Origin of the sequence: Nostoc edaphicum CCNP1411 (assembly GCF_014023275.1) — a bacterium.
Lineage (GTDB): Bacteria > Cyanobacteriota > Cyanobacteriia > Cyanobacteriales > Nostocaceae > Nostoc > Nostoc edaphicum_A.
On record NZ_CP054697.1, the window covers coordinates 1 to 55,581 of the forward strand.

Sequence of the window (55,581 nt, forward strand, 5' to 3'; positions counted from 1 at the left end):
TTCCCAATCACGCATAGAAATTGCTAATTTACTAAATTAATACTTCAGTTAATTATCATGCCGAAATTCTATCTTCACCGAACTGGGAAGATTCCTACTGCTATTCACCCCTTTGTCAAACAAACGGCTCTCCCCCAAGATAAACACAAGCCCAGTCTATTTCAAGGGAAAATTATTCCAGATGTTCAAAATATTGCAATGTCGATGTATCGGATGATTTATATTGCAATTGCCTTTGTCGGGCGGTTACGACATCGCTCGTCTGATTCGGGACAAGCAGCAATAAGTAAACCGTTAGATCGACTCAAATAGGTGTACAAAAACGTTCAAAAAAAATGTCAACTTTATTATATTCTGTAATTGGTTTTCTGATGCTTTTAGTAATTGGAATTGCGGCTTATTTCCTAACTGCCCGCAAGTATCAATCCTCATCCACAGTTGCCAATTCCTACGATCAATGGACGCTTGACGGCATCCTAGAGTTTTATTGGGGGGAACACATTCACCTCGGTCACTACGGTTCGCCGCCACGACGCAAGGATTTTTTAGCTGCTAAATCTGATTTTGTACATGAGATGGTTAAATGGGGAGGAATAGAAAAATTACCTCATGGTACTACCGTCTTAGATGTTGGCTGTGGTATTGGCGGCAGCAGCCGGATTTTAGCGCGAGATTATGGGTTTGCGGTCACAGGGATTACCATCAGCCCACAGCAGGTTAACCGCGCCCAGGAGTTAACACCTGACGGGCTAAACGTCCAGTTTGCGGTCGATGATGCGATGGCATTGTCGTTTCCAGATGCCAGTTTTGATGTAGTCTGGTCAATCGAAGCCGGCCCCCACATGCCAGATAAAGCCGTTTTTGCTAGAGAATTAATGCGGGTGCTAAAGCCTGGTGGGGTGTTGGTTGTAGCTGACTGGAATCAGAGGGATGACCGCCAAAAGCCCCTAAATTTTTGGGAGAAACCAGTAATGCGGCAACTCCTCGAACAGTGGTCTCATCCAGCTTTTTCCAGCATTGAAGGCTTTTCCGAGCTTTTGGCAGAGACAGAATTAGTTGAGGGGGAGGTAATTACGGCAGACTGGACGCAAGAAACCCTTCCTTCTTGGTTCGATTCGATTTGGCAAGGGATAGCTCGACCAGAGGGATTGGTGCGTTTTGGACTGTCTGGTTTCATTAAATCTGTGCGCGAGGTACCGACGCTTTTACTGATGCGTTTGGCGTTTGGTGCTCTTTTGTGTCGATTTGGAATGTTCCGGGCTGTGCGGGCAAACTCGCGCACAGAATTGATGGACAGAAACTTTGCCAACCAAAATCCCTCAAGCTTGGTTAGGTAGCAAGCATAATGACAAATTTTGAGTTTCCAACGATAAACTACGATGTGGTTATTGTCGGCGGCGGTATTTCAGGTTTGACACTAGCTTGTGGACTGCGATCGCGTAGCGTCTCCATTGGCGCAGCCTCCCGCAGGGAAGGAGAATCGTCAGGTCTGCAAATTTTAGTAGTGGAAGCACAACAGGAACAGCAAGTAACAAAGCGATCAAGAGTTTATGCCCTGTCGCCAATGACGAGCCAGATTTTTCGTGATTTGGGGGTATGGGAGCAAATTTCGCCAAAAATTAGCCATTTTTCACGGGTGTTACTGTCAGACGCGGACTATCCTCACCTAGTCGAGTTTTGTCCAAAAGATTTGGGTGAACCAGCAGTTTACCACTGTGGTGAGCATGGAGTACTGATGGCGGCACTCCAGCAACGAGTGGCAACAGCAGCTAACATTACTTGTTGTTATGAGACTCAAGTGGTTGAGGTGCGCTATGGAGCTGAAACCGCAGGAGTAGTGCTGGAGAATTCCCAGGGTCAACAACGGTTGCAATCAAAGTTGGTCGTGGCTGCTGATGGCATCAACTCGCAAATTCGCTCTTCTGCTGGCATCAAAACTAACGGTTGGGCTTACTGGCAATCCTGTATCACAGCTTTCGTTGCCCCAGAGCGCTCGCACCAGAATATCGGCTACGAGCGTTTTTGGTCTAGCGGCCCTTTTGCAATTTTGCCCTTGCCTGATAATCGCTGCCAAATCGTCTGGATTGCCCCCCACACAGAAGCTCAGGCAATAGTTGCTCTGCCAAGCGACCAGTTTATGACCGAACTGCAACAACGTTACGGCGACCAAATGGGGAAACTAACCTTGTTGAGCCAGCCCTTGGTGTTTCCTGCACAGTTGATGCAGAGCCGCAGCTATTGCCAGCCGCGCTTGGTGTTATTGGGGGATGCTGCCCACTGCTGTCATCCGGTGGGCGGTCAGGGGCTAAATATGGGTATTCGTGATGCGGCTGCCCTAGCCCAAGTGCTGCAAACTGCACAACAACAGAAACAAGACTTGGGTTCTCTGATAGTTCTAAAACGCTACGATCGCTGGCGGCGTTATGAAAACTGGGTGGTGCTAGCTTTTACTGATATTCTCAACCGTAGCTTTTCTAACCACTGGCTACCAATGGTGAGATTGCGGCGGCTACTGCTGCGACTGATAATTTACTGGTCTTTCCCACGAAGGCTACTGCTGCGACTGATGACCGGGCTGTGGGGTCGCCAGCCACAACTTAACGCTCTATCTGCCGAGAAAGTGAGCAATGGTAACGGTAGCGTTAAACATATAGCCTCTGATCGCTCATCCTCGGCGGCGTTGCAGAATATAGATATGAATTAGTGCTTGCACCTAACCGACACAACTTTAACTAAGAACGAATTTAAGTTTTGTTTTGGGCGCAGCTAGCTATGAATATTTGGATTTTAACGCCTGCTGACTATGTGATATCTGCGGTTTGAACTTCTTTCTGCACATCGCAAAATTAATCAACAAACGACACACTTTATATGCAAAAAATTCCCGTCACAGTAATTACAGGATTTCTCGGCGCAGGCAAAACGACGTTAATTCGCCATTTACTCCAAAACAATGAAGGACGACGCATTGCTGTTTTGGTGAATGAATTTGGAGAAATCGGAATTGATGGCGAACTTTTACGTGATTGCCAAGTATGTGACGATGAAGAAGACTCCAACAGTAATATTGTTGAACTCACCAATGGTTGTCTGTGCTGTACGGTGCAAGAGGAATTCTTACCAGTGATGCAAGAATTACTGAAGCGACGCGATCGCCTTGATTGTATGTTGATTGAAACCTCTGGACTAGCACTACCAAAACCATTGGTACAAGCATTTCGCTGGCCGGAGATTCGCACAGGCGCTACAGTAGACAGCGTAATTACTGTGGTGGACTGTGAAGCGTTGGCAACTAATCAATATGTAGGTGATTTAGCAGCCCTTTTAGCACAGAGACAAGCCGACTCTAGTCTAGAACACGAAACACCCATTGAGGAGCTGTTTGAAGATCAACTGGCTTGTGCCGATCTAGTATTGCTTACCAAGAGCGATCGCGTTGACGAACAAACGCAAGTTAGGGTGCAAGATTGGCTAAAGCAGAACTTATCGCCTGGTGTAAAAGTCATTCCTTGTCAGGATGGTAAAATCAGTGGCGATTTATTACTCGGTTTCAACGCTGCGGTAGAAGACAACTTAGATAGTCGTCCTAGTCATCACGATACTGAAGAAGACCACGAACATGATGAAGGGATTAATGCAGTGCAACTACTGTTAGACCAGGCATTTGAGCCGACTGTCCTAGTCAAACGCTTGCAAACATTAGTGCAACAGCAAGAAATTTATCGAATTAAGGGATTTGTAGCAGTTCCGAATAAAGCTATGCGTCTGGTATTACAGGGTGTTGGTAATCGATTTGACTACTTTTACGATCGTCCTTGGAAACCCGACGAACTCCGTCAAACAAGATTAGTATTCATTGGACAGGAACTCAATCAGGTTCGCATTGAATCATTGGTGTTGGGGGAGGAAGTCAATGCGACCATCTAATAGTGTTTGGCAAGGAAATTTCGGCTACTGGCAAAACAGCTTTATCCATAATAATCTACTGGTAATCGGTTACACAGGATGGAAAGGATTTCAGTCATTTGGGCGGGGAGTTGTCATTTGTGATGTGGATACTAAAGTTACTCACCCTACAAATACAAGTCTTGATACAGTTCCCTTCACCCTGCAATTTCTTCCCTCCGATCTGATTGGGTTTTACTTGCGTTCGTTTCAAGATAGCGGAGCTATATCGCAATCAATCTGCTCATCCATGATTTCATCAATTTCCCCAGCGATCGCAACATACAATCCCCATCAAGATATTCTTCTGGTGCTAAAGGCTGAACCTCAGATTGAGGTTAATTTTTTACACCAACTAAAAATTACTCCACCCGATTGCTACGAACAAGTTCGCAAGCGTTGGTCAGAATTTAAACCAAGCCTAATGCCGTAGAAGATATACAGGATATCAACACATATAGTTGCACTTTTTAAACTTGGAGTATAATCAATTGCTATCTCTCTACCAAGTAGCTATTAAGTATATAAAACAGGAAAACCTCCTGTTTGGGAAATAAATCAATGTAAGAGATACAAAGTGAAAAATAAAAGATTTTACTTTGATTTTTTGCAACTATTTTTCAAGAATCTGTGAATCTCAGATAGCAATTTATTTTCTGGTGTATATTATGGGTGAATTGCTTCGAGTATCCAGGTTTTTAGAAAACATCATTCCCCTACCAAGCTGAGAGAACATTAACCTTAATTGTCAACCTACTTCTAGGACAATTGCATGAAGAAAGCTTTAATAACTTTAACTACCAAATCCGCAGCTTTGATGTCCCTAGCATCATTGGTAATGACCAGTAAAGTGACCACAGCTGGTGAACCAGTAAATCCGCAACCAGTAGACCGTCCTGACGCTGCTACTACACCAGTATCAGCATCAGACCAAAAAGCTTGTGTAAGACATCCGAAACTCGGTAAGTTTTTCTGCGCTCATGCTGAAGAATTATCTCATTTGCAAAAAGGCGTAGCAGAGATTGATGTTACATCGGATGACAGCGAAAAGGCTCTGCTTGGGGTTACGGATGCAGAAAGTGATGCTGCTGTAGCTATGTTTGGTTGTGATTGTGCTGCATCGATAAATTGTTTACGCCGTCTGCGGAATAGCCTACCCTAGAATCTAATTTCCTTGGTTTTTCATCTTTCCAAAAGCAGGGGATAGGGGAAGAGTTTTTCTCTCTTCCCTCACTGTTTTACAGTTTTGTGTTTAGAAGTTTCAGAGTGCAATAAATTGTTTATATAAAACTTAAATAATATGAAACGTCGTGATTTTATTACTTGCTTTGGTTTAGGTTATTTGGCAAGTAGCCTACCTGAAAAAGGTGTGGCTTATGCTCCAGAAACTACAGCAATATCATCAACATCTGGAGATTGGCAAACAGTGGGAACAATCGCCGAATTGGATAAAGCTGGTCAGCTATTAAATGAAAACCTACCTGTTGGTGCAGTATTGGTAGTTGGTACTTCTAAAAGCAAAAATCTAGTGGCTGTGAACCCTACCTGCACTCACATGGGTTGTACAGTGGAGTGGCTTGCAGAAGAAAAAATATTTTTATGTCCTTGTCATGCTTCGGAATTTGATCCTAATGGTAATGTGCAGATGGGGCCAGCTACAAAACCACTATCAAATTACGAGACAAAAATAGAGGGTGATTTAGTTATTGTAAAACGTAGTTCATAATTCGTAATTAATAATCTTAGCTTTCATTTGGGGTTTTAAATTTCCACTAAAATTTAGTATTACGCAGAAATTACCAGTAATACGTTAGTTAATCAAACGACAAAATTAACAAACTGATATCGCTTGGAATATTAAGCATGAATGTGTAACTGTTTCTATCAATTTATAAATGCAAAAACCAAAACTAGTCAATATTCCAAAAGCGACTCGCTACCAAAATGCAGCGATAGATTACTATATGGGGCTTACAGGTTCTTCCTATCTTCATTACGGGTATTGGGAACCACTACCTAAAAGGGGTGAAGAATTAACTCTGACTCGCCTGCGTGCGGCGCAGTCAGCATATACAGCTAAACTTTTGAGTTTTATTCCAGAGGGGACAAAAACTGTGCTGGATGTCGGCTGTGGGATTGGTGGTAACGCAGCGTATTTGTACAGCTGCGGTTTCAGTGTTGAGGGATTAGCACCCGACGCACTCCAGCAAGAGAGATTTATTCAAAATACCAATGGCCAAGTACCTTTCTACTTAACGAGATTTGAAGATTTTCGCACCTCAAACTCCTACGACCTCATTTTATTTAGCGAAAGCAGTCAATATATTGCTGCTCTCGATTTAGCTCAAGGCGCGGCTCGTTTATTGGATAGTGGTGGCTACCTGCTGCTTGCAGATATGATGCGTTTTGATGCCGAATACCGAGAAGGTATTTTTTCTAATTGTCATGTCGCCAGCGAACTCCAAGCGGCGTTGGAACAGACTGGATTCAAATTAATCAAGACTGAAGACATTTCAACCCATATTGCGCCAACGATTGACTTGTGTGTTGATAATTTTCGTATTTTTGGGCTGACTACAGTTAAATATATTGCTGATGTTGTAGCGATCGCCGTCCCACCATTATACACACTCGGTCGTTGGGCATTTAAGCGTTGGTTGGAAAAGCCAATTGCTGAGGGGTTAGCAGCACGCACTATTTTTGAAAACCATCTGTGTTATTCCGTTCAACTTTGGCAGTTATCTAAAGGAGTTTAATTGAAAATGACCACAGAAATAAACACCCAAGATTGGCAACAAACTTTTATCGCCACCAATATATTAGCAATTGGTTACAACGCTTGGGTTGGCTATTTAGGAGGAGAACGTGGTGTTGTAATTTGCAGCACTAATTCTCCGCATTTAAGTATTGCTGGTGAAACATTTAAAGCGCATTTTATCCCGCGTAAAAATCTCGCAGCTTTCTTAAATGCTTGGTTAACAGCACCAGATACCGTACTGTTGCAAAGACACTTCATGAATGCTCATATTCTCGAAGCTGTAGATAAATATAATCCCCAAAAAGATGTTATTTTTTTGTTGGAATACGGTTATCAAGCTGCTTTTTTCTATTTAACAAAATTACCAATTACACCACCCCAATGTTACCAAACTATATGCAAACAATGGGCAGAATTCCAACCTCACCACTCTCTCTCAATAGGAGCAAAAACACAATGAAACTCATCCAAAAGCAAAAACAAGCTTTCTAGTTTTACCGCTTTTTCCCAATTGCTATGTATAGAGCTTTAATAGCAAAATTAAAGTCTTACACTACTTCTTAGGAATGTAAGACTCTGGACAAAATTAAATCTAGAGTGTGCGAAAAGTCCCCTATCCTGATAATTAGGGAATTTATTTTATGAGTGTTAACTGTAGCACAAGTATAATTATATATTCAGTAAGTAATATGGGGAATCAAAATTATTATCCACTGAATTTACATATAGACAGTAACTATGGTAATGTGACACATGACTGTCGGTTCTGATGGTGAGCAGCCATCAGGCGCAAGGGGGAAAGTTCGGTGTAAATCCGGCGCTGTCCCGCAGCTGTAATGAGACGAATATAACGTGTCTCTTAGTCAGAATGCCCGCCGACTCACTCTAGACACAAAACATTTATCTGCGAGGCACAGATGATACATTTGATTAATAAATTTCATGGGTACAGATACTGTTTTAAGACAGTACCCTTTGCAAGTTTTACTAATTCGCTTCGCTGTTAGTAACGACACTCAATTTTGGGTTGTCCTATAGGGATTTGGGTATCCATAAGGAATACCACAAAGTCTTTTTGCTATCAAAATAGTACCCATCATGATTTAGGTATGGCAATGCATTGTAGCAAGCTAGTTGAAGCCTAAATCTTAAAAACTCATAGCACAAATAAATACCTGCATTTACTGAAAACGAGGAGTTTCATGTCCACTTCCCGCATAGTTACTTATTGTGAATTTTTCTCAAAAATCTTCGTTTTTACCGCAATCTATGGGATAGTCTGCGGAAGAAATGTAGCGATCGCTAATCAAGTTGCACAAATATCTGAGTTTCCTAAGTATGAAGGTTCTGCAAGAGACTTACAACCAGTTGCACAAGTAACACCTGAAAATACTCCAGCCTCCACAACAGGAACAGAACCCGATATTGAACTGACAGTCATCGACAAGCTATTGAATGAACCTGTATTTTCACCCTTTCGCCGCGAAGGGACAGTGAAAGATTCCACCCGTCCCGTTTACGTAATTACGGGTGAAGAAATGGAAGCGCAAGGTGCAAGAACTGTCAAAGAAGCACTGCGATTTCTTCCTGGTATCTTGGGTGATGGTACAGTTGGCACAGAAGTTAATGCCTTAAGTGGTCAATTTATTCGCGGTTCTAATATCGGTCAAGTATTAATATTGCTTGATGGTAGACCAATTAATAATCTTGGTGGCGGTGGTTTTGACCTCTCAGAATTTACCACCAATAATATTGAAAGAGTTGAAGTGTTACCAGGAGGAGGTTCAACACTTTATGGTTCTGATGCAATAGGAGGGGTAATTAATATTGTCACTCGTCGTCCCACAGAGAAAGTTACAACAGAAGCCAAGGTGAATATTGGTGCTTATGGACTAAACCAACAAAGTATTCAAAATAGTGGGAAAGCAGGTGCGATTTCTTGGGTTGTAGGTTACAACCGTACCCAAGCAGAAAATAATTATCCTTTCACAATTCCTGAAGCCAATTTTACAGGAACTAGAACAAATAATGATGCTCTGTTTAACAACTTTAATGTCAAACTAGAGGCAGATTTAGGAACACGTAATACCTTAAGTCTCTCAACCCTATACTTAAGCAAAGAACAGGGAGTACCAGGAGGTGTAGCAATTCCTGAACCACAATTTGGGCAAGGTTTTTTCAATTCTCTCACCGACAATAATCGCAAATATACAGACCAAGTTCTCACTGATTTAACCTGGAATTCCAAATTAGGCAATGGTAATGATTCACTTTTAACAGCCAGAGTTTACACTGATTTTCTCAATACTCGTTTTGATAACCGCAGTGGCGCACTTTCATCTCAAAATCGGTTTGATTCTAACCAAGTTTCTTACGGGATTCAAACCACACACAGTTGGAATCTGACCAAAAATCAGATTTTGGTTTACGGCTTTGATTACCGGAATGCAAATGTGCGTAATACCATCTTTAATTATGGCACTAATGTCAATAGAGAAAATTACGACAACGGTATTAGTCAAGGAGCCATTTTCGCCAAATATGAAAATAATCTTACTTCTAGTTTCAGTATCAATTTAGGAGTACGCCAAGATTTCAGTAGCTTGGTAAATGGTTCATTTACATCACCATCTGTAGGTACAAAATTAGCAATATCTGACTCCACAACACTCAGAGCTAACTATATCAGAAACTTCCGAGCGCCAACCATTGCTAATTTATTTAACAATAATCCTACTAATATTGGTAATCCTGAACTTAAACCCGAAAAGGGTGATAGTTTTGATATTGGCATTGACCAAAAGTTAGGTAATATAGGCTTATTACGTTTGACCTTCTTTAGTAATACAGTGTCAGATACAATTGCCTTTAAAAGACTGACACCACCCGTAAATGGCAATACAGGTACTTTTGAAAATATCGGACTGGTTAGAACGACAGGAATTGAAGCCTCTCTAAATTTGCAGCTAGCGAAGAATATCTATGCTTTTGCTAATTATACAGCTAATGATCCACGGATTTTAGAAAGTTCTAATCCGGCGGAAGTTGATAAAGAGTTGCGTTTTGCAGGTGCGGATAAATTAAATTTGGGTGTTTCTTATGAAAATCCTCAAGGTTGGTATTTAGGATTGCTCATGAATTCTTTGAATGGGTATCCAACGAATAACGATAATACAGAGTTTTTGTCTGGTTATACTACTTTAGATTTCAAAATGCGCGTCCCTTTAAATGATAGTTTGATACTGACAAGTAGTGTAGATAATATCTTTAACCAGCGTTATCAGTTATTTCCGGGTTTTCCTGATGGGGGGAGGGTTTTTCAGGTTGGGTTGAGTTCTAGGTTTTAAGGTTAAGAGTTTTTTCACGCACAGGAGAATTGAAGATGAGTGAATTTAATTGTTTGGTTACACCAGTAAATCAAGTTGTGACTGAGGCGTTGTCTACAGGTGGGACAATTGAGTATGAATATTTTGATTGTGGAAGTGATGTTTTGTCATCGTTACTTTACACCTTATTTGAGCAGAATTGGCAACAGGTAGGGGTGGGGCATATTGTCCAAGGTAGTGTTTTGGAATTAGAATTTAATGCTGCACCAAAACTTTGTATTCTCTACGATGGATATTTGACGGTAGCGACTGAAGGTTGTCATTTACATTTGTGTATTGATACTAATTTTGGTGGGCCTCTTTGTAGAACCCCTGTAGAAGTCAGGAAGCAGCGTCAAGTTAGTCGTGCGGCTTTTTATCGTCGGTTTAATGCAGAAGGAAATCCCAGAAGTTGGGGGATTCAATTTTGGAATGGTGCAGATGAACAATTGATGACGATTTTATTACCGAATCCTTTCGTTGATGGTGAAAATTTATTACCAGAAGGTAAACCTGATTTATCAAAGTTAGCTTTGTATCAGGAATTAAGAGATATTTATGTATTGGGTATTCAACCAATCCCGTTTAGCAAAAATCCCCTGAAGCATTCTTATATTTCAGTTTGTACCTCAACTCGCTGTCTTCCTTCACGCAAATGGCAACCCACATTTGATGCTTTAAAATCAGCAGTTGAAAATGCCAGTTTAGATATAGAAGTGAGAACATCTGGCTGCTTGGAAGTTTGCCAACAAGGGCCAGTAGTATTTTATTCTGATGATAGAACTTGGTATACTCGCGTTAACTCAAGTGTAGCTGAAACTATTGTCAATGAACATTTGCTAAAAGGTAACAAAGTTATTGAACATTGCTATCCACCAGATTCCCCATAACTTCTATTTTTTACAAATCTCACGCAAAGACGTAAAACAGATTTTATTTAGTTCATCTTCTTTTCTCTTCCTCTCTAACTCTCTGCGCCTTTGTGTCTCTGCGTGAGAAAAATTATCTTTCCTCAAACCACATGAAATTGGTAAAACTGACTCACTCAAAACCCATTATTTTTTTATGCCAATTCTTCTTAATTGCCACTTTAATTATTGCTTGCCATAGTACAGCAATTGATACCTCTACAAATGCCAATAATAACGGCTGTATTCAAAACTATGATCCCAATACTGATTACTTCCCTAATAAAATCAAGATTACTCATGCCACAGGCTTCGCAGTAGAGTATCATAAACACTACAAAATCGTCACTCTAAAAAATCCTTGGCAGAATGCTAACACAAAGTTTCAATATGTTTTAGTTCAATGTGGAACTCCCACGCCAAAAGGATTTAATCAAGCGCAGGTAATTACAGTTCCTATTAACTCCATAGTTTCTTTATCTACTACTCATTTACCCCACCTAGCGAAATTAGGTGTAGTTGATAAACTGATTGGTATTAGTAATACTAAACAAGTCAATACTCCTGATGTAGTCGAGAGAATTAAAGCTGGAAAGATAACACAAGTAGGGAATAATTCTAATGTGGATATAGAGAAAGTACTAGAATTAAATCCTGACTTGGTGACAACTTTTGGTACAGGAAATTCTCAAACTGATAGTTATGCCAAACTTACGGAGGCGGGTTTGAAAGTGGGGATAAATTCTGAATATATGGAAGACACACCACTGGGAAGAAGCGAATGGTTAAAATTTACGGCTCTGTTTTTTAATAAAGACGAACAAGCAGAAAAAATATTTAGTGAAATTGCCAATAAATATGCACGAGTAGCTGAAAAAGCTAAATCTGTAAAAAATCGTCCAACTATATTTGTTGGGTTCAATTTTAAAGGAACTTGGTATATGCCTGGGGGTAAAAGTTACGTAGCCAAATATCTGGCTGATGCAGGAGCAGATTATCTCTGGATTGATGATAAATCTTCTGGTAGTTTACCTTTATCTTTTGAAGTTGTTTTAGAACGTGCAGCGAATGCTGACTACTGGTTGAATTTTAGCCAATCTTGGAAGAAATTAAAGGATTTAGTCGCAGAAGATAATCGCTATGCTGATTTTAAGGCTGTGAAAACAGGCAATCTTTACAATAATAATGCCCGTGTTAATGAAAACGGAGGTAATGATTACTGGGAAGGCGGAATTAGTAACCCAGATATGGTTTTATCTGACTTGATTAAAATACTACATCCAGAAATATTACCTAACCATCAGTTATTTTATTACCACAGACTTAGTTAATAATGTTAAGCGCAAAATATAAATTTAAAATTCCCCTAATAACCCAAAAAACTCCGGTTTTCAAAACCATTATTTTCTTAATTATATTTATAAGTTTAATTTTGGCTTTTTTATTAGACTTGGCTTTAGGTTCAGTTGATATTCCTGTTAATGAAGTAATAAAAATTTTACTCGGACAAGAAGCAGAAAAAGTGACATGGACTCATATTATTCTCAAATTTCGCTTACCTAAAGCTTTAACTGCAACTTTAGCGGGTGCAGCTTTAGGTGTGAGTGGCTTACAAATGCAAACCCTATTTAAAAATCCCTTAGCAGGGCCTTTTGTATTGGGTATTAGTTCTGGTGCAAGTTTAGGTGTAGCGTTAGTTGTGCTGACAGCAAGTGCTACAACACCAACACTATTAGCAGATTTGGGAATAATTAGTGATTTTGGTTTAGTCATAGCAGCAAGTCTTGGCGCAGCATCAGTTTTAGGGATGATGTTAGTTGTTTCTCGCCGAGTGCAAGATACGATGACACTATTAATTTTAGGTTTATTGTTTGGTTATGCTACTAGTGCAATAGTAAGTATTTTGTTGCAGTTTAGCTCAAAAGAACGCATTCAAAGTTATATCATGTGGACTTTTGGTAGTTTTGCTGGGGTGACTTGGAGACAGTTAGTTGTTTTAATTCCTGTGATACTTTTGAGTTTATTGGGAGCAGTGTTGCAATCAAAATCTTTGAATGCACTTTTACTTGGTGAATCTTATGCACGTAGTTTAGGTTTAACTGTGCAAAAAACTAGATTTTCTATTATTACTAGTGCATCTATATTAGCAGGCGCAATTACTGCTTTTTGCGGCCCCATAGCATTTTTAGGTGTGGCAATTCCCCATTTGTGTCGTAGTCTGTTCAATACTTCCGATCATCGGATATTAATCCCTAGTGTGACAATGATGGGTGCAATCTTAGCATTGTTTGCAGATTTGTTTTCCCAACTTGCGGTAAGTCAAATGGTTTTACCTTTAAATGCTGTTACTGCTTTAATTGGAACTCCTGTTGTGACTTGGGTAATTCTGCGGCGTAATTCACAAAAGTCTTTTCCGTCATGAATGATGCGATTTTAACAACTCACAATTTGACTATTGGTTATAAGACATCCCGAAAAACTGTTCGGTGTGTTGCGTCTGATATTTCTGTATCTCTGCAAGCTGGGGAACTTGTTTGCTTACTCGGCCCCAATGGTGCAGGTAAATCTACATTACTGCGATCGCTCGCCGGAATGCAACCCCCAATATCAGGTGAAGTGCGACTCTTGGGAGAAAATATTTACAAGTTAGCACCACAAGAATTAGCCAAACGTCTGAGTTTGGTACTCACCGAGAAAGTTGATGTCGGAATGCTATCAGCTTACACCTTGGTGAGCTTGGGGCGATATCCTTACACTGATTGGTGGGGAAATTTGACACCCGAAGATGAAGCTATAGTAACTTGGGCAATAAAATCTGTAGGAGCAGTACACTTAGCACAACGCCAAGTTAGCGAATTAAGTGATGGTGAACGCCAAAAAATTATGATTGCGCGTGCTTTGGCTCAGTCGCCTATTGTGATGTTACTTGATGAGCCAACAGCATTTTTAGATTTACCGCGACGGGTGGAAATTATGCAATTATTGCGTCAGTTAGCACGAGAAACGAATCAAGCGATTCTCCTTTCTACCCACGATTTAGATTTAGCTTTGCGTCTTGCTGATAAGGTTTGGCTATTAACAGCTAATGGTATTTTACACGTTGGCGCACCGGAAGATTTGGTGTTAAGTGGTGCATTTGCTGATACTTTCGAGAGTGAAGGTGTAGAGTTCGATGTTGCTTCTGGAGAATTTCATCTCCATACATCCCACAAGGAAGAAATTAATGTAATAGGTGAGGGAATTGCAACTATATGGACTATTCGTGCTTTGGAAAGAGTGGGATTCTTGGTTAATCGAAGTGCAAAGTCTTTTACTGTAGAAGATACGACGCAAACACAAATCTCAGTAGAAGTTATATCAAACTCTGCACAAGTTTTTTGGCGAATCACAAACAATAAGACTGTTTACACTCATCATTCATTGTATACACTGATTAAATTTTTGGATTGTTTATATCAGGGTCAGGGTTTTGGTTAACATAGAAATTCCCCTGACATTGCAAATCAACTATGCCCAAGACTTGGAACATCAAGATAGATAACTATTTTCAAGCCAACCCCAATTGCATCATCGCCACCGCCCATGTAGACAGCTTCCCTATAGACCTGCCGCTAGAACCGAACATCCGGGAACCGAACCGTAAAAGCGCGACCTACAGACAAATCTTCGACTCACTGACCACCGAACCTGTAAAATTCTTCTCTCGCCACAGTGGAATCGTTCTGTCAGCCAATAAAACTAAACCTGTCAAGAACAAAACTGAACTAGAGCTAGAAGTCTTAGAAGCTAACGAGGGTGGCAGCGACGGCATTATTAACGGAGGACATACAGTTTTAGCTTTTGAGCAAGCTAAAAATTACAACTACAATTTAACCGAAGCTAGGGTAAAAGTTACGATTCACATCGGGCTGACTGAAGAATCAGCCAAAGATATAGCCCTAGCAAGTAATACTACAACGCCAGTAGATTCTCGCTCCAAAGTCAACGCTAGGGGTGATTACAAATTCATCAAGCAGTATTTAGCCCAGTTAGAGAGAGCAGAAGATAGAAAATTCCGCATTGCCTATTACCAAAACCAAAGCGGCGCTCCCAGAAATGCCCAGTGCAATGTCACCCATTTGCTCAAGCTCCTTTACTGCCTCGACAGGAATAAATACAACCCCGACGGCAATAAACGAACCAAACACCCAGCAGGGATGAGTCTTCCAAGTAACATCACAGATGCAGAAAGGGAACGGTTAACTGCTTTACTGCCTCTCCTAACTCATGCTTTGTGGATAGAGCAAAGACTCTATGAAATTATCCAAGACCATATCAGCAACCCCAGAAGAAAGGGTGCCAACGATTTAGCATCAATAGATATACGTAAAACTACGTTGTTGCCTGATAGCAAATACTCTTTCGGGTTTGGTGCGCCAACTGACCTAGCATTACCGATAATTGCGTCCTATCGGGTATTTTTGGATAAGGACTATAAATGGATTCTGCCGTTTAACGAATTCGCCGAAGATTTTCTCCAACACCTGTGGACTAACTACTTCCGTAAATACTTGGTGTCGGAGAAAACAGCAGGAAATACAGTCGGCACAAAAATAAGTCGCAATCAAGAGATTTGGGAAAGTTTGTATATCTCAGCGCAGAGTTATCTAAATCAGCACTTGGTGAAAATGGTTAACTCTAGTAAGCAAGAAGAATCGAAGGTTACACAAGGTACAAAAGGGCGTGTGCAAGCAGGTAAGAAATAATAGTACAAGGTTTCTATTGAGAGATTCGTTTTGGATGGGCGATGGCTTTTAAGAGTGAACAGTTATCAGTCAAGTCGTAAAGTCCTTGGGTTTTAACTGGTGACTGATAACTGTTTTAAGTGATAGCCTAAGAAAGTGAAATCGAAAAAGTGCTATTGCTCACAAATTATTTTCCATTTTCATATACAATAACAACTGCTCATTCAAGGACTATTTTGTGAATTTAACAGTAGCAAGAGAGAAAAAATAATGGCTGAACTCAAACTCCGGTCAAAAGATCCAGATTCCCTCAGACGCATTATTCAAAGTGCTTTGTCAGAAAGATTACAGAGTGTGACAGCAGGAATCAAAAGAACAGAAGAACGGATTCAGGATTTTGAAACCAAATATCAATTATCGACTGAGGAATTTCTCACTCAGTTTAATAATGATGAATTATCCCATAATTTTGACTATGATGAGTGGATTGGAGAAGCTCGAATGTTGGCACATTTACAAAAAACAAAAGAGTCGATAGAGGAGATTGATTTTGTTGATTGAAGATTATTTTCAGCAAATTCGGATTTTAATCGAATCCTCAGAAATAGTTAAAATATTTAATTTAGAAACTGAAAAAAGAGGAATATATGAAGGTTTTATCAGAGCCAAGCTCGAATTTAAAGATAATTCGTTGCTGCATCTGAGGGAATTTATCTATGTTGAAATATCCCCAGATAGAAAAATGTATAGTTATCAATATATGAACTCAGAGAATAATCTAATTTTTCGCTATGACAATACAGAACATCACCGAAAATTAAATCTGACTACTTTCCCTCATCATAAACATGATGGGAGTGAGGATAATATCGTTAAATCAGATGCTCCTTTTTTAGCTGAGATCCTAAAAGAAATTGAGAAAATATTAGTATAAGTGCGATTCCTACGGCAGACGTTGCCAATGTCCACAATGTCTTCAGAGATCGCTTGACATCGACTAATTTATTTTCGCTGTAGACTACACCTTTGTTAGAAAAGCGTAGTCTGACCTTAACAATGGCTCTGCCAGGAATTCACATTCGCTGTATTATCCCTTATCCGTCTACAGTCAAATTAATCCTCTTTAATTGTTACCCAGTCAGTTAAAACAGCCATACAGCAAGCGGTTAACGTTGGCTTCTCAATATCTTGTTTTCATGTTTGGCGACATAACCCCCTTCTAAATGATTCTGCTCAACAGAAACCCCAATTACGTCAAAAAGCTTGTTAGCAACATCTAAGGAAATTGATTTAGACCAAGACATCTTTACTCCAATGAATCTAAGAGTTCAGCTAAATAATTAAAACCCATCTTCACCTACTTCGATTTATTCCCCTTTTTGAACCAACAATTTCCCAGACACTCCAGCCGTAAAACCCAACCCAATCGCCGCCACAGTAACGCTGGGCTTGATAAATAACGTCGCAATTCCAATAACTGCAGCCCCAAAGACAGCCATAGCAGCAAACGATAATCAACTGATTTTTGGGTTTAGCCCTTTCGTCCGATATGGATTGATGGACTATGGCATAATTTTCAAGCTCATTGGTAATTTCTAGTAAAGAAGCGCCGTACTGTTTTTCTAAGCGTTCGATAGCCAGCCTGTCTGCCTTAACTGGGCTTATGGCTAATTTTTGCAATGCTGTGGTTAATTTATCAGTCATTTTTAAACTTCCTATGCTCCGACATTCTAGAAAATGTTTAAAAAAAATTAAAACTTGCTGGAGAGACAAAAACGACTCTATTTTTCAGAGGTACTTGGAGATGTGAGAATACCGGAACTTGACCGGAACTCGACCGGAACTCAACCGGAACTCAACGGTCAGTGTCACGAATATTACTGGTTAACGTTAATAACACTAAAACCATCTTTTTCATTTCCGCACAATCGTTTAGTGTCAATCAATTGTGATAGGGCATTTCTCAAGTAAAGAACACTCTTTTTCTCTTCGCCCCACTTGCGGCTGTTTCTGATAGCAGCAAAAGAAGCTGGAGGATTAGCAGTAGCTGCAACGATCGCCACAATCTGTTCCAAATCAGCCTCAGAAATACTATTTTCTTCTACTTCCAGAAATTCCAGTTCTTGATAAGGCTTTGAAAAAATGGACTCCAGATGATTAACTGCATCTGATGGAGCAATTTTCTCCCCTCTAGGTATGACTGCCTTTTCATGCTGTTGAACTAATTCTGGGAAGAATTGAAGTAATGTTCTGGCTGGATCTGGTTGCCCATTGCCTGGGTGCAAATGGGTCTTTAGCCATTCGGGAATCATGCCCAGATTGCCACCACTAACAGGTTCTCCAAAGTTATTAGGGTTGGCTTTAAAATATTCTCCACTAGCGACATTCATTTTGCGTAGACCACCAGCGCTAACCGCTTGAGCTACACAACCAATAAAGTTAACCGATTGCTTAAAGGTATCTGCCAGCCCAGCCGTAGCTTTACCGACTACGCTTGTCAGGTTAGAGCCATGCAAGACGATAATTAATGTACCACCAGACTTAGCGAAGCGAGAAAGTAAATATTGAATCGCCCAGGTGCGATCGCTCTCCTCCAACAATGACAGCAACCGCATTGCCTCATCAATCACTAGCAGTAAATTTTTATGGGAGTAAGGTTCGCTTCCATCTAAACCCTTAAGAAATTTCAATAAATCACGAGCGACGAGTTGATCAGCCCCATCCGCATCTTGATCCGGGTACTTAAGAGCAGAGGTCAAGTTGCAGGCAAAGGGGTAAACGTCCACCCCGGCTGTAAAGTATTGGGTGTTCAATCCGGGGTCAAGTGCAGTAGATAATGTTGCCAAGATTGCTGCTAAGGTTCCCTTGCCACCTCGCTGAGTACCAGCGATCGCAATGACTTGAGAACTCATCATATCTTCTACTTGGAAACCACTTTTCGTTAAAGCAGCGATGAGTGCGTTTGCCCTATTAATTAGAGGAAGATTAATTAAAGTCTCTGGTACAACTTCCCCATTAGCTGATGCCTGTAACTCTGTAGGTCTAGAAAACTCCGCAGCTTGGTTCATCTTGCCAATATCTACCTGTGGCGATTGAAACTGCTTGATATCTATGGTCGGTGGTAACTGGACGTTTGCCTGTGCGATGGCACTTATCTCCGACCGATTCACTCGGCTGTCAATTGTCACATCCTGTAAATGAAGAGCCATGCTTTCATAAGTGGGTAGCTGACGACCCTTGAGCTTGCCAAACCAGCCAAACATCCAGCGATAAGCATAAAAGCGTTTTCCTGCTTCAACTTGTGTTAAATACTGACTAATATTTTCAAACTCAGCATGAAGAAAGGTGTACTCTTCTGCTGATTGTCGCTCTAGGAATTTAACAGTATTGGCAAGATGATCCGCTTGATAATTGCTCCTCGCATCATAATCCCCGGCACGAGCTAGAGCGTCTATAAAGTTGCCACGTACAAAAGGCAAGGGGGCGATCTCCTTGGTTCTGTTGGAATGTTCGACAACAAACCATAACCACGCAGCACCACCGACTAAACCACCAACTAGTGCCAAAGGGTTAACCGCATAACAAACTGCTCCGATCCCAGAAGCCAACAAACCAAGTACACGAGTCATGTCTGCTTCATTCTCAGATGCCCGTGCCATTTCAAATAATCCATCTTTTCTCTCTTGCAGCCATTGGGCGATATTGCCAGCTTCCAAGTGAGACAAGCTAGGATATGATTCGCGTAAATGTTCAGTTTCTTTAGTTGTGAATTTTTGGGATATTGTTACTTTGCATAAATGCCTCCCTTGGTGAAACGTTGCCGCCCCTTTTTTACAGTGATTGGTTTCTTGGGCGGTTTCCGTTCTAATCCTTTGTCAACCGCCAAATAGCGAACCCAATTTCACCCGCCATCATTGTGCCGATGTTAAACAAGATGCAACCCAAAATCATGAATGGGGCTGTAAATTCAAATGGGTTACGAGCGGCAAAGGTGGTGACAATATCGAACACCCAAACCGCAATCACAACTAGCCCAGCGCTAGAGCGATCGCGTATACCTGCGGTTTTGTAGTCCGCCCAGAGTTGGCCTACTAAGTCAATCTTGCCACTAGGCTTGGTTTCAAGGTCATAAACCATGTGGTCTTGAAGTTCCCGTCGTGCTGAATCTGGGTTTTTACCGCGTAGGGCGTGGGCTTCGATTACCTGAACGCCTACAGAAATTATGAATGCAAGGTAAAAAAACGGGTTGAACAGTGCAAACGGCACATTTAGCCAATTCCAAGTCGGCTCAAACCAGGGTAAAACAGGGGGCCCAGTAAAGATTAATTGCCAAGTTGAATCAGCACTAATCATGGAACCGCCGATAAATAAAATCCCGCCAACTAACGCGCGACCTGCACCTCCATTAGCAACAAACTGATTGACTATAGCGGCGGCTGCTCTAATGGGTAAACCGACAATCATCACTACAGCCTTGGCACAAAAATCGATTATTTCACCAAGCGATCGCTTCTTACCTTTAGGCTTACTATCGCTGTTGCCAGTACTATTAGTTTCCGCACTTGATGAACTATTAGCCATTACTTTTTCCTCACTGGTTTGATATTTTGAACGCTTTTACAAATCCCTTTGGCTTTGTATTTCCACTTCCAAATTCCTTCTTCAATTCGTCCAATACACCTGCCCGTCGCATCAAAAACATCAATAATCTCATCATCAAGATATAGGGTTGTGTCTGGTCTGGGATTGCGTTTAGCGCTATCAAAGTAATTGGTAATTCTCAGTTTCCGAGTTGTGGGCATCACTCCCGCCTCATATAGAGCATCACTGGTTTTTGCCCGTTCTTCTATGCGGGAACGCTCTAATTCTTCTGTGGCTTTTAGCCGTTGAAGTTCTGCATAAGCCCCCAACTTGGGTACTAAGGGGATGATTACAGGCAATATGCAAATGCCAACACCAGCCAAAGCTAAGTACAGTTGTTTCTTATACATGAGACTACTGTGTTATAGCGCGTTCTTACTACAAATTTTTCCCCTGTTTCACACATAAAATGAGGCGTTTCATGTTTCACGATGCTGAAACATTGATGAAACCGTTGAAACAGTTTCGTGAAACAGCTGGATGAAACACTACCCTTCATAACGCTTTTCGAGCAAGGAATTAGCTAGTGTTTCATGTTTCACGTTTCACGTTTCACGCTGGGGGAATGCTGTTTCATGCTGTTTCACGCCCTGAAACACTGATGAAACCGTTGAAACTGTTTCATGAAACAGTGCTGTGAAACAGCTTCGTGAAACAATCTCGCCCATAAAGGCTTTCGATCAAGGAATTAGCTGGTGTTTCATGTTTCACGTTTGATGTTTCACGCTGGGGGAATGCTGTTTCACGGTGTTTCACGCCCTGAAACACTGATGAAACCGTTGAAACTGTTTCATGAAACAGTTCTGTGAAACAGCTTTATGAAACACTCCCGCCCATCACTCTTGCCTCGATGCCCGTCCCAGAAATGTCAATCCTGCACCAACAAGTAATCCCAAGGGAATGAACATCCCACTACCAATTAATCCAGTAGCAACAACGCTACCAACGAGATATGCACTGCCACCTAAAGCGCCAACAACTGAAGTAGCAAACAATCCCGTACTCAGAATATCCATAACTTGATTTTTCCTTTGATGAGTTAATAGTTCTTGAAGTAATCGGATTTCAGCAACAGTAGCAACAGTTTCATTTTGGATTTGTAACAATGCTGCTACTGTTTTATAAGCTTCTAAAATCGGATCTGTGTCCCCATTGAACTGACTCTCTCCCGCAATAAATTGAGTCGCGCTTTGAGTTGTTCCTTTTTTTGGATCGACTTCCCCAGCCTTGTTGAGGCTTCTTCTGCCAAATTAATCAAACTCTGATCTATCTCGGTAATCTGGTTATCGACTTCCAACATGGATTGTTCAGCAAAGGCATCCAACACAGTCCCTTTGGCTCCAATCAAGGATTCCATGAACAATAAAGCTCCTGTAACACCAGTTGATGCACCCAGAATCTTAGATTGCTCATTTTGAACGGCTATAGCACCAGAAATAGTCTCTTTATCAGCCGCAGTCAACTTGTATGAGGCTTGTTGAATTGCCTCATCAGCTTTGGTGATTGTGGCTTCGGGTATATCTGCTACAGGTGATTGTTGAGGCTGTAATCTCTCACTATTGGTAATATCTTGAAATCTAGCTAAAATCTCCTCTGGAACTAGTGAATCTACCGTCCATTTTTGCTCTGGATATTGACGGCGTAGTTCATCAACTACTTTTCCTGGTACTTTGTTGAGAGCTTGTGCGAATTCTTTAACAATCATGATTTAGGCTCCTAAAAACTTTTCGGGGTGATTTTTTAATTCAATTGCCACCTTTTTTCAAAGAACCTTTGGCTAAAACGTAACTTCTAATTCTTTGAAGCACAGGTAAATGCCAGTTTGTCAACTTCGCTCGTCCGTTTAGCCCTCCATTATCTTCGTCCCGAAAATCCTCAAATTCTGGCAAGTACAAAGAAGCTAAGTCTAGATACTTTTGGAACTGTCTAATTCCAACTGATGGCTCCAATTTCTTGGCTGCCTCCTCTCGTGTTAACAATTGTTCAACTACACAGCTTCCTTGAATTAGCAATGGTTTCGGCTCCTAGAGTTCCGATTGAGTTCCGACTGAGTTCCGACTGAGTTCCGATTGAATTCCGGTTGAGTTCCGATTGAATTCCGGTACTGCTAATACTAATAATAAAAACCCTACCGGCTGGTGAGTAGGGTTTTTCTGATGACTTAGCGTCAGGCTGACGCTAAGTACCTGATAATAATTTATGGATAGCTCCAAAATGATTAAGTACCTGTGGTTTTGGCTGTTGATACCTTGTACTACTTTCGTCAGCTAACCAATGACTTATTGTTTGTTCAGGATAATCACTAAGCCTATGCATCAGGTATATGGAAGCATTGTGAATTATTTTGAATTCTCTTGGATGCATTGGTTTAATACCAATGTTTTGTACCATACTGCGATCGCTCCTACTATCGGGTTAGTCTGTGCGCAAATTTCTCACAAACAATAAAAAATCGATTTATATGGACTGATATAAGACATTTTTTCGATACATCACCCATTCAAATTGACGTAGATAAATAAACTAAGTATAACTAGCACTTTTTAAGCTAAAACAATTACTTTGATTATTTTTAATACTGAAACAAAAATGCTCTGTTCATAAAATTAAGCATTCCAAAACAAGGCTTGAATAAAACCAAACCCAAAACATCATTAATTAGAGATTCAGGAAATACAAATTGCTTAAAATTAAGCGGTATTAGTCAGAAATTTTAAGCATCTGTAAGCAGCAGCAAAGAGATGTTTATACGGACAAGAGCTTGTAATCGCAATTAAAATTCGCCGCGAGCTTACAGTAATTAAGGCTCCTAACTTCAATAATTTTGTCCGAATAGTTCCAACTTGAGCATTTTGTAGTTCGGTTTTAGCTAAACATTGTTGACGCAATGCATTCATCAAAATATAAGCAAGAGAAGAGAACCACAAACGCAACTGATTTCCCGCAAATGTGTGGGTACTTGTTCTATCACTAAAAAGTTCTAGTTGTTGTTCTTTAAAGCGATTTTCCATCTCCCCGCGCTTACAGTATTTTTGTCTATAAAGTTGACTAGGAGGTACTTTATTGGTAGGAAGACTTGTAACAACAAAACGAATATTAGTCCCCTTTGCTCCATATTCAACCTTACAAACAACACGACGGCTACGACTCCAAGATTCACGAGTCTGATAGTCTAACGACTTATGCCAAATTGAGTTATCAATCAGGTCACAAGCAAGTTCGGAAAGTTGTTCATCTGGTTTAAATACAGTTTCTAAGAATGAAACTACTGTTGATAATTTCTGCTCAAACTCAAGCTTCGCTCTATTTTGAGTCGTCGTAGCCATTTGAATTAAACGACTGTTTCGCGCCAATCCAAAAACGTAGTCAACTCCAGGGAGCGACTCACACCATGTCATTATATCCTCTCTGGAATAGGCACTATCTCCTCGTACTAAAATCTCAACATTCTGCCACTGTTGACGTATTTGTTTAATGACTCTCTGCAACTCTTCTAACGCCCCAAATGCTGGGTCTACATTAGAAGGTCTAAGTTTGGCTGCTAACAAATGTTTTCCACAGAAAATATAAAGTGGAGCATAACAGTATCCTCCGTAATAAGTATTGAAGAAAACTTGCTCCTGATTGCCGTGTACTAAATCATCGGTTACATCTAAGTCCAAAATAATTTTTCGTGGTTCTTTTAAGTAAGATTTTAAAAATATACTTACAAATAGGCTTTCAATTTCTGCTGAAGAATGCCCAATTTTATGGTAACGACTATCTGCTCCTTGTTCTACATCTTCAGGGCAATGTTCCAGCCTATTTAATGTACTCTTACCTGCTAATGTTGCAGGTTCATCCTCTACTCCAATTCTTTTTCCTAATGCTAAAGCAAACATCGGATCATGACGTAATTCTTCATGGTCATTTAAGTCTTCGTATCCCATGATCAACCCGTATATCCGTTGCTTGATTAAGTTTTCTATTGAATGGTCAATCCGATAAGGCTTTCGGTAATCTTGGAAACACTGTGCAAACTGTGATGTGATTTGCAGTTTTCTGTCTATTTCAGCAATTAAGCTTAAACCTGCATCGGATGTTACCTGTCCACCCTGGAAATTAACTACAACTGGCGGCGATTTTGGTTGCTCAAATTTGAACTGTTTTGGGAGCGATCGCGTTGCTGGTTGAATCATGTTTTAAAACTGCTGAAATGCCTGCCATATATACATCTTAGCAGTTTTTATACCCATTTATTTACGAGTTGGTGAGAAATCCGGGTGTGGTGGGGAATAGCCCTCTGGTGTTGAAAAATCTCTGCTTAATTTCTAGACTTTTCCTATTTGTTGTTTGATCATCTGCTCCACGTCATCAATTGCGTTCACTATTTCTCCTAAAACATTGAAAGCATCGTTTAATACCACATCATTTGATGTAGAAAAGTACTCGGACGATTGAAGCCTGCGATAATCCTTACTACTCCCAACAAGCCGCAATGTATGTTGACAACCTTGCAAAATAGTCCGAATCTCTGATGTAGTTAACTTGATTTCCATTATTGTTTCCCTCCCTAAAGTTTGTCCCGGTAAATACTAAAACTTGCTCCGACTAAAGAACTGCCTAAGAATGCAGAAAAACTGACCAACATAGCTCCAAGACTTCTGTTTTTCTGGTACTCCCAACCAGAGATAAGCTGTTACGCAGCTAGATTGTATAATATTAGATTAAGTAATTAATTTAGTATCAGCCATCTATGCCAGCAAAAAATCATCTTTCCCAAGAGCAGAAGGAAAGGCTACTAAAAACGCTAAAAGAGCATGAAAATCCCTACGTAAGAGAAAAGATTCTGATTTTATTATTAATGAATGATGGAAAAACTTATCAAGAGATTAGTAAGTTTTTAGATATTGCATATCCAACAGTAGCATATTGGGCAGTTCACGGCGATCCAGATAACCTAGAAAGTTTTTTAGATGGAAGAAGAGAAGGGAACTTCCGCAAAGTTACCAAAGAATATGAGGATTTATTATTAGAAATAATTGAAAAAGAGCCACTAGAGTATGGGTATGAATTTGGTCGTTGGACAGCAGCAAGACTAGCTACATACCTCGAAAAGATAACAGGAATTAAGTTAAGTGGTTCACAAGTTGGGAGAATATTAGAGCGAAAAAAAGTACGTTTACCTTTGGGCAAAATACAGCCTAGAGGACAAACAGAATCCTGAAATGCGTAAGGCATTTAAAGAAAAATTGTCAGAATACTTAAGAATAACAAAGGAAGCCCCAGAGCGTTTACAGGTATGGTTTTGGGATGAGAGTGGATTTAGTTTAAGAGTGATAAGAAGAAAAAACTGGGGTAAGAAAGGTACAAGGAAACAAATCACAGGTCAAAGAAGAAGAGGAAGAGTAAATATTATGGGAGGGTTACGTTATCACGACAAGAAGAGAATGAATTTTGTGATTAAAAAAGGAAATGCCGATGTATTTTATGAGCAGCTTCAATCTTTGAATAATTTTCTATTGCAAGAATGGATAGAGCAAGGAAATAGAATTGAGACTTTCAATAAATGTTCTGCGAAAATAGTGATTATCTTAGATAATGCCAGCTTCCATAAAAGAAAAGATATTTTAGTTCGTATCAAGGCAGAAATGCCAAATATTATCCTGGAATTTCTACCACCTTATAGTCCAGATTATAATTTGATTGAATTGGTTTGGCATTCAGCAAAAGAATATATAGCTCATAGATTGTTCGAGTCAGTATCACAGCTAGAAGAGTTGTTAAATAAATTGTTAAATGAAGGAGGTCTTATTATTAAATGGGAACGCAAAATTAAAAATAAAGGTAATGCTGTTTATTAAATTTAGCTGCGTAACAGCTTAATTATGTTGGGATTATTAGTCTCGATAATCTCCAGCCCCCAACAAGCCATTGCTCCAACTCCTAAAAACCCAGTTAAAAGCAGAGAGGCGATTGCAGTTGTTTCTATGATGCGGTCGAAAAAAATCCTGGGGTTAAATCTTTTTCGAGTCCGACGAAGAACTAACTTACTCTTATTATTTGAAGGCAAAGATGATTGATGAGTTACTTTATGGGTTTTCATTTCGCTTCGTCTAACTCCACAAAAAATCCTGCACCTGTATTCGTAATCTTTACTCTTCTTTGATTGACCAATGTTTGAATCACTCCCAAGCTAAAATTGATACTGCATAACCGAGCGCTGCCACCGCAACGACTTAGGTACTGAAGGCATAACTGGGAATGGTCTTTTGGGACTGGGTTAGCTTTTTTAGACATGATGTCTTTCCTGTTGTGGTTTGTGGGGGTCAAAGCGCTGGGTGAAAAAAAATAGCCAAGCAGTATTAATGCTTGACTAAAGTATTTTTGAATTTAAAAGGTGAATTTCAGTTATTAGAAATTATCAAGATCGTCAAATTGATTTGTTGCAGAGTGCTTGTACGCTTTGGCTTTATTCATTTGATAATTAGAAGCTTTAATTACTGGAATTGCAGCTTCCTTAACTGAATCCTTTGCTTGTTGAAATAGAAATTGTGTCGTCCCTTGTGCATCTTCTTCTTTTGGGTCAATTTGTCCCCATAGTGAGCAAGTTAACTCTAAAGATTCGTAGTCACCTAAATTGAACTTACGCGTGTAAGTTACAGCAATAGTCTTGATTTCCATAATTTACTCAAACAATATTCCAAAATGAAGTGTAGCTATTTGGCATCTCTTACAAAGTGACGCTTCTCAAATTACAAATGTCGCCAGAAGTTCTTACTGATAGTCTTGAGACTGACTACCTTGGGTTCTGCTGTCGCTTCAGAGGCATGACCAACAGCCACCGCAGCGACTTGTGGTGCGGGTGTGGTTAACAAAGAATTAAGCAATCTCATTTGATAATCAACATCTTCTACTGAGCGATATACTCTGTATGGTTCAATTTGCATACCCAAAGGTGTTGGGACAATCAAAAGATATTGATTTAGGGCATTGATATAAGCAACTGAAAAATTTCTCTGCTCTACATAAGGACGGATAATCTCTAGTAATTCAATCGCTCTGTTGATTTCAGAAACTTCACAATTACTGTCGATTTGTGACTGACTTCTTCTGTAGCCTTTCATCATCTTTTCGGCTACTAGATTGTTGAATTTACTTACCGCTCTCTGATGATTGCCTAATGTGTGGACTTTGGTTTGCGCCTTATAACCGACTCTGCCCCACTGCACTGTTAAATTACCATCTTCAACTTTTGCGCTCCAGAACTTGTTGCTGTTATGAATTGCGTCTACAAAGACTAAATAGGTTTCCATGTTTCTTACCCTGTCAACTCACCACTTGGCGGGCGTTGCCCCATCGAATTTGATGCTGTAAAGCTTCAAGTATCGTTTCTGCTTCGTCTGCTGTTAGTCCCTTCAACTGTAAGCAGATATTTTTTAAAACCTCTGGAATACCATTCCAAAGAAATCTTTCAAAATGTCCATCTGTCAAAGCTTCTGTTAGAGAATAATCTTCAGGACTACATATTCGCTGCATAAAAACATATTGGGACAAAGTTGTACGCAGCAAAAGCTTAGTTTCTCTATCCAGTTTTTCGAGATAAACTCCATAATTTTGAACAAATTGGTTAATTCGTTCAGTTTGTCCGTAGTAAGTCACTAAATCTGTTGTCATCTTTTTTTCACCTTCTCTTTAACTGATTGTTGGATTTGAAAAAGCGATAAGCCTGACGGCATAGCTACGCTTACCGCCCCCATAGAATCAGGAGGCAATCGCCCTCAAGAAGGGTAAGGGGAAAAGGGGAAGGGGGAAAGAGGGTTTTCTTTATTCCTTTCCCCTTTCCCCTTTACCCTTTACCCTTTCCCCAAGATTATTTCTCAGTTCATATTCCGAAACTTAGCAGCACGCAAAGACTGAGTTTTCGCTGCAACCACAGGACTACTAGCCCGTCGTGCGGTGGATGCCCATGCTTGCATTCTTTCAACTGCCGCCGCATCCTGAATCGCAAGCGGGGTAATGGTTTGACGGCAGGTTTCGAGGTCAGCAAGTGTTACCTGCTGCGGTCTATCCTCATCGAATGCCAGCAGAGCAGCTTCTGAAGCAAGGGTTTCCAGTTCTGCCCCTGAAAATTTCGCGGTATTGGCAGCGATCGCTTCGAGGTACTCCGATTCCAGATGAATGCCAAAGCGTTGTAGATGAATCCCTAGAATCTGTACACGCTCCGGTTCTGTGGGTAGATCAACAAAGAAAGATTCGTCAAATCTTCCCTTCCTCTTGAATTCACTTGGTAGTGCTGATGGGTCATTGCAGGTTGCAACTATAAACACCCCAGCAGTGCATTCAGCCATGAACGTAAGCAAAGTACCCAAGATGCGTTGAGAAACACCGCTTGTATCGCCCTGACCTGAAAGTGCTTTTTCGACCTCATCAATAAACAAGACACAAGGTGCGATCGCCTCGGCAGTTTTCAAAGCACGTCTGACATTCCCCTCAGACTCACCTACCAGACTGCCCAAAAGGGACGCAATATCGAGTTGCAGAAGTGGTAGATTGAGTATGCTAGCGATGTTTTTGGCACAGTGGGATTTTCCTGTTCCGGGTGGGCCAGCCAGCAACACCCCTTTGGGTTGGGGTAAGCTAAGACTTCGCGCCTCTTGTGTGAATAGTCGCCGCCGCCTCATCAGCCACTCACGCAGTAGATCCAAACCGCCAAAAGGAATGGTAGCTGGTTTACCCAACTCGATACCCATTTGAGAGAGTAGCCGAGTTTTGTACTCGACAGCTTTGGGGATAAAATCAGCGTCAACGACGACACCATGATTAGTTAAGTTTTCTTTGACTGTTAACCGAAGGAAATCACTAATTTCTTCTAAAGTTAAACCTAACGCTGCACGAGAAAGAGTTTCAAATTCAGCATTTTCTAGCGTAATAGTGAAAGTCAATTCTTGCTCTCTAGCAGACTGTTGTAGGTCATGCAAATAAGAAGTGATATGCTCAAGTATTTGGTCAATACTAGGTAAAGGAACTTCGCAATAAGGAATTAATCTGACTAAGGATTCGTGTAATTGTATGTTCTGACCCAACAAGACAATGCGTTTATCTGTGGGTTTTAACCTGTGGTAAAGGTTTTTAACTTTGGATAAAATCTCCCATGATAATTGGGGTGAGTTCTTAGCAATAAAGGGGTGAATATCTCCGAGGATAAATACACCATTTCCGCTAAAGTTAGCAATGTAGTCGAATACAAATAGTAGTGGATCAGCGTGTGGTGGTTTTTTGTACTCTGCAACGGGCTTAAACACCAATCCCCCATCTGCTGCGATTAAACATTGTTCTAAGGTTGATACTCCCAGATTCCAGAAGAAAACTGGACATGAGAGCTTATTGTTAGCTTCAGCAGTCAACCACTGAATAATCGTCGCTTCATCAGGAGACAGAACATCAAGTGCTGCGATCGGGATTTGTGAATCGAGCGTGGAGAGAAGATTTGAGAGGTTCATTGTTTTTGATAAGGTAGTGGAACTAATTCATCGTGAGTATTAACAAGTCTCACGGCTACTTCATAAACTTCGGCATCGCCGTCGAAAACCTCTGCTGTACCGTTGTTCTCTTGGTAGGCGATGCCTACGGCGGTAAACTACGCTGTTACTATGGCATTCAACAGCACACACAAAACTTCAGTATTCGGCTTGATGATCATGGAAAAAGCGTGTTTTCTATTGTCCGTAAATGTCAACAAGTGGGTATTCTTTTGGTGGGTAGATAAAATCTCTTGGGAGAACCACGACAATAAAGCAATTGGCAATAGTCGCAGTTCTCCTTTTCTTATTACTGTCTGAGTCTGGTTTGGTGAGTTGAAGTTGTACGAAGTTGTTGGGTTTGAGCTTCATCCTTAAACCTGCGATCGCCCACAACTCCAAGTGCTTCTTCAAATGGTTGCGTAGCTAATAAACAACTCACTCCCTCGAACCCCTCCGCCTCCACGCGAACTTCACCTGTAGCGCTGTCAAAATGAATCAGTATTGAACGTTCCATAATTTATCTCCGTGCAAATTGTTTAACTTCTTGATGTCCGGCAAAAGTCAGCCGTAGAGTTTGCACGCTCCCGTTGGTTTCTTCAGCGATCGCACATTCACCAAATTTTTCTTGTAACTCGGCGGCTTTAGCACGAACCAAATGCTTACCATAAGCCAGCATTAGTTTATTACTAAAAAAGTCTTGTCCCAACTTCGGAACTGTTTCATAACTGTCGTGTATTACGTCGTACACACCACTTGACTGATTCCATTTGAAACCGATGTCTGCACGGGCTTTTATGGTGCGACCAGATACGATGATTTCAGCACTTTGTCCTTGAGAGCCACCATAGTATCCTTTTAGTGATTGTGCTGTTTGGTGAACTTGTGGTGATAGGTTTAGATCCGTGAGAGCTTGCACCAAACACTCGTGATTGCTTAATTTGGTTTTAACTGTTGAGAAATGCGACACAAGTTATCTCCTTAGTTGTAAAACTGGTTTGAGAAATAGTAGAAGTGAGATATCCTTTTTGAGGTGAACACCACATTTCCAATTCATTAGTTAGTCTTGAGCGAATACACCCTCGCCCAAGACTATTTTTTTACCTGAACCTAAAAGCGGCAACTGTAGCTTTCGATAAGCCCACGTCGTCAGCCGCAAGTGATTGTAGATTGCGTTGTTCATCTAACAACTTGATGCGGATCTCTTGCATCTTTTGCTGCAATTGACTGCGCCCATCACTGCCAAGATTTTTTGACTCAATCGCTGGATCGTTAACGATAGAATCCAAGTGCGCCATCATCGCCTCCAAGCTACTGCCTGCCTCCGGTGAAGCGTTTGCCAGTAGCACTTGAACCTTCATCAGATGGCGCTCCATTTTTCTTTTAAACTGTATGGGTTTCCTCCCTGGTTCCCAATCAGCTAACTCTTCAAGCAATTGCGCGGCGAGTTGTTCACCACCAGCTAAAGCAGATTCCCTCAATCTCTGTTCCAGATTTTGGTCATACTGTTGGATGAACTTGGTAATCTGATCAAGACATTCAGCTTGCTGCTGATTGAGTTGCTCAGAGAGGGCAGGGATAATAACCGGACGACCTATAATGACTTGCAAATAGTCTTCAAGATCGGTCAGAGTCGGGAATGCTCTTAACAAGTTTGTTTTTACAGATTCTTGCTTATCCTGTGCTAATTCCCAGGTGTTAAGTGAGAGAAACTGATCAATCCGCTCTTGGTAATCTACAAGTCCCGCTTCGTAATCAGCTTTTAATTGATTGCGTAAACCAGGGGCGATATTATCTCTGATATTGATTAACTGATTCCATACCAGGGGAGCTAAATCAATTGGACAAACCCAGTCACCAGTATCAGCAGACATCCACTCTTGAACTGAAGCAATCTCTTGCCTCAATTGGGCAGCAGCTTCATCCAACTTCTTGAATACCTTGATACCCCGCAAACCAACTTCGGAATTAGTAACTTTAACAAGGTCTGATTCAATTTCAGAAACTTCAGCTTGTAGTACATCCGCCCATTTAGGTGCGGCAGATTTTGTACTTTTCTTCAACTGGATACGAAATCTGATGCGGGTTTTATTTAACTGTGAGAAATTGTGGCGCTCGACTACTGCATCAGTTAGGAAATTTGCAGCAACAGGGTTGTCAAGTGCTTGTACCATGATTATTTACCTCAATCATTATTTTTCACTTTCAATTCAGCGAAGCTTTCTTTGTAACTATTTGAATGTCTTTAGTAGCTCTATAGATTACTTTTTTAGAGCTTTTTTGTAGTCGAACAGGTCTTTTTATGACTGGTGGTTTATGTATGGACATGGCTCAAAATAGCTGAAGTTGCTGCGAATTATCCTGTACAACAGGCTTGTTATAAACCATGCCTTCGACTTCATAACAACGGGTCATGAGTTTGTTTCGATTTAGTCGAAAGCTGGCTTTTTTTCGTATCCGCTCAATAAATCGGGGTAGTAGAAAAAATAACAAAGTAGAGAGATGCACATAGGGTCGTAGAATATATGACATGGCGCAAAAGCAATCTCCAGAAAAACAAGTAGAGGCATTGTTGCAAACCATCGACCCCTCAAAGTTTGCAGACGAATCCTTGCGCCAGACATTAACTGTTCTGCTAAACGTCATAGAGCAGCAACAATCAGAGATAAAAGAATTACGTGAAGAAAACCAAAAACTACGGGACGAAAACAATCGTCTGAAAGGCGAACAGGGGAAACCAGAAATCAAGAGCAATCAGTCGAAAGGGTTCAAGAGCAATCATTCATCCGAAAAAGAACGACACACTCCCAAAAAAAACATACGAAAAGTAGCAAAAATCAGAGCATAAAAGTAGACAGGACATGCATTCTGGATTATCCGGCGAGTGAGCTACCGCCTGATGCACAGTTCAAAGGCTATGAAGAGGTAATCATTCAAGATATTTCACTGTTAACTGATAACGTATTATTCCGGAAAGAAAAATATTACTCGCCTAGTGTTGGAAAAACGTATTTAGCATCTTTGCCACCTGGTTACGATGGAGAATTTGGTCCGGGAATAAAAGCTCTAGTAATTAGCTTATATTACGGCGGTAATATGACCCAAGGTAAGTTGCTAGAGTTTTTAGAGAATATTGGGATCTCAATGTCGGCTGGCTATTTATCAAATCTACTCATCAAAAACTTAGGCGATTTTGAAGCTGAATATAATCAAGTTTATACATCTGGGTTAGAAAGTAGCTCGTGGCAGCATATAGACCAAACAAGTGCCCGTGTTAAAGGAGTAAATCAGACCACGAATGTAATTTGTAACCCCTGGTACACAGTCTACTCAACTACAGCTAAGAAAGACCGACTAAGCGTAATTGGGGGTCTTGCAAAATAGACAAGAGCTTGAATATGTTCTAAATGGGCTGACTTACGAGTTGCTTACAAGTTTTAATGTCCCAACTAAATGGCACAATCAAATGAAATTGTTGCCGCAAGAAACAGTTTTGACTGAATTAGAGTTTAATTCATTGCTGGATACGTATTTAAGCAAGCTAGGTTCTCAATACCGGACTCGTGTTTTGGAAGCTGCTGCAATTTCGTTCTATCATCAGCAATCTCAAATACCAGTGGTAGAATTTCTGGTCTGCGATGATGCACCCCAATTCAAATTAATTACAGATAATTTGGCTTTATGTTGGGTACATGAAGCCAGACATTATAAAAAAATTAAGTCCATTTGTTGGTTTTTTGTCAACAAACATTAGACAAATTTTTAGGGGAATTTTGGGATTACTACCGAGAATTAGTCGCTTACAGAAATTCCCCTTCCCCAAAAACCAAACAGGAATTAAAGACTAAATTCTGTCAGCTATTCGGTACTGAAACTGGATATAAACAATTAGATGAGCGAAAAAAATTAACGGCAGCTAAAGAGTCTGAACTACTGCTGGTCTTAGAGTATCCAAACTTACCTTTACATAATAATCCGGCGGAATTAGCTGCTAGGACTATGGTGCAGCGACGAAAAAATTAGTTACGCCACTCAAACGAGTGAGGGTACTAAGGCATGGGACATTTTTATGTCTCTTGTTGCCACTACTCGTAAATTGGGAATCAGCTTCTTTGAATATATACATGACCGGATTTCTCTCTCTGATAAAATCCCCGAATTGGACACTATTATTCGCTCAAAATTTTCTATTAATCCTCAACCTTTATAGTCAAGCGTTTGCATTCAAATAGAATCCCTGCGTTAGAACAATCTAGTTAACTCTCAATAAATTGGATGTTAGCAAGTCTTTTTACTTTTATTCGCTACCCCGACTTATTGAGCCGATACTTTTTTTCTTTGATTTGGCAGAGGTACAAATAGATACTGTGGATGTTGGATGCTACCCTCATCTCCCAAATATCGACAATGTGTACCATTAATTTGGTAAACTTTTGATGAACTTAATAGTGTCGCATCATACACTTTAATCAAATTTGTTTCCATCTGATTAGTATTCAAGTAGAGTGTGTGATAATCTTTTGTGGAATCGATTTTTCTCTCCAGTCAGACTGATTAAATCTAACTGGAGAGTTTTTCACGCATAATTCGTTACCTTTGCGTTAATTATTGATTGAGAGTGCCATTCGATTACAGATAGAAATGCTCAAAAATCTGATTGAGTTTTTCTTTTAATTCATCTGACAGAGCATTAAAATCAAACTCTTCAGAGTCCCAAACTTGATCCAAGCTTGTAGATTCATCAATAATGTTTGCAATCAAACAAGATTCATTGTCATAGTTCCAGCCATTTGCTAAAAGCCACGGCAGAATTCCTTTAGATTGCAATATTTTCTCAATGTCGAACGAGTCAGAAAACTGCTGTAAGTTTTCGATACTAGGATGAACGATTGTTGTTGTCATGGGGTATTTTAAATGATTGATATACAGCCCAATAAAAAGAGGAAGAAAGGGATTCAAGAATTATTAAGTCACTCTCACAAGAAAAACTTTTTCCCTTTCCCCTTCTTCATTAGCTGTAGATAAAACTTGAGAACTGATCAAATATGCTTCCCTACTTGAAGGTAAATAGGGAAGCATAAAGATGAACGCAATTGCTGCAATCACCTCAATAAGTATTTGTTTATTAAGAAGGCACATCCTCCCAGTAACCAACTTCATCATCATAATTTGCTTGCATAGACTGCAATTTGTTGACGAAGTTAGCAAATTCTTCGTTAGTTAGTGACTGCCTTCCTTTTTTACCATAATTGTCTATGAGAAACTGTTTGCCCTTTTCCTCTTTCCAACCTAAAGCTTCAATCAATCGTTGCGACTCCATCATCAATTGATTGCGATCAAGTGCATGAGACGTATGCTTTGGTAAGTTATTGTTAGGCAATCCTTTTTTCCACCAATCGCAGATGGAATTATGCACAAGGGCAATTTCTTGAGCTATTGGTTTCTTGCCAATACAATAACTTTCCCAGTCTGGCGCAGTTGGCTTTTCGTATCCACTACATACACAGGCATTGGAAGTTTGCCCCCCTTTCTCACGTTTCTCTGTTGTCAATGTGGGACAAAATACCCACATCGAATGCCAAAGTAAATTCTTCGGTTGGTGATGTTTGCCTTGAAAACTTGCATAAGCTTGTTCGCAGGTTTCACGGAATGCCATTAGTTGTTGATCAAACGAAACTTGAAACACTCCCCAAGCAGTTATTTGTACTGGTGCGATATGAAGAGGTAGATTTTGGGCATCGACGAAAATCACCATATACCGCCTACCGAATTTGTAGGCGTTCTTGTCCAAACCATCACTGCTACGCCAAACTCCAATCACCTTTCTATCGTTTCCGTATAGCAGAGGCGATCGCCCAATCACAAGTATTCGTGGTTGTCTATAAAGAGCGCCAGGAATGCCTATCTTTTCATCGTTTTCGTCCAACTTGTTAGTAAGAACTTTATACTCTTTCCCACCAACTAGTTCTTTATTTTCGTACCATCCTGCTAATTGTTGATTTTCGTAAGCAATCCAAATGCCTGCGGGTGAAGGAATACTTTTGGCTGCTGGGGTCTTTTCGTAGGCTTTATGTTCAGCAGAATCAAAGTCAAAAGCTGTCATAGTAGCTGCTTGCCTTTCTTTAATGTTAGTTTTCACAAAAACTAAGCGAAGCTCTAATTCTCGGTGGCACTGTTTTAAAATAGTGGTGGAAGAGAATTTTCTTCCACCATTTCACTTATGCCGCTACCAACTCCCGACGAACTTGCGGCAGTTCAATCGGAGCAGTTACCCTGGACAGTGCTTCTACAGCCTCTTTTACACTCCAGTACCGTACTCCATCGCCACAGCGCCAGTAGTATGTCTTGGGGTCGTTTTCCCAGACTTCCTCAGCGTTTCTGACCTTGAAGAGTATGCCCAAAAACTCACCATCTAGATATACATTGTGAGCCGTCTGGAGGTCAGTGCGCCCTACATAAGTCAGTCGGTAGCCGTCCACTGGTTCGCACAAGTCTTCTGCACGAGTCCCGCGATACCCACAGTTACCGCACCCATGTCCTTCGCAGTCTGGACAGATGGCAGCAGACATATTCCACTTCGGCAGGGTGAAGTCCCATTCAGATGGTGGGGTTAATATTCGAGCCTTGTGAGAGATATAACAACCAGCATGACCGATTACTTTATCAGAATGGTATTGGACGCTCAACGATAACCAGTCACAATCACCTAACAAGCCAATTTTCTCAGAAGCTTGTTTTAATTCCTTTTCTTCTTTGTGATTGCACTTTACTGGAGCAGAAAGACTCGCTTTTACCTCTGCAACAGCCCGTTTGAAGGATTGTTTGTGGTAACGAGCATAGCCGTGGATCATTTTTACCCACACGATATCATCACTGTTGATCCAGATAGTTACTACATCTTCGGGCTTGCACTCTTTTGAGTAGTCCGACTGATTGACGATGGTTGCAATGATTTGGCGATCGCGTGTGGTTAGCGGATCTTTTGTTGGCGTAGGGGCTAAACTTTGTGTCATCATTAGAAATACCTCTTAAATGGGTAAAAAAGCGATCGCAGACTTTCCAGGGACGGCGATCGCCTTTTGTTTTGCGTGAACAACGTTGTGGTTTACCGCAACGCTCTCAAAAAGATTCGGCGTAGCCTCATGTTTCTGAATTTCAGTTATTTTCTAGCAAGAATTCACGGCACAAGGCTCTAGAGAAGGTATTAAGTGGTTGCCCTAATTGCAGGATAAGTGGATTTATTGAGTGATTTTGAGTATCTCCCCCAGCCGACTTTACCTGGCGTACCTTGTGCTATACGACGGGAGGTTCTTGTTTCTCAAATCTATGTTTTGTGTTGATCAAATCTGTGACTGGTTAGACTTGTGAACCCTTTTTGCGTTTGGGTGCAGGCGGTTCGCTTTCCTTGCCCTTGAAATAAATATAAACCAATTGCATTGCTTTTGCAATACTTTTGCTATCAGGTTTATTCTACGTTCTTGCTATTCAGCATAAGATATCTGTATAGCAAAAGCATTGCAGTATGCTATAGCTTTGCATTACCTTTAACTGTATAACGCAATGAAAAGCACAGCAAATGTAATATAAGGAGGTGTCAATGCAAGTCTTGCTGCTGTTTATGTCCAGAAAAAGAAAGCCTGTTTCCTTCCGAATTGATGAGTTAGTGGTAGAAACTTTGGCTAAATTAGCTAGGGAAGAAAATACTAGTGTGAATAGATACATCGAAACTCATTTTTTTCGGCTAGGTAAAGAGCGAGGCTTTATTCCTCCAGACGCTCAATTAATTGGCGAAACCAGAGGAGGGGACACAACTAAGGGTATAAATTCTGATGAAATTTGAGCCATTGGGTGAGGAAAAACTATCTCAAACCAATGTAAATTACATTTATAACGTATTTAATTTTACCTAGAAGTACACAAAGATAAGTATATTTAAGTAAAAACGTGTTGTAAATAATGGCTATTAAACAGAATTTTTCAATTGGGAGCTAACAGGCGCTCGTTTTACTCTTCATTTGGATTGGTCAGAGAAAGAATTTATCTTTTTTGAAGCCCCTCACCGAGCCGATTCCCTTGGGTAACTCAAGCCAGTTAATAAAAAAATCATTTCCTCTGTCTCTTCAAGGAGCCAACATGAATCTACCTTTAAATCAGTCCGTGTTGCTGGAGTCAAGAACACTGAGGACTTCAGCTTTAACAAATTTTGAGAGCGACAAAGCTTTATCTATTCTCTCCAAGGCTAAAGCAATAATTTTCGCTGTCTGGAATGGTAGTGGTTGGGCCACCACTGCACAGATTGCAGAATACTTCGAGGTGAGTGAATCAGCGATTAAAGAATTGTACAGAAGCAATCAAGAAGAATTTAACCTCCAAGAAACTGAAACCCTTGCAGGACAAGTACTTAGGGATGTTAGACAGACATTCTGTCTAAGTCCCAGAACACCAAAAGCGAGAGTTTTTAGTCCTTTAGGCGCTCTCAGGATTGCGATGTTACTACAACAATCGGAGGTGGCCGCACAGATCCGAACGATACTGATTGAAATCGTTGCAGCAATACCCAACACAATTGCATCTCAAAAGCAAAATCATATACCAGCCCTCCCCCCAGTTGAACAACGGCTAGATACTTTTGTCAAAGCAATGAAAACTTTAGCCGAACTCACCGGTGGCAGACTCAACCCATACATGGAACAGAATTGCAAAGACTTCGCCGCCAATCTGATAGCTGACTACAACAGACAGTCCTTAACCGCCACAGAAGAACGCTGGCTTGGCGTGGTCAACTTTGCAGAGAGCGAACTTGGAAAGAAAGTACCCCTGAGCGGCGCTCACTATCGCGGACACTTGGGCACATGGGTGAGAACATTCTACCCTCAGTTAGGCGATCGCCAAGAAACGCGATTGGTTAACGGTGTACAACAGCCCATCTATGTCTACGCTTGTCACGATCCGGCTGTTGCGGCTGGGTTGACCAAAGCTGTAGAAGAGTTCTTTGCTCATCCCAGTCCTGGAGCAGCGTTAAGGCAGGCGGGGGCTTTCGCTAGTAAGAAGGAAAAAGTATCAGTTTAGTAGCCATCAGTTTTTAGTTATCAGTTCCCTGAATTTTTTTACTACTGGCTACGCAACCATTACCTGTAAGAATTTTTGGATTACACGAAGAGTTTTAAAGCCTATTGGTTAAGCAAAGAATAAGTAATAAATAAGGATAGGTTAATGACACGATTTCAAGACCCAAGAGCAGCAGCACTAGCCCAACAGATCGACCAAATCAACGTAATCGGTTGGGAAGGAGCTTGTGACATGGCACTACAACAGCGCGTAGCGAAAAGCGAATTATCCCCTGTAGAAACAGTATTGCGTTTCGATATGTTCCGAAAGAGAGCGCAAGATACAGCCGATAAACGACAAGCAATTTGGGCAGAACAAGTAAGCCAAGGCATTAGTGGAATTGAGTGGTACACCGTTGAGTATGGCGGCGTGAATGTGGAGCTTCCCCGACTGTGTGAGGAGTTGATGCTCGTTCCTGGTGATAAGGAAATTTTGATGCAGTCCAAGCCGGTGGCGCTCGACTTCCTCGCGCACTGGAACATGGTGTTTAAGCTGTGGCGTTACAACCGCGAAACAGAATCGCGCTGGTTTTTATGTCGATGGAGTCAGTTTTACACCGAATACATCAGCCGGGAATGGCTAGAACTTTGGGCAGAAGATGAGGTTTACCAGATTCTTTTACCAGATGGAACATTCCAGGACAAACCCATGTTTGCTATCAACGCTTGCTGTTGCTGGGGTAATCCTGAAGCAATCCACCGCACCACTGCATACTCTGATTCTGGCTCAAGCTGGTTTCAATGGAATAATTTTACGCCTTGGAGATAAAAGCGATCGCTATTAAACAAGTAGCAATCACCACGTTAAACACTTTTTCATATTTGGCATAACCAACATGAGAGTCATTGTTAGAGTCACCGAAAAAATTATTAGTGAAGCTCACATCAATATTCCCGATGGGCTTTCAGAATCAGGCATTAGGCAGCATATTGTAGACCGCTATAACAATGGCGAGATGCTGACTGAGATGAACATTTTTCAAGTGGATTTTGAATCAATCAGCGCTCAAGTTGTCAAACAAGCCGGAGAGAATTTATGACTGTTGCACAACTGCTAACACCACAACCATACTCTCCTAAATCTACAGGAGAAGCTGTTGGTAGGCATCCACTGAACTTTTACGAGTCTCCATCTTGGTTCACAACTGAACTACTGCGCCATGTTCCCTTATCTGGTGTCATTGGTGAGCCTTGTGTCGGACACGGCGCGATCGCTTCTTTACTCAGAGCGTGGCCCTACACCAAGCAAATGTGGACGAACGATATTGATCCACATAAAGCGGCTGATTACCATCTGAATGCAACACTATCCCAATCATGGGCTAACTTTCCCGATTGCGATTGGATCTGCACTAATCCACCATATTCGGATTTTGCTGCACCAATTATCAAAAATGCCTGCCAGAAAGCGCGTGTGGGTGTTGCCGCATTCCTATTAACCAGCTTTCTTGAACCCTGTGATGACCGGGCTGATTTCTTACAACAGCACCCGCCGTCACTTGTAATCATCATGCCGCGCTTCTGTTTTCGGAAAGACAAACGGGGTACTCGTTGGGCAACAGACAACATTACCATCTCGTGCTTTGTATGGGACAAACGTGCAATAGGGCAGCAAATTATTATTCGTCCCAAGTCTCAAATCGCTGGATTTTACAAGAACCCAGAACAGGCTATTTCACAAGAACGGGCAGAAGAAATTGTTCGGGCGATAGCGTGTGGTGAAGTTAGTACAAACTATTGATTAAAGAGGTAATTATGTCTACAAATATACAATGGTGTGACGAAACCTGGAATGTAATTGTTGGCTGTTCACGGGTTTCTGGAAGTCCTGGCTGTGCGCGATGCTATGCAGCGAAAGCTGCCAAATCCCCACGACTTCAACAATTCCCCCAGTATCAAACTGTTAGTAATTGGGATGGCACAGTTGAATTTGTCAAATCTCAACTTATTAAACCATTGTCTTGGAAAAAGCCGAAAAGAATTTTTGTATGCTCAATGGCTGATTTGTTTCACGCCAATGTCCCTGATGAATGGATTCATCAAGTAATGGCTGTTGTTGCTCTTTCACCTCAGCACACTTTTCAAATCTTGACTAAGCGACCAGAAAGAATGAAGGAGTACTTTAGTCAACAATCACTATGGGGCAAGTGGTATGAAGCAGCCAAGGAAAATCTTTGGGACGCTGTTAGTGAGAAATTTGGAGAATTAATTAATCTTCAACAATATTTTATTGACCAACCATTCCCCTTACCAAATGTGTGGTTAGGAACCTCCACTGAGAATCAACAGATGGCGAACGAACGCATTCCAATTCTCTTGCAAATTCCCTGTTCTGTTCGGTTTTTATCTTGTGAGCCACTGCTTGAAGAAATCGATTTGAGGCAAGGAGGTGCAATTCAAAAATTAATCAGTGATTCCTACGAATGGGAATTAGTAAATGAAGATATCCAATGGATTGTTGTAGGGGGTGAGTCTGGACCCAAATTCCAGACCATGCCACATCGAATGGATTGAGTCTATTGTCCAACAATGCCTACAATCCCAAACACCTGTGTTTGTGAAGCAGTTGGGGGCTAATGCAATATTTGGGGGACAGCGATTTAAAACCCGCGATCGTAAGGGTGGCGAAATCAAAGAGTTTCCCCTTCAACTGCAATTACAAGAATTTCCGTTTGGTACGTGAATCAAGCAAAATCCCCCACTTTTAGCGCAGTGTGGGGGAAAGGATCAACTATAAATTTTGACAAATGGTGGTTGTATATGAGTGTAACATCAAAAATACAGAGCGATAGCTTCAGCGACGGCAGAAAGAAACGCCATATATACATCGATAGTAAGTTGGATGATTTACCACTAACAATGGAGGCATTTCGGGTTTACTGCCACCTGTGCCGCCGTGCCGGTTGTGATAATAACGCCTTCCCTTCCTATAAATCTATAGGTGAAGCTTGTTTCCGTGGTTCTTTCCCGAACTCACCGACTGAAACTTTACGGCGAAAAGCGATGGCAGCAGTCGATGAGCTTGTTTGTTGGAATCTGATTACTAAAGCCACAAAAAAAAAGTTAGACGGTTCGCCATCATCAAATCAATACAGACTCACAGATATTGACGATTGGTTTACCGAAGCAACTAAACAATCTAGTTTGACTAGAGGGAAAGCGAAGACCAGTAGCGGGGGAACACTAGGGGTAGTGTTGGGGGAACACCAGGGTGGTGATGGGGGAACACTAGGGGTAGTGATGGGGGAACACCAGGGTAGTGATGGGGGAACACTAGGGGTAGTGATGGGGGAACACCAGGGTAGTGCTGGGGGGACACCCAAAGTATATCCAACTAAAGATTATCCAATTGAAGTCCATCCACTTACAGCACCTACGGCTGTTATGAGGTACAGTAGCAGCAACTAGCAAACCAGTTTCTTAAATGTTGAGGATTTATTAAGTCGAGTGCAACTGAGATTAGTTTATCAACCATTTCTGTTGTAGTTGGAGCAAAATTGCGTAAAAAAGATTTAAGTTGTGACCACCATAATTCAATTGGATTAAAATCGGGGGAGTATGAGGATAAACAAATAACTTTCGCACCTACAGCTTCAATCATTGGCACAATTGAATCTAGTTTATGTGCGGATAAATTATCCATCACCACTACTGCTCCTGACCATAAATGTGGTACTAAAAACTTCTCAATAAATAATTCAAATGCAATGCCATCCATTGAACCATTCATTGTCATTAATGCAACTACTTTTTTAAGACTAATTGCTCCAATTACTGTAACTTTTGAGCCTCTATAGAAGGGGTTAAGAGAGTAAGCTCTTGTTCCCATTTGTGAACGGGCATGAGTCCTCGCTAACCCAAGTAGGACACCAGTTTCATCCAAAAATACTAAATTTTCTGGCTCTATATTTTTGACCTTTTCCCAATAATCTAATCTTAAATGCAGGACTCTCTCAGTAAGAGCTTGGGTACTCCGCTTCGTTTTTTTTTACGATTTAATCCTAATTTCTGTAACGCCCGACACATTGCACTTTGACCTACCCAATTACCAGTCTTGTCTGCAAATAATTCACACAACTCTATCAATGTTGCATCTGGATATGATTCAACTAATTCTCTCAACTCTATGTCAGCATTTGTTAGATGACTAAATTGTGGCTTTCCTCGCGGCTTGGATTGTAAATTTCCTTCAAGTTTTTGTTGTTTTACAAGCTTTTGAACTAAACTTTTTGAGACGGAAAATATGTTAGCTACTTTTCTGATTGAGATATTTTTTTGAAGATGTGCTGCAACTATTTTTTCTCGAAGATCGACAGAGTATGACTTCATTTAGAGGTATTTATATTTTAATTTATTGTACCTCATAACAGACGCAAGTGCTGTAAGGACGCGCCCCTGGCTTCGCCACCCGCGCCCCCCACCCAAGAGAGTGTGTGTGAAAAAGAAGAACTTGATTTAACAACGGAAGAAATTGAACTTGAAGAACCAATTTCAGAAAAACCAAGTTTAGAAAAACCAACCCCAGAAGAACCAACCCCACAACAACCCACTTCGTTGTTAAAAAAATTCCGAGTCTTCGCAACAAACCGATAATCCCTCAAGAGGATCAACTATTGCGGGGGGGTCGTTCGACAAATCCGAACAATCGAATAAGCTGCAACTAATCTGTCCCTACAAGACAGCCCGGAACGTGAAAGAACTGATTGATGCCTGGCTAACAGACCCGACTGCGATGAGTGATGATTCTTTACCACTGCTTGTCAGAGAAACAATCAAGTGGAAGTGCTGGGTTTTACCTTGGCGCAATGGAGAGCGAAAGCTGAATAACTTGTACCAGAACTTCAACCCCATAGTCGTGGACTTCCTGGCACAAGAATTAGCCACTAAATCGAAACGCTCCGCACGACAGGAAGTAGATCATGCGATCGCAGTCATGAACACCTGGGAGAAAACCAAGGGTGGATGGACGAACCTAATGCAGCGTTACCAGCAAGCTCAAAGTGCCGAAACTCAACGCCTTGCCCAACAACAAGCCATACAAACGGCTCATGCTGCCCCTAATGAGTTGAGGGCAGTACTACCCGAAATTAGACAAGCGCGGAGATTTACCAAAACAGAATTCAGGAGCAAGGAGTCAGGATTCAGAATTGAAGCTTGTGCAGCTGCGGGATGAATCATCGCTTCAAACAAGAAATTTCTTGTTAATTCTGACTTCTGATTCGATTTACAAAAAAAATAGCATAGCAGGAGAAAAAGTGATGTTTTCACCAGATTTTGCCCCAGATAACGTAGTTTCAATGCCTAACCACTTACCACCCCAGGCGATAGAAGCTGAAGAAGTAGTACTCGGTGGCATTTTGTTTGACCCGGAAGCGATCGCTCGTGTGATTAAGATTTTGCAACCAGAAGATTTTTACGTTGGTTCGCACAAGAACATTTACCAAGCCGCAGTCAGATTGCACCAGTCTCAGCAGCCAACGGATTTATTGTTTGTCACCAGTTGGCTAGAATCTCATGGACTGTTGCATAATGTCGGCGGGAGAAATAAACTTGCGTCCTTGCTTAACTCTTGCGTGTCAGCAGTTAACATCGATGCCTTAGCAGAGTTAATTCGAGAAAAAGCGCAATTGAGAGCGGTAATCCAAACGGCTTTACAAATGGCGCGTACAGCGATGGATGCCCCCTTGACTGAAATGACTGCTACTTCAGTCATCGAAATGGGACAACAAAAACTTTTAGAGTTGCGCCAATTAACTATGCCTTGTCAAATGAAATTAATGGCTGACATCATCCCTGACGTTTATGCCGAGATTGAATTGGCCAACAACGGTGAAGATGCGATTGAGGTGAATGTCCCAACTGGATTTTATGATTTGGATTCCGTAATTGGCGGGATGCCCTTCGGTGCTTTGACTGTTGTTGGAGGTCGCGGCGGAATCGGCAAGTCCACCTGGGCATTAGATATTGGCATTCGGGCTGCTGCTAGCGGCTTAACAACCGCTTATTTCGCTTTAGAGATGTCTGCCTCACAAATGGTCAAAAAGACCCTCGCAAGGTTGGCAGCGCCCAATGTTCCTGCTGACCTACTTTTTAAACGCAATGCACTTCGGGAATCTCACTGGAATCCTTTGGCTCAAGCTTGTGCTGAGGGGATGGCGCTACCATTTTGGTTGAATGACAACCCCGTAATCACCACCTCACAAATCAAGGGTGATTTGCAAGATATACAAGCTCGTTGCGGATCAGTCAGTTTGGTGATTGTGGACTATGTGCAGTTGATTGAACCAATGCGCCGTGAACGTGGCGAAAATCGTGTACAAGAAATCGACTCCATCTTGAAACAACTCAGGGCGATCGCTAAACAATTCAATTGCGCTGTCTTGGGTTTAGCGCAGTTAAAAAGAGAAGTTGATTCACGTTCCGAAAAGCGTCCAACTAAAGCGGATTTTCGGGAATCGGGAGGATTTGAACAGGAGGCTGCTGTGATGTTGGGTTTGTATCGAGAAGATTACTACGATAAACAGACTACCCAAAAAGGCATTTTTGAAGTCTCAGTTTTGAAAAGTCGGTTTAGTAGTGAAACGACTGTTAATCTCTTGTTTGATGAAAGATTTGGACAGTTTAAAAATTTAGCTAAATCCAATTATTAAAACAGATGAAAGCGCTATCCGTTCGTCAGCCTTGGGCATGGGCAATTATTTATGCTCTTAAAAATATTGAAAACCGTGGCTGGCCTATTCACTATCGCGGCGACATTCTGATTCACGCAGCAAAAACCTGTACCAAGAAAGAGTATCAGCTAGCGAGAGAATTTTGCCAAGGGATGGGGATAGTAATCCCAGAACTAATATCTCTACGTCGCGGTCAAGTCATTGGCATTGTCACAATAGTAGATTGCAAGTTTTCACAAGTTGCGTCTGGTTGGGGGATGCCTGAGCAATACCATTGGAAGCTGGAGAATCCACGCGAGATTATACCGATTCCTTACATTGGGCGGTTGGGAATTTTTGAAGTGCCAGATGATTTGGTCATGGAGGTGGCTGCATGACTAAATCAGTAATAGCTGAGTTATCTGCAATACCCGAAAAATTCTTAGAGGACGACCTTGAAAGCTCACAACTGCATAGCCAAGGATGCCTCTATCCGTATCTCGACAAGAAAAAGCTACTTGATGGCTCAATAGTTTTTTACCCACGAGTTATAGGCCAACGTGACCCAGACATGTCCCCCTGATTCGGACACTGCAACAGTTCACGAAGTGTGCCGAAGGTATCGCGCATCTCATCCTTACGATGCCTGACTCTCAACTACTCCTCAAACAACGGCAAGCGGTAGAACAATTTCTGATGGCTAACGAACCAACACCACTGCTACTAGAGAGAGTTGGAGGACGCAACGGACTGAAGTACAAACCCGGACATTTACCTTGCAACACTATCTTGCGATGCCTGCGGCGGGCTGCGCCTACGCACTTCACCGATCACAAAGGCTGCAACCGTAGTAAGTTCGCTGATATCTGGTTGCCGGATGGTACGGTCAAGTCTTTGTCTATCCAAGGTGCAGCCATTTTGCAAGGATTTCCGTCCTGGTATGAGTTCCCAAAAGAGACTGCTACGGCGGGGTCAATCATTGGTTACTCTGTACCACCCAGTTTTGCCGCGCAGTTATTCATGTCGGCACAAATTATTTTGGAAGGAGACGAAGTATGACTAATCTTATCCAATATGCTGTAATTAACGCCGACGCTTCACAAGAATGAATAAAGCGATCGCACTCACACCTAAAAACCATCCCCCTGATGCTTCAGGTACACTAACTTTCAAAGGATTAACGGGTTTAGAGAGATTTTCCTTCCCGTTCTCAACTTTACGGTCAAAGCGATCGCTTTGGGCTTCTGCTTCTTTGAGTAACCGTCTTTGTTCATCGTTGACTAATACCAACATCGAAGAATAAGGGCTGACAATCTTATACTTTTTGGCTACGCCGTGAATCGCATCTAAACCTTTGAGGTTGTCTAACGTAACTTTTTTACTCAACCCTAAAATTAATTGTCTGGCTGCTAATGGCAAGAAATCATCTTGTTGGTTGCTACTTGCAATTGCTGTGTCTAATGTTTGCAAATACCAAGCATAACCATTAACAACACTCACAACAGAGTTGCCTAAAACTGATTTAGTAGCAATTCGTTGTAGCACCTCAGAAATATTAACAGCAACTCCACCACCACTATCTTGTAATAATTTAATCATGCCATCATTATAAGCCCCAGGTAATCCACCTAGATGTAGCATCCACAAAGGCGCAGGCGTATTAGGGACGGTTTTATTGTTCTTCGATAATTCATAACTGCCTTCATCAGTCAACAACAAAACGACATCATAAGCTGTATCTCCACGCAAATTGTTAAACTGTGTCAGCATTTCTTGGGGTTGAATTGTACCGTAAAAGGCGACTTTTTCCGGTTGGAATTGCTGGAGATTATCTAAGCGTTTGGGTGCAGCACCTGGAGAAACACTGAGATATAAATCTGCATCGTTGTTTGTCAAATCATTATCTGCAAAGCTGTGTTGTTTCAACCATGATAATGTTTGCAGCAATTCTTTAATATGTTCCCCCATGCTGCGAGAAGTATCGAGAACTACAGCAACTCGCTGGACTTTGGGTAAGGTGTAATCTTGACTAGATAAGGGTTTAGCTAATATTTTGTAGCCAGACTCTAAATTTACTTCATGTAATACAGGTTGAACTTTTCCACTTGCTCTTATGAATTTTTCTAACCAAGCATCGTCTTTCAAACCGATTTCTTTGCCGTTGCGGATACGCTTGGTTTGATTAGTCCAGAAAATATTACGTCTTTCCCCTAAATCGGGCATTTCCCAACCCAAGTCTTGTCCCAGCACTTTGTAAGTTAACCATAGGTGCATTTCTGTGGGGAGTGGTGGTTGCCCTTGTATTTGTTGTACATTCTTTGGAGGAATAGGAAAAGCCCGTAAGCGATAATGTCTCGGCCCTACTTGTTCCAACAAAGCCGGATCTATAGGGCGTGAACGTCTAACTTGAGAATTATAAACTTTCTGGGCAGCACCGCGAGGAGAGACAACAAAAGGGAAACGTTGGTCTAATTTATTAGTATCTCCCAACCATAAGCCAGTAATTACAGCGCTTTCTGGCAAAGAAAAGGAGTAAAAAACTTCCTGAACTTCTTGTGTTTGGTTTTTATAAATTTCGTATAATTCCACATCAGCCCAATCACCATGTTCTTTAACTGTGACTTCTTGTGATACTAATAAAACTTTTTTTTCGTTGATATTTAATAAACCTGCTTTAACTTCTTGTTCATTAAAAGTAGATTGTACTGCGTGACTAACTGCTGTTTTTTCTGCTTTTTGTAGAGGTGTATCAAAAAAATCGGCGTAAAGTTTCTCTGCCTTGGCGGTATCTTTGTCAGAACCATTATATAAAAATGGTGACATCAGAAAGTTATAAGTTGCTTGCAATCCATCAGTGGCCGATTTATCTAAGCCTAATAAATGATGATACATAGCACTGATATGGTTATTTTCTTGCTTGCTGCTAAGGTAGCGGTAAGAAGATAAATAAGCATTAACTAATCCTGTACGAATTTGTTCTGATTTGGCTACGAGCGTTTGGCGATCGCTATCATTTGTAGGTGCATTAGCTAAGAGTGAAAAAGCTAATACTTGGGGTTGTTGTTGTAAAGATACAAAAGTAACTGCAAACGCCACAATAACTGCACCAGCACCAGCAAATGTTTTATTCTTACCATGTTCTGAAGCAAAGGCTCTTAAAATTTTTGCTCCTGAATGTACATACATTGCTGTTAACGCCGATGGCATTGCAATAAACAATGTGGCACTGAAACTAACAATAGCCAGCCAAGGAATTATTATAAATAACCCTCCCACAAAAGCTGAGTGATATAGTACATCCCATAATAGTTTTAGCCATGCAAATTTGAGGAATTCTTGCAACAGAAATACTGCTAAAGGCAAGGCGTAAAATAACAACACCGCACCCGCATAAATTCCAAATACTAGCATTAATGTATGGGCTAACATTTGTGCCCATTGCAAACCACTTTTACGTCGGTCAGCATAACCCCAAAATAACTCTCCAGTAAAAGCAGCTATACATACGCCCATTGTTATCAGAATTTGGCTGCTGGCTGATGTCAGTTCTCGGATCACAAATAACCGCAACAAACACAATAAAAACAGTGGTGCTTCTATACCATAAAATAGGCGAATTAGTTGTAAAGGTTGTTTGGTAAATCTCCAACCACCGATAATACTGGAAATTGTGGGGATGGCAATTAAAGTAACTAGAGTCAAAGAAAATTCAGATGGGATATCACCTGTTAAGGTTGCCTGAAATAATGGTACGCCTACGTATGGCAATATCCCTATGTAAACTAACATTAAAAATGTCAGATTCCAGATCCAAAAAATTCCATAAAAACTTGTATTCCAAAATAATTTCACAGCTTTACTCCTCTAAAATTAACGTTCATGCACCCATACCCCAGCATTGAAAATAGTTCCTTATTTTAAGTTTTCCCTTAACACTGGCTTTTGTAACAATTTGTTTAGGGACTTCTAGCTCTTTTGGTAATGGTGCTGGAATCCACCAGCCATGTATATATTCATTAGAGCCGGCAATAGCTAAACGCACATCTTTGTAAGGAAGAAAAATGTCCGGTGAGCTAGAGAGGCAGTCCAGTAGAAGTTATTGACAAATAAAAATAATTATGCAGATATTTCGATTAGATTCATAAGTGGCATTTGAGCCAAAACATGAAGATTATGAACAACAGCAATACGTCTTAAATCAAAAAGATTCTTGCGTAGACCAATGTAACGAGCCTCGTCACCTTGCCATTGACCAATTTTAGCCAAACAATGTTCAACCGAAACACGTTCACGGAGCTGCGCTCTCCCTTGGGCTGTGTTTTGACGCTCTTTTAATTCTTTTAATAATAATTCGTCGGCATGAATCGAAACGCTACGACCATTTTTACTGTTAGTGCATTGTGAATGCAGAGGACAAATATTACATTCTGACTTGGGAAAATGGATTACTTGCCCTTGCACAAAAGGTAAGCTTATTCCATTGGGGCAAAGAATTTTAGCATTCTCCCAATCTAAGATAAATGATGTTTTATCAAAGAGTTTACCGTTTTGCACTCGCCATGATTTGCAGACAATCGTTAAGTCCGAGTCACGTTCCTTAACCAAATGACTGGTTAAATACGCACGGTCAATTTGTAATTGTTTTAACTTTACTTTTTGATTTTTTAAATCAATTTCAATCGCTTGGGTCACTTCTGCTTCTGGTTGGTTTGCACAAGTGACTCCAACTGCTCGTACCATGCCTAAATCCAAATCTTTAAGAACATGGCGCTTGTAGCCATTAAAACGTTGGTTACGGCTTTTACGCCCATGACGCATATCCTTATCTTCAATTGAAATACGACGATTCGGCGCTACACCCTTACGGAGCTTTGGGGAACCATTTGATTCCTCCTCAGTATCCTGTGCTTCGATTATTCGTGCATCCTCAATGCTCTGTTTGGCTTGATTTACCACTTTTGCATCAATATCTGTTTGCTCTTTTACCCAAGATTCAACACTATTAAGGGTTTGTAGTATCGTTGTTAATGCTTCTACTTTTTGTTGTGGGTTGTCCCAGTCTAAATCTAGAGCCGCTTTCAAACTACTTCCTGCAACTATATCTGCTCCTGCAAGGGATGCAATAGTTGATAGTTCCTGCTTTTGGTCACGGGCAATAACATTTAAAGCTTTTCGCAGTGCGTGACCTAAAAGATTGTAGGTGTCTTCTACCCGTGCAGCTCCCCATAAAGGACTTGAATCAAGTGCTGCTCTCAACGTGCGAGAACTATAACCCTGACGCATTTGAGCCATTTCAATTGTTTTTTCTATTAACATTCGGTCGCCTGAACATGCGATTAAAGCTGCACGAAACCGAACCAGTGTGCCCTTACCAAAAGGCGCTTGTTCGCTATCGACGCAATCTAAAACTAATTGCCACCTTCTGTCCATCACCATTGCTTCTATAGCTTCGTCATCACTTACTCCTGTGTAAGCTTGTAGTATGATGGCAAGTGCTATTTGTGCTGGCGCTACTGGGCATAAGCCAACACTACTGTCTTTAAATACTTTTGCTAGTTTTTGTTGAAATTCTAGGTCAAATAACTCATGACGTACTTGCCTCAAAAATAAGAACAGCTTGGCTTTCCGGATGCGTTGAGCGATTTTTTGTTCGCTTGCTGATAGTTCGATGGGAGGATTCCAAACGGGGGGACGCATAGCTATGCACTCCTGATATCGCGTTCACCTACAAGTTAGCCTCCGCAAAAACTGTACCTTTTGTCAATATCTTCTACTGGACTGCCTCTCTAGGTAGCGTTAAGATTTTTGGTATGGGGCGAAATATCAAATAAGGCTGCCGAACATACAAAAATAGACAAGTTGAAATGTAGGTGTTCGCTATTACTCATGAAAAACTGCCCTTGGGCAAGGAGTCCAGAGCAGTGCTTACAAAAAAAATATGGGAGTTTTAACTATTGCCCCCTGCTTTACATATAATTCGTTCGCTATGTAATACTCTTCAGTTCCAGTTTTGTAATTTACGCAAAAAGAGCGAAGAACTTTTCAAGCTGCACTATACAAGGATTAGACGGAATCAACCAAGCCCAATGCAACACCCTTAGCTGAGTGCGTGACAACCAATGGTTGTCAAAATTTGGTCAAACCAACATAAATCCACCATTATCCCAAGGAGCGATCGTAGGCTGTGGAGGGCGGTTGTTGCTTGGGTAGTTTCGGAGGCAATAGCTATGGCAGGGTATATAAGAGTGCAATGCAATCGCAGACGCGCAAAATTATCGTAGCTTTTAGCACTTCCCATTATGTTATCTTTTTAACCTTTTTCAACCCCAACTGAGCAAAGAAATTTGACGGTTGAGGATGCTGAGAATAGTTATAAATGTTAGTAAGGTAATATCTTTAAAGCTAAAACAAAGAAGGCGAAATTTCAAATGAACAAAAATGTCTCATTGACCTCTTTTCCAAGGTTAGAGACAGAGCGTCTGTTTTTGCGTCAAGAAACCCCAGAAGATGCTCCTGCTGTTTTTACAGTGTTTTCTGACCCAAAAGTGACTCAATTTCATGACCTTGATACCTTCACGAAACTTGAAGAGGCATTTGGTGTTATTGAGCACCGGACAAAAAGATTTGAAATCGGGCGTGGAATCCGATGGGGAATTGCGCCTGTGCAAGACAACACCTTAATTGGTTCCTGTGGTTTTACATGGGACACACAAGCAATGAGTGCTGATATAGGTTATGAGCTTGCCAGTGCTTATTGGAGGCAAGGGTTTATGACAGAGGCATTACAAGCTATTCTGCAATTCGGGTTTTCTAAGTGTGGCTTGCAATTTGTTACTGCTGAAGTAATGTTGAATAACATCGCTTCCAAAAAACTATTACTCAAATTAGGATTCCAAAGTAGGGGTGTACTGAAACAGCATGGATTTTGGAAAGGGCAGCATCATGACTTAGAGCAATTTGTACTAGCTCGAAATTGAGAGCAGTGTAGGCTAACTAATACAACCAGATAGATTAACATAGAGCCGAGATGCCACAATGCTAAAGGTGCAACAGCCCAAACCATCGTCCTGACAACGGAACAACTTACAGTTAAATCGGGTACTCACAATGAGAGTACCCTTGGCTGAGTCAAATCTACTACCGAACACCTGACCATTCTTGAACTACTTGGTGGGATCAAAAGCTACGACTATCTTCCTCCAGGTGGGAAAATGTGGAGTTTATTGCAGATGTACCGATTGGAACTCCAGTGCAAGTCTACAACCTCGTTCCCCGGCAATGGCAACCCGAAGCAGTGAGGGACTACTGGAAAGCAAAGGGTTTTCTGGTGGTGCGCTGTGGGGGGCGGGGGCTGTTTTCAGTGGAGAGTGGGCAAGAAGAGAGCTGCATCAAGCTCTACTGTGTAGTACTACAAATTACAGAAAATCATTCATATACTCTCAACGCAGTTTCTAAAGTTCTGGTTACTTCTGGGTAGCAGTTGGCTTGCGAACAGTCGCAGCAGTTATACGATCAACCAATCCTGGCATAATTAGCTTTGCCCAAGGGAGTACTTTACCTTTCAACGTCATGATGTGTTCTCTTTTACGCCGCTCCATCGCCCAGATAATTTGATGTACACACTCATCTACTGACATATTGCCTTGCGTTTCATCACGCGGACTTTTGCCTAATGGTTTTCCATCTGCTCCCAACGCTCGTTGCCGAATATCTGTGGCGACAAACCCTGGTGAAACAACCAATACATCTACTCCTGTTGAGTGCAATTCTATCCGTAATGTATCAAAGAAGCCTTGCATGGCGTGTTTACTGGCAACGTAACCTGTACGAGTCGGTACACCTGTTTTGCCACAAATTGAAGAAATCGCCACTAATAGTCCTCGACTAGTTTTTAGGTAGGGTAGGGCATAATGAGTACAATAGACTGCACCTAAATAGTTGACCTGCATTACCCGCTCAAAAACGGACAAATCTGTGACTTCATCAAAGCACGTCAGCATTCCAATTCCGGCATTGTTGATCAAAATATCAATCTGCCCAAACACGCCAATCGCTCTCTCTACCAACTGCTGGCAAGCAACGGCATGAGTTACGTCTGTAGGTACTGCAATCACCTTCTGTGTATGATTTGTACAAGCAGTCAGTGTCTGTTCTAATTCTTCTTGATTACGAGCCGCCAAGACTAAATTTGCATCTTGTTGGGCTAACGAGATTGCCAGCTTTCGCCCAATTCCTGCTGATGCACCTGTGAGAACAATAGTTTTATTAGCAAAGCTCATAATCAATGTTTCCAGTCAAAAAATTGCCTATTGTAGAGCTTTATATTACCAGTCAGTTTGCTTTTTTCTTTACAACTAGACGAGGATTTGGGGGATTGGTTGAAATTGGGGATTTTGGGTGTTGTGTCTCTTTTACAGCAGGAATTCATATAGGGGGCGATTGCTACCGGGGTTAGCGGCGGTGTCAGGTTGATGGTGGAGTGTCTTTTGGGGGCGAGGGGGGACGGTTGGGTTTGATCCACAACAGGTCAAGCTTCGTCTTGCATACTAACTAGCTTGGCGTAATAACCATCCTGGACAATTAGTTCGTTATGGCTGCCAGCTTCCACGATACGCCCTTGCTCAAGTACGTATATCCTATCTACATAACGTGTCGCCAACAAACGGTGAGAAACTAATACTGTAGTAAGTCCATTCCTGATCGCTCGCAATTGCGATAGAACTAAAGCCTCAGTTTTAGTATCTAATGCAGAAAAACAATCGTCTAACAGCAAGATGGGGGTCTGGCGAATCAGCCCACGAGCTAGGCTGGTTCTTTGTTTCTGCCCACCTGATAAAGTTACCCCACGCTCACCAATTAATGTGGATAAACCTGCACTAAATTTGTTAATTGTTGCTTCAAGCTGTGCATATCGAGCAGCCTGCCAAATAGATTCGGGTGGTCGATCTGGCTTATCGAATGAAATATTTTCTGAAATTGGTGCTGCAAATAAGAAAGCATCTTGGGGTACAAATGACAGATTCTGACGCAAGTGATTCAGTGGAACGTCTTTTAAATCTTGCCCATCCAATTTGATTTGTCCACTATTAGGCTCCAATTGCCTGGCCAGCAGTCGTAACAAGGTAGATTTGCCAGAGCCGACACGACCGATGATGGCAATCATTTCGCCAGGGCTGATACTCAGGGATATCTGTTCTAGAACCAGACGCGATGGCAGCCCAGAACTAACTGGGTAACTATACAATAGATTTTCAACTGCAATTTCGCCATTGATAGGCTGAACTGATAAGCCTGTTGGAACATCTTCAATCTCTGGCTTTTCATCCATAATCTCAAATACTCTGGTTGCAGCAGTAATGGCATTGAGTAAAGCATACATAACAAAACTGCTTTCCTTGATCACCCCCAAAATCATTGCCAAATAAAAGATGAAAGCTGTCAGCGTGCCAACACTGATTTGCCCAGCCAAGACTTGCTTACCACCCACGCCAACAACAATTAAGGTCATCAGACCACTACCCAGCACAATGGAGGCAGTGAGAATAGCGTTCAAATTGATCAACTTTTGATGAGCTAGCGCATAACAATTTGACACGCCTGTAAAATGGTTAATCTCACGCTCTTCCTGGGCATGAGACTGAATGGTACGAATACCCTTGAGGTTTTGCTGCACTGTTTCTGTCAACTTACCAAAACCCGCTTGTACCGCTGCTGATGCCAACAAAATACGCCCAGCTAAATACCAGCCATTAATAACTATTACTACTAGCAAAGGCAGGAGCAACAATGTTAACTGGGGCGACTGTTGTAACATAAAAATTGGGGCAATAAACATCACACCAATAAGGCTCACCAGTCGATGCACACCAGACCGGAAAAAGCGACGAATGGATTCCATGTCATTAGTCGCTCGTGCAATCAAGTCACCCAAATGATAGTTTGCATAGAAGCCACGACCAAGCCTTTGCAAGTGTGCATAGAAT

The 55,581-nt window shown here is 41.3% G+C and carries 70 protein-coding genes, 1 pseudogene and 1 riboswitch (1 of these 72 only partly in view); of the genes and pseudogenes, 40 read left to right on the forward strand and 31 right to left on the reverse strand.

The features are described 5' to 3' along the window. Positions 1-57 precede the first annotated feature (57 nt). The 17 genes from HUN01_RS01470 to HUN01_RS01550 all read left to right on the forward strand — a co-directional run bounded on the left by HUN01_RS01470 (position 58) and on the right by HUN01_RS01550 (position 16,634). A complete protein-coding gene (locus HUN01_RS01470; protein WP_181927352.1) occupies positions 58-312 on the forward strand; it encodes a hypothetical protein in 255 nt (84 codons plus the stop codon). Positions 313-335: 23 nt separating this feature from the next. Further along, on the forward strand, positions 336-1,337 hold the full coding sequence (locus HUN01_RS01475; protein ID WP_181927353.1) for a methyltransferase domain-containing protein: 1,002 nt from the start codon (positions 336-338) through the stop codon (positions 1,335-1,337). 8 nt (positions 1,338-1,345) lie between these two features. Further along, a complete protein-coding gene (locus HUN01_RS01480; RefSeq protein WP_181927354.1) occupies positions 1,346-2,704 on the forward strand; it encodes an FAD-dependent hydroxylase in 1,359 nt (452 codons plus the stop codon). Between the two features lie 167 nt (positions 2,705-2,871). After that, on the forward strand, positions 2,872-3,927 hold the full coding sequence (gene cobW / locus HUN01_RS01485) for a cobalamin biosynthesis protein CobW (protein WP_181927355.1): 1,056 nt from the start codon (positions 2,872-2,874) through the stop codon (positions 3,925-3,927). Beyond that, a complete protein-coding gene (locus HUN01_RS01490; protein ID WP_181927356.1) occupies positions 3,914-4,378 on the forward strand; it encodes a hypothetical protein in 465 nt (154 codons plus the stop codon). Before cobW ends, HUN01_RS01490 begins: the two co-directional genes overlap by 14 nt. 339 nt (positions 4,379-4,717) lie before the next feature. After that, positions 4,718-5,107, forward strand: coding sequence for a hypothetical protein (locus tag HUN01_RS01495; RefSeq protein ID WP_181927357.1), 390 nt, complete (start codon positions 4,718-4,720; stop codon positions 5,105-5,107). A 138-nt stretch (positions 5,108-5,245) separates the two neighbouring features. Next, positions 5,246-5,671, forward strand: coding sequence for a QcrA and Rieske domain-containing protein (locus HUN01_RS01500; RefSeq protein ID WP_181927358.1), 426 nt, complete (start codon positions 5,246-5,248; stop codon positions 5,669-5,671). Between the two features lie 169 nt (positions 5,672-5,840). Then, a complete protein-coding gene (locus HUN01_RS01505; protein ID WP_181927359.1) occupies positions 5,841-6,701 on the forward strand; it encodes a methyltransferase domain-containing protein in 861 nt (286 codons plus the stop codon). A gap of 6 nt (positions 6,702-6,707) precedes the next feature. Continuing rightward, positions 6,708-7,163, forward strand: coding sequence for a hypothetical protein (locus tag HUN01_RS01510; RefSeq protein ID WP_181927360.1), 456 nt, complete (start codon positions 6,708-6,710; stop codon positions 7,161-7,163). A gap of 284 nt (positions 7,164-7,447) precedes the next feature. Then, positions 7,448-7,597: riboswitch (cobalamin riboswitch) on the forward strand. A gap of 308 nt (positions 7,598-7,905) precedes the next feature. After that, complete coding sequence (locus HUN01_RS01515) at positions 7,906-10,050, forward strand: TonB-dependent receptor plug domain-containing protein (RefSeq protein WP_181927361.1); 2,145 nt, start codon at positions 7,906-7,908, stop codon at positions 10,048-10,050. Positions 10,051-10,085: 35 nt separating this feature from the next. After that, positions 10,086-10,958 carry a (2Fe-2S) ferredoxin domain-containing protein gene (locus tag HUN01_RS01520; RefSeq protein WP_181927362.1) on the forward strand — a complete coding sequence of 291 codons (873 nt, stop codon included), beginning with the start codon at positions 10,086-10,088 and terminating at the stop codon, positions 10,956-10,958. A 131-nt stretch (positions 10,959-11,089) separates the two neighbouring features. Then, positions 11,090-12,307, forward strand: coding sequence for an ABC transporter substrate-binding protein (locus tag HUN01_RS01525; protein WP_181927363.1), 1,218 nt, complete (start codon positions 11,090-11,092; stop codon positions 12,305-12,307). A gap of 2 nt (positions 12,308-12,309) precedes the next feature. After that, entirely contained in the window at positions 12,310-13,398 is a 1,089-nt protein-coding gene (locus HUN01_RS01530) for an iron ABC transporter permease (protein WP_181927364.1), read from the forward strand. Continuing rightward, the gene (locus tag HUN01_RS01535) at positions 13,395-14,453 is read left to right on the forward strand and encodes an ABC transporter ATP-binding protein (RefSeq protein WP_181927365.1); all 1,059 of its coding nucleotides are present in this window, start codon (positions 13,395-13,397) and stop codon (positions 14,451-14,453) included. Before HUN01_RS01530 ends, HUN01_RS01535 begins: the two co-directional genes overlap by 4 nt. A gap of 32 nt (positions 14,454-14,485) precedes the next feature. After that, complete coding sequence (locus HUN01_RS01540; RefSeq protein ID WP_181927366.1) at positions 14,486-15,721, forward strand: AIPR family protein; 1,236 nt, start codon at positions 14,486-14,488, stop codon at positions 15,719-15,721. A gap of 249 nt (positions 15,722-15,970) precedes the next feature. Next, the gene (locus tag HUN01_RS01545) at positions 15,971-16,261 is read left to right on the forward strand and encodes a hypothetical protein (RefSeq protein ID WP_179076954.1); all 291 of its coding nucleotides are present in this window, start codon (positions 15,971-15,973) and stop codon (positions 16,259-16,261) included. Then, positions 16,251-16,634 carry a toxin-antitoxin system TumE family protein gene (locus tag HUN01_RS01550; RefSeq protein WP_181927367.1) on the forward strand — a complete coding sequence of 128 codons (384 nt, stop codon included), beginning with the start codon at positions 16,251-16,253 and terminating at the stop codon, positions 16,632-16,634. Before HUN01_RS01545 ends, HUN01_RS01550 begins: the two co-directional genes overlap by 11 nt. A gap of 232 nt (positions 16,635-16,866) precedes the next feature. Here the strand turns inward: HUN01_RS01550 and HUN01_RS01555 are convergent, their stop codons facing one another. From HUN01_RS01555 to HUN01_RS01600, 10 genes are all read right to left on the reverse strand, one after another. After that, on the reverse strand, positions 16,867-17,004 hold the full coding sequence (locus HUN01_RS01555; protein WP_181927368.1) for a hypothetical protein: 138 nt from the start codon (positions 17,002-17,004) through the stop codon (positions 16,867-16,869). Positions 17,005-17,053: 49 nt separating this feature from the next. Further along, entirely contained in the window at positions 17,054-17,404 is a 351-nt protein-coding gene (locus HUN01_RS01560; RefSeq protein ID WP_181927369.1) for a hypothetical protein, read from the reverse strand. A 173-nt stretch (positions 17,405-17,577) separates the two neighbouring features. Continuing rightward, positions 17,578-19,425 carry a hypothetical protein gene (locus HUN01_RS01565; protein WP_238845422.1) on the reverse strand — a complete coding sequence of 616 codons (1,848 nt, stop codon included), beginning with the start codon at positions 19,423-19,425 and terminating at the stop codon, positions 17,578-17,580. Between the two features lie 139 nt (positions 19,426-19,564). Then, positions 19,565-20,281: a hypothetical protein gene (locus HUN01_RS01570; RefSeq protein ID WP_181927370.1), complete on the reverse strand. Its 717-nt coding sequence runs from the start codon at positions 20,279-20,281 to the stop codon at positions 19,565-19,567. Beyond that, positions 20,281-20,691 carry a hypothetical protein gene (locus HUN01_RS01575; RefSeq protein WP_181927371.1) on the reverse strand — a complete coding sequence of 137 codons (411 nt, stop codon included), beginning with the start codon at positions 20,689-20,691 and terminating at the stop codon, positions 20,281-20,283. Before HUN01_RS01575 ends, HUN01_RS01570 begins: the two co-directional genes overlap by 1 nt. A gap of 486 nt (positions 20,692-21,177) precedes the next feature. Then, the gene (locus HUN01_RS01580; RefSeq protein ID WP_181927372.1) at positions 21,178-21,447 is read right to left on the reverse strand and encodes a hypothetical protein; all 270 of its coding nucleotides are present in this window, start codon (positions 21,445-21,447) and stop codon (positions 21,178-21,180) included. Positions 21,448-21,470: 23 nt separating this feature from the next. Beyond that, complete coding sequence (locus HUN01_RS01585; RefSeq protein WP_181927373.1) at positions 21,471-22,046, reverse strand: hypothetical protein; 576 nt, start codon at positions 22,044-22,046, stop codon at positions 21,471-21,473. A 40-nt stretch (positions 22,047-22,086) separates the two neighbouring features. Continuing rightward, positions 22,087-22,353, reverse strand: a complete 267-nt coding sequence (locus HUN01_RS01590) for a hypothetical protein (RefSeq protein ID WP_181927374.1) — start codon at positions 22,351-22,353, stop codon at positions 22,087-22,089. A gap of 678 nt (positions 22,354-23,031) precedes the next feature. After that, positions 23,032-24,519 (reverse strand): IS1380 family transposase, encoded by a 1,488-nt coding sequence (locus HUN01_RS01595; RefSeq protein ID WP_181927375.1) that lies wholly within the window; start codon positions 24,517-24,519, stop codon positions 23,032-23,034. 132 nt (positions 24,520-24,651) lie between these two features. Beyond that, positions 24,652-24,879 carry a hypothetical protein gene (locus tag HUN01_RS01600; protein WP_181927376.1) on the reverse strand — a complete coding sequence of 76 codons (228 nt, stop codon included), beginning with the start codon at positions 24,877-24,879 and terminating at the stop codon, positions 24,652-24,654. A 197-nt stretch (positions 24,880-25,076) separates the two neighbouring features. Here HUN01_RS01600 and HUN01_RS01605 point away from each other — a divergent pair. After that, positions 25,077-26,184, forward strand: a pseudogene (locus tag HUN01_RS01605) (IS630 family transposase). 2 nt (positions 26,185-26,186) lie between these two features. Here HUN01_RS01605 and HUN01_RS01610 read toward each other — a convergent pair. The 6 genes from HUN01_RS01610 to HUN01_RS01635 all read right to left on the reverse strand — a co-directional run bounded on the left by HUN01_RS01610 (position 26,187) and on the right by HUN01_RS01635 (position 29,823). Then, the gene (locus HUN01_RS01610) at positions 26,187-26,426 is read right to left on the reverse strand and encodes a hypothetical protein (protein WP_238845424.1); all 240 of its coding nucleotides are present in this window, start codon (positions 26,424-26,426) and stop codon (positions 26,187-26,189) included. Further along, positions 26,423-26,620 (reverse strand): hypothetical protein, encoded by a 198-nt coding sequence (locus tag HUN01_RS01615; protein WP_181927377.1) that lies wholly within the window; start codon positions 26,618-26,620, stop codon positions 26,423-26,425. The genes HUN01_RS01610 and HUN01_RS01615 overlap by 4 nt, the downstream gene beginning before the upstream one ends. A gap of 114 nt (positions 26,621-26,734) precedes the next feature. After that, entirely contained in the window at positions 26,735-27,004 is a 270-nt protein-coding gene (locus HUN01_RS01620) for a hypothetical protein (protein WP_181927378.1), read from the reverse strand. Between the two features lie 71 nt (positions 27,005-27,075). Further along, entirely contained in the window at positions 27,076-27,636 is a 561-nt protein-coding gene (locus HUN01_RS01625) for a WGR domain-containing protein (RefSeq protein ID WP_181927379.1), read from the reverse strand. Between the two features lie 13 nt (positions 27,637-27,649). Further along, entirely contained in the window at positions 27,650-27,997 is a 348-nt protein-coding gene (locus HUN01_RS01630) for a hypothetical protein (RefSeq protein WP_181927380.1), read from the reverse strand. A gap of 203 nt (positions 27,998-28,200) precedes the next feature. Then, entirely contained in the window at positions 28,201-29,823 is a 1,623-nt protein-coding gene (locus HUN01_RS01635) for an AAA family ATPase (protein WP_181927381.1), read from the reverse strand. Between the two features lie 32 nt (positions 29,824-29,855). Between HUN01_RS01635 and HUN01_RS01640 the strand changes: the two genes are divergently transcribed. After that, positions 29,856-30,089, forward strand: a complete 234-nt coding sequence (locus HUN01_RS01640) for a hypothetical protein (protein WP_181927382.1) — start codon at positions 29,856-29,858, stop codon at positions 30,087-30,089. Positions 30,090-30,151: 62 nt separating this feature from the next. Here the strand turns inward: HUN01_RS01640 and HUN01_RS01645 are convergent, their stop codons facing one another. From HUN01_RS01645 to HUN01_RS01655, 3 genes are all read right to left on the reverse strand, one after another. Continuing rightward, entirely contained in the window at positions 30,152-30,358 is a 207-nt protein-coding gene (locus tag HUN01_RS01645; RefSeq protein WP_181927383.1) for a DUF2997 domain-containing protein, read from the reverse strand. A 3-nt stretch (positions 30,359-30,361) separates the two neighbouring features. Then, positions 30,362-30,811 carry a DUF1257 domain-containing protein gene (locus HUN01_RS01650; RefSeq protein WP_181927384.1) on the reverse strand — a complete coding sequence of 150 codons (450 nt, stop codon included), beginning with the start codon at positions 30,809-30,811 and terminating at the stop codon, positions 30,362-30,364. Between the two features lie 130 nt (positions 30,812-30,941). Beyond that, positions 30,942-32,015, reverse strand: coding sequence for a hypothetical protein (locus HUN01_RS01655; protein ID WP_181927385.1), 1,074 nt, complete (start codon positions 32,013-32,015; stop codon positions 30,942-30,944). Positions 32,016-32,371: 356 nt separating this feature from the next. Between HUN01_RS01655 and HUN01_RS01660 the strand changes: the two genes are divergently transcribed. From HUN01_RS01660 to HUN01_RS01675, 5 genes are all read left to right on the forward strand, one after another. Further along, positions 32,372-32,689, forward strand: coding sequence for a hypothetical protein (locus HUN01_RS01660; protein ID WP_238845426.1), 318 nt, complete (start codon positions 32,372-32,374; stop codon positions 32,687-32,689). Positions 32,690-32,862: 173 nt separating this feature from the next. Further along, positions 32,863-33,225 carry a hypothetical protein gene (locus tag HUN01_RS01665; RefSeq protein WP_181927476.1) on the forward strand — a complete coding sequence of 121 codons (363 nt, stop codon included), beginning with the start codon at positions 32,863-32,865 and terminating at the stop codon, positions 33,223-33,225. Positions 33,226-33,307: 82 nt separating this feature from the next. Beyond that, positions 33,308-33,595 (forward strand): hypothetical protein, encoded by a 288-nt coding sequence (locus HUN01_RS35125; protein WP_238845428.1) that lies wholly within the window; start codon positions 33,308-33,310, stop codon positions 33,593-33,595. Further along, positions 33,571-33,864, forward strand: coding sequence for a hypothetical protein (locus tag HUN01_RS01670; RefSeq protein WP_238845430.1), 294 nt, complete (start codon positions 33,571-33,573; stop codon positions 33,862-33,864). The genes HUN01_RS35125 and HUN01_RS01670 overlap by 25 nt, the downstream gene beginning before the upstream one ends. Before the next feature lie 46 nt (positions 33,865-33,910). Beyond that, complete coding sequence (locus HUN01_RS01675) at positions 33,911-34,051, forward strand: hypothetical protein (RefSeq protein WP_181927386.1); 141 nt, start codon at positions 33,911-33,913, stop codon at positions 34,049-34,051. Between the two features lie 104 nt (positions 34,052-34,155). Here HUN01_RS01675 and HUN01_RS01680 read toward each other — a convergent pair whose 3' ends face one another. The 4 genes from HUN01_RS01680 to HUN01_RS01695 all read right to left on the reverse strand — a co-directional run bounded on the left by HUN01_RS01680 (position 34,156) and on the right by HUN01_RS01695 (position 36,857). Then, on the reverse strand, positions 34,156-34,326 hold the full coding sequence (locus HUN01_RS01680) for a hypothetical protein (protein WP_181927477.1): 171 nt from the start codon (positions 34,324-34,326) through the stop codon (positions 34,156-34,158). Positions 34,327-34,470: 144 nt separating this feature from the next. Beyond that, entirely contained in the window at positions 34,471-34,743 is a 273-nt protein-coding gene (locus HUN01_RS01685) for a hypothetical protein (protein ID WP_181927387.1), read from the reverse strand. A gap of 223 nt (positions 34,744-34,966) precedes the next feature. Continuing rightward, complete coding sequence (locus HUN01_RS01690; RefSeq protein ID WP_181927388.1) at positions 34,967-35,944, reverse strand: DUF5895 domain-containing protein; 978 nt, start codon at positions 35,942-35,944, stop codon at positions 34,967-34,969. A 115-nt stretch (positions 35,945-36,059) separates the two neighbouring features. Further along, on the reverse strand, positions 36,060-36,857 hold the full coding sequence (locus tag HUN01_RS01695) for a hypothetical protein (protein ID WP_181927389.1): 798 nt from the start codon (positions 36,855-36,857) through the stop codon (positions 36,060-36,062). Here HUN01_RS01695 and HUN01_RS35910 point away from each other — a divergent pair. The 9 genes from HUN01_RS35910 (at position 36,848) to HUN01_RS01730 (ending at position 42,356) form a co-directional block, all read left to right on the forward strand. Continuing rightward, positions 36,848-36,979 (forward strand): hypothetical protein, encoded by a 132-nt coding sequence (locus HUN01_RS35910; RefSeq protein ID WP_257797969.1) that lies wholly within the window; start codon positions 36,848-36,850, stop codon positions 36,977-36,979. The genes HUN01_RS01695 and HUN01_RS35910 overlap by 10 nt on opposite strands. Before the next feature lie 459 nt (positions 36,980-37,438). Next, the gene (locus tag HUN01_RS01700) at positions 37,439-37,681 is read left to right on the forward strand and encodes a hypothetical protein (RefSeq protein WP_181927390.1); all 243 of its coding nucleotides are present in this window, start codon (positions 37,439-37,441) and stop codon (positions 37,679-37,681) included. Positions 37,682-37,974: 293 nt separating this feature from the next. After that, positions 37,975-38,910 carry a hypothetical protein gene (locus HUN01_RS01705; RefSeq protein ID WP_181927478.1) on the forward strand — a complete coding sequence of 312 codons (936 nt, stop codon included), beginning with the start codon at positions 37,975-37,977 and terminating at the stop codon, positions 38,908-38,910. A gap of 144 nt (positions 38,911-39,054) precedes the next feature. Beyond that, a complete protein-coding gene (locus HUN01_RS01710; protein ID WP_181927391.1) occupies positions 39,055-39,717 on the forward strand; it encodes a hypothetical protein in 663 nt (220 codons plus the stop codon). A 67-nt stretch (positions 39,718-39,784) separates the two neighbouring features. Then, positions 39,785-39,988 carry a hypothetical protein gene (locus tag HUN01_RS01715; RefSeq protein WP_181927392.1) on the forward strand — a complete coding sequence of 68 codons (204 nt, stop codon included), beginning with the start codon at positions 39,785-39,787 and terminating at the stop codon, positions 39,986-39,988. Beyond that, on the forward strand, positions 39,985-40,689 hold the full coding sequence (locus tag HUN01_RS01720; protein ID WP_181927393.1) for a hypothetical protein: 705 nt from the start codon (positions 39,985-39,987) through the stop codon (positions 40,687-40,689). Before HUN01_RS01715 ends, HUN01_RS01720 begins: the two co-directional genes overlap by 4 nt. A 14-nt stretch (positions 40,690-40,703) precedes the next feature. After that, positions 40,704-41,462: a DUF5131 family protein gene (locus HUN01_RS01725; RefSeq protein WP_238845432.1), complete on the forward strand. Its 759-nt coding sequence runs from the start codon at positions 40,704-40,706 to the stop codon at positions 41,460-41,462. Positions 41,463-41,499: 37 nt separating this feature from the next. Next, complete coding sequence (locus tag HUN01_RS35915; RefSeq protein ID WP_257797970.1) at positions 41,500-41,631, forward strand: hypothetical protein; 132 nt, start codon at positions 41,500-41,502, stop codon at positions 41,629-41,631. A gap of 77 nt (positions 41,632-41,708) precedes the next feature. Further along, entirely contained in the window at positions 41,709-42,356 is a 648-nt protein-coding gene (locus HUN01_RS01730; RefSeq protein ID WP_181927394.1) for a helix-turn-helix domain-containing protein, read from the forward strand. Here HUN01_RS01730 and HUN01_RS01735 read toward each other — a convergent pair. Beyond that, positions 42,331-42,831 (reverse strand): transposase, encoded by a 501-nt coding sequence (locus HUN01_RS01735; RefSeq protein ID WP_181927395.1) that lies wholly within the window; start codon positions 42,829-42,831, stop codon positions 42,331-42,333. The genes HUN01_RS01730 and HUN01_RS01735 overlap by 26 nt on opposite strands. Positions 42,832-42,884: 53 nt before the next feature. Continuing rightward, positions 42,885-43,277, reverse strand: a complete 393-nt coding sequence (locus HUN01_RS01740) for a helix-turn-helix domain-containing protein (protein WP_181927396.1) — start codon at positions 43,275-43,277, stop codon at positions 42,885-42,887. Between the two features lie 102 nt (positions 43,278-43,379). Here HUN01_RS01740 and HUN01_RS35130 point away from each other — a divergent pair, with 102 nt between their 5' ends. The 4 genes from HUN01_RS35130 (at position 43,380) to HUN01_RS01755 (ending at position 45,996) form a co-directional block, all read left to right on the forward strand. Further along, entirely contained in the window at positions 43,380-43,541 is a 162-nt protein-coding gene (locus HUN01_RS35130; protein ID WP_238845434.1) for a hypothetical protein, read from the forward strand. A 97-nt stretch (positions 43,542-43,638) separates the two neighbouring features. After that, positions 43,639-44,121: a hypothetical protein gene (locus HUN01_RS35135; protein WP_238845436.1), complete on the forward strand. Its 483-nt coding sequence runs from the start codon at positions 43,639-43,641 to the stop codon at positions 44,119-44,121. A gap of 85 nt (positions 44,122-44,206) precedes the next feature. After that, entirely contained in the window at positions 44,207-45,598 is a 1,392-nt protein-coding gene (locus HUN01_RS01750; RefSeq protein ID WP_181927397.1) for a replicative DNA helicase, read from the forward strand. 5 nt (positions 45,599-45,603) lie between these two features. Then, entirely contained in the window at positions 45,604-45,996 is a 393-nt protein-coding gene (locus HUN01_RS01755; protein ID WP_181927398.1) for an ASCH domain-containing protein, read from the forward strand. On the opposite strand, the gene HUN01_RS01760 is transcribed toward HUN01_RS01755, so the two are convergent. After that, entirely contained in the window at positions 45,997-46,143 is a 147-nt protein-coding gene (locus tag HUN01_RS01760) for a hypothetical protein (RefSeq protein ID WP_181927399.1), read from the reverse strand. Between the two features lie 97 nt (positions 46,144-46,240). On the opposite strand from HUN01_RS01760, the gene HUN01_RS01765 reads away from it, so the two are divergent. After that, positions 46,241-46,657 (forward strand): DNA cytosine methyltransferase, encoded by a 417-nt coding sequence (locus HUN01_RS01765; RefSeq protein WP_238845438.1) that lies wholly within the window; start codon positions 46,241-46,243, stop codon positions 46,655-46,657. Positions 46,658-46,681: 24 nt separating this feature from the next. On the opposite strand, the gene HUN01_RS01770 is transcribed toward HUN01_RS01765, so the two are convergent. The 3 genes from HUN01_RS01770 to HUN01_RS01780 form a co-directional block, all read right to left on the reverse strand. Further along, entirely contained in the window at positions 46,682-49,450 is a 2,769-nt protein-coding gene (locus HUN01_RS01770; RefSeq protein WP_181927400.1) for a TIGR02921 family PEP-CTERM protein, read from the reverse strand. 264 nt (positions 49,451-49,714) lie between these two features. Continuing rightward, entirely contained in the window at positions 49,715-51,295 is a 1,581-nt protein-coding gene (locus HUN01_RS01775; protein WP_181927401.1) for an IS1182 family transposase, read from the reverse strand. Positions 51,296-51,695: 400 nt separating this feature from the next. Beyond that, positions 51,696-51,896 carry a hypothetical protein gene (locus HUN01_RS01780; protein WP_181927402.1) on the reverse strand — a complete coding sequence of 67 codons (201 nt, stop codon included), beginning with the start codon at positions 51,894-51,896 and terminating at the stop codon, positions 51,696-51,698. A 130-nt stretch (positions 51,897-52,026) separates the two neighbouring features. Between HUN01_RS01780 and HUN01_RS01785 the strand changes: the two genes are divergently transcribed. Then, the gene (locus HUN01_RS01785; RefSeq protein ID WP_181927403.1) at positions 52,027-52,575 is read left to right on the forward strand and encodes a GNAT family N-acetyltransferase; all 549 of its coding nucleotides are present in this window, start codon (positions 52,027-52,029) and stop codon (positions 52,573-52,575) included. Positions 52,576-52,811: 236 nt separating this feature from the next. Continuing rightward, complete coding sequence (locus HUN01_RS01790) at positions 52,812-53,075, forward strand: hypothetical protein (protein WP_181927404.1); 264 nt, start codon at positions 52,812-52,814, stop codon at positions 53,073-53,075. Here HUN01_RS01790 and HUN01_RS01795 read toward each other — a convergent pair. Beyond that, positions 53,062-53,877, reverse strand: coding sequence for an SDR family oxidoreductase (locus HUN01_RS01795; protein ID WP_181927405.1), 816 nt, complete (start codon positions 53,875-53,877; stop codon positions 53,062-53,064). The genes HUN01_RS01790 and HUN01_RS01795 overlap by 14 nt on opposite strands. A gap of 248 nt (positions 53,878-54,125) precedes the next feature. After that, positions 54,126-55,581 carry the 3' portion of an ABC transporter ATP-binding protein gene (locus HUN01_RS01800; protein WP_181927406.1) on the reverse strand. The gene runs 296 nt beyond the window's last position, so 1,456 of the gene's 1,752 nt are visible here — the last part of the coding sequence; its start codon lies beyond the right edge, outside the window; it ends in the stop codon at positions 54,126-54,128.

Bases quoted from the DNA above. Each gene is read 5' to 3' on its own strand.
- HUN01_RS01540 (WP_181927366.1), top strand. From the start codon at position 14,486: ATGCCCAAGACTTGGAACATCAAGATAGATAACTATTTTCAAGCCAAC.
- HUN01_RS01690 (WP_181927388.1), bottom strand. From the start codon at position 35,944: ATGACAGCTTTTGACTTTGATTCTGCTGAACATAAAGCCTACGAAAAG.
- HUN01_RS01610 (WP_238845424.1), bottom strand. From the start codon at position 26,426: ATGAAAACCCATAAAGTAACTCATCAATCATCTTTGCCTTCAAATAAT.
- HUN01_RS01780 (WP_181927402.1), bottom strand. From the start codon at position 51,896: ATGGGAAGTGCTAAAAGCTACGATAATTTTGCGCGTCTGCGATTGCAT.
- HUN01_RS01570 (WP_181927370.1), bottom strand. From the start codon at position 20,281: ATGGCTAATAGTTCATCAAGTGCGGAAACTAATAGTACTGGCAACAGC.
- HUN01_RS01545 (WP_179076954.1), top strand. From the start codon at position 15,971: ATGGCTGAACTCAAACTCCGGTCAAAAGATCCAGATTCCCTCAGACGC.
- HUN01_RS01740 (WP_181927396.1), bottom strand. From the start codon at position 43,277: ATGAAGTCATACTCTGTCGATCTTCGAGAAAAAATAGTTGCAGCACAT.
- HUN01_RS01480 (WP_181927354.1), top strand. From the start codon at position 1,346: ATGACAAATTTTGAGTTTCCAACGATAAACTACGATGTGGTTATTGTC.
- HUN01_RS01505 (WP_181927359.1), top strand. From the start codon at position 5,841: ATGCAAAAACCAAAACTAGTCAATATTCCAAAAGCGACTCGCTACCAA.
- HUN01_RS01680 (WP_181927477.1), bottom strand. From the start codon at position 34,326: ATGGAAACAAATTTGATTAAAGTGTATGATGCGACACTATTAAGTTCA.
- HUN01_RS01470 (WP_181927352.1), top strand. From the start codon at position 58: ATGCCGAAATTCTATCTTCACCGAACTGGGAAGATTCCTACTGCTATT.
- HUN01_RS01660 (WP_238845426.1), top strand. From the start codon at position 32,372: ATGGCGCAAAAGCAATCTCCAGAAAAACAAGTAGAGGCATTGTTGCAA.
- HUN01_RS01600 (WP_181927376.1), bottom strand. From the start codon at position 24,879: ATGGAAATCAAGTTAACTACATCAGAGATTCGGACTATTTTGCAAGGT.
- HUN01_RS01765 (WP_238845438.1), top strand. From the start codon at position 46,241: ATGCCTGACTCTCAACTACTCCTCAAACAACGGCAAGCGGTAGAACAA.
- HUN01_RS01675 (WP_181927386.1), top strand. From the start codon at position 33,911: ATGTCTCTTGTTGCCACTACTCGTAAATTGGGAATCAGCTTCTTTGAA.
- HUN01_RS01730 (WP_181927394.1), top strand. From the start codon at position 41,709: ATGAGTGTAACATCAAAAATACAGAGCGATAGCTTCAGCGACGGCAGA.
- HUN01_RS01695 (WP_181927389.1), bottom strand. From the start codon at position 36,857: ATGATGACACAAAGTTTAGCCCCTACGCCAACAAAAGATCCGCTAACC.
- HUN01_RS01710 (WP_181927391.1), top strand. From the start codon at position 39,055: ATGACACGATTTCAAGACCCAAGAGCAGCAGCACTAGCCCAACAGATC.
- HUN01_RS01500 (WP_181927358.1), top strand. From the start codon at position 5,246: ATGAAACGTCGTGATTTTATTACTTGCTTTGGTTTAGGTTATTTGGCA.
- HUN01_RS01520 (WP_181927362.1), top strand. From the start codon at position 10,086: ATGAGTGAATTTAATTGTTTGGTTACACCAGTAAATCAAGTTGTGACT.
- HUN01_RS01655 (WP_181927385.1), bottom strand. From the start codon at position 32,015: ATGGTACAAGCACTTGACAACCCTGTTGCTGCAAATTTCCTAACTGAT.
- HUN01_RS01750 (WP_181927397.1), top strand. From the start codon at position 44,207: ATGTTTTCACCAGATTTTGCCCCAGATAACGTAGTTTCAATGCCTAAC.
- HUN01_RS01635 (WP_181927381.1), bottom strand. From the start codon at position 29,823: ATGAACCTCTCAAATCTTCTCTCCACGCTCGATTCACAAATCCCGATC.
- HUN01_RS01595 (WP_181927375.1), bottom strand. From the start codon at position 24,519: ATGATTCAACCAGCAACGCGATCGCTCCCAAAACAGTTCAAATTTGAG.
- HUN01_RS01630 (WP_181927380.1), bottom strand. From the start codon at position 27,997: ATGACAACAGATTTAGTGACTTACTACGGACAAACTGAACGAATTAAC.
- HUN01_RS01525 (WP_181927363.1), top strand. From the start codon at position 11,090: ATGAAATTGGTAAAACTGACTCACTCAAAACCCATTATTTTTTTATGC.
- HUN01_RS01555 (WP_181927368.1), bottom strand. From the start codon at position 17,004: ATGTCTTGGTCTAAATCAATTTCCTTAGATGTTGCTAACAAGCTTTTT.
- HUN01_RS01615 (WP_181927377.1), bottom strand. From the start codon at position 26,620: ATGTCTAAAAAAGCTAACCCAGTCCCAAAAGACCATTCCCAGTTATGC.
- HUN01_RS01795 (WP_181927405.1), bottom strand. From the start codon at position 53,877: ATGAGCTTTGCTAATAAAACTATTGTTCTCACAGGTGCATCAGCAGGA.
- HUN01_RS01625 (WP_181927379.1), bottom strand. From the start codon at position 27,636: ATGGAAACCTATTTAGTCTTTGTAGACGCAATTCATAACAGCAACAAG.
- HUN01_RS01720 (WP_181927393.1), top strand. From the start codon at position 39,985: ATGACTGTTGCACAACTGCTAACACCACAACCATACTCTCCTAAATCT.
- HUN01_RS01535 (WP_181927365.1), top strand. From the start codon at position 13,395: ATGAATGATGCGATTTTAACAACTCACAATTTGACTATTGGTTATAAG.
- HUN01_RS01685 (WP_181927387.1), bottom strand. From the start codon at position 34,743: ATGACAACAACAATCGTTCATCCTAGTATCGAAAACTTACAGCAGTTT.
- HUN01_RS01775 (WP_181927401.1), bottom strand. From the start codon at position 51,295: ATGCGTCCCCCCGTTTGGAATCCTCCCATCGAACTATCAGCAAGCGAA.
- HUN01_RS01515 (WP_181927361.1), top strand. From the start codon at position 7,906: ATGTCCACTTCCCGCATAGTTACTTATTGTGAATTTTTCTCAAAAATC.
- HUN01_RS01490 (WP_181927356.1), top strand. From the start codon at position 3,914: ATGCGACCATCTAATAGTGTTTGGCAAGGAAATTTCGGCTACTGGCAA.
- HUN01_RS01645 (WP_181927383.1), bottom strand. From the start codon at position 30,358: ATGGAACGTTCAATACTGATTCATTTTGACAGCGCTACAGGTGAAGTT.
- HUN01_RS01510 (WP_181927360.1), top strand. From the start codon at position 6,708: ATGACCACAGAAATAAACACCCAAGATTGGCAACAAACTTTTATCGCC.
- HUN01_RS01755 (WP_181927398.1), top strand. From the start codon at position 45,604: ATGAAAGCGCTATCCGTTCGTCAGCCTTGGGCATGGGCAATTATTTAT.
- cobW (WP_181927355.1), top strand. From the start codon at position 2,872: ATGCAAAAAATTCCCGTCACAGTAATTACAGGATTTCTCGGCGCAGGC.
- HUN01_RS01495 (WP_181927357.1), top strand. From the start codon at position 4,718: ATGAAGAAAGCTTTAATAACTTTAACTACCAAATCCGCAGCTTTGATG.
- HUN01_RS01715 (WP_181927392.1), top strand. From the start codon at position 39,785: ATGAGAGTCATTGTTAGAGTCACCGAAAAAATTATTAGTGAAGCTCAC.
- HUN01_RS01705 (WP_181927478.1), top strand. From the start codon at position 37,975: ATGAATCTACCTTTAAATCAGTCCGTGTTGCTGGAGTCAAGAACACTG.
- HUN01_RS35125 (WP_238845428.1), top strand. From the start codon at position 33,308: ATGAAATTGTTGCCGCAAGAAACAGTTTTGACTGAATTAGAGTTTAAT.
- HUN01_RS01700 (WP_181927390.1), top strand. From the start codon at position 37,439: ATGCAAGTCTTGCTGCTGTTTATGTCCAGAAAAAGAAAGCCTGTTTCC.
- HUN01_RS01585 (WP_181927373.1), bottom strand. From the start codon at position 22,046: ATGATTGTTAAAGAATTCGCACAAGCTCTCAACAAAGTACCAGGAAAA.
- HUN01_RS01475 (WP_181927353.1), top strand. From the start codon at position 336: ATGTCAACTTTATTATATTCTGTAATTGGTTTTCTGATGCTTTTAGTA.
- HUN01_RS01725 (WP_238845432.1), top strand. From the start codon at position 40,704: ATGTCTACAAATATACAATGGTGTGACGAAACCTGGAATGTAATTGTT.
- HUN01_RS01530 (WP_181927364.1), top strand. From the start codon at position 12,310: ATGTTAAGCGCAAAATATAAATTTAAAATTCCCCTAATAACCCAAAAA.
- HUN01_RS01785 (WP_181927403.1), top strand. From the start codon at position 52,027: ATGAACAAAAATGTCTCATTGACCTCTTTTCCAAGGTTAGAGACAGAG.
- HUN01_RS01575 (WP_181927371.1), bottom strand. From the start codon at position 20,691: ATGTATAAGAAACAACTGTACTTAGCTTTGGCTGGTGTTGGCATTTGC.
- HUN01_RS01560 (WP_181927369.1), bottom strand. From the start codon at position 17,404: ATGACTGATAAATTAACCACAGCATTGCAAAAATTAGCCATAAGCCCA.
- HUN01_RS01620 (WP_181927378.1), bottom strand. From the start codon at position 27,004: ATGGAAATCAAGACTATTGCTGTAACTTACACGCGTAAGTTCAATTTA.